The organism is Streptomyces sp. NPDC002032, assembly GCF_042890765.1.
Classification (GTDB): Bacteria; Actinomycetota; Actinomycetes; order Streptomycetales; family Streptomycetaceae; genus Streptomyces.
Window position 1 is genome coordinate 176,930 of record NZ_JBIASM010000001.1, and the last position, 57,671, is coordinate 234,600.

Consider the following 57,671-nt stretch of genomic DNA (forward strand, 5'->3'; position numbering starts at 1 on the left):
GACATGGCCGGGCTCCTTACAGATCGGGGGAGGAGGGGAAGACGGGATCAGGGATCGAGCGGCGCAGCACCGGAGCGACCCGCGACTGGAACAGTTCCAGCGAGGCCCGGTGCTCCGCCTCGGTCAGCCCGCCCGGCTCCGCCTGGACGTGGAGCACCGTGTGCCCGAACTCCTCGTGGTAGCGGTGCACCTTCTCGATCACCTGCTGCGGGCTGCCGATCAGCGCCGAACTCCGCTCGACGAAGTCCTCCAGGGTCGGGAAGACCGGCTCCAGCCCCTGCGCCCGGTGCAGGTCGAGGTACCGGGCGAAGGCCGGCCGGTACGCGGCCACCGCCCCTTGCGAGGTGGGCGCCGTGTGGAAGCCCGCCGTGCCCGCGCCCACGACCGCGCGGGCCGGATCGTGCCCGTAGTGCGCCCAGCGCTCGCGGTAGTGCCGGATCAGCTCGGCGTAGGGGCCGATGGGATGGGTGACGTTCGCCGAGAACAGCGGATCGCCGTGGCGCGCCGCGAGATCGACGGACTCCCGGCTGGTGGCGCTGCCGTGCCAGACCCGCAGCGTCCGCTGGTACGGCCGGGGCAGCACCTCGGCGCCGCTCAGCGCGGGCCGGAACCGCGGCCGCGCGGTCACCTCGTCCTCGTGCCAGATCCGCCGGAACAGCTCGTATCCTTCGGAGTTGCGCTCCCACTGGTCCTCGGGGGTCACGTCGAACAGCTCGCGCTGCGCCGTGCCGTTCCCCTTGCCGATCATCAGCTCCAGGCGCCCGTCGCTGAGGTGGTCGAGCGTCGCGTAGTCCTCGTACGCGCGCACCGGGTCCAGCAGGCTCAGGGTGGTCACGGCGGTGTAGAGCCGGATGCGGCGGGTCAGCGCCGCGATGTGCGCCAGTACCACGGGCGGCGACGACGACAGGAACGGCCGCTCGTGCCGTTCGCCGACCCCGAAGCCGTCGAAGCCCAGCTCCTCCGCCCGCACCGCCGCGGCGACCACCTGCCGGAACCGCTCGCGCGTGGGGGTCGCGGCTCCCGTCGCCGGGTCCGGGGTGTCGGTGATCAGGGTGATGGCCAGGAACTTCACGGGGCAGCGGCCTCCGTTCGCTCGGTAACTCCGTTACGAGGAAAGGGAATTCGAGCCGAAGCCCCTTTCCGTCCATTCCCCGAAAACGCTACGCCCGGTCCATGGGCCGCACCATGACCGCAGTGTTAAATGACCGCGGCCGCGATATCGGGACGCGGGAATTCGTTTCGCGCTTTCGCCCGTCGTGGGCACGGCGCCGGCCGGTGCAATGAGGCGGGGCGGACGGGAGGGCCGCAGCCGGCGCGGCGTCCGGGTCAGTGGCCGCCGGATGCCGTCACCGCGTGCAGCCGGCCCCGCAGGGCCGCTAGCCGGACGCGCAGTCGCCGGGCCGGGGTGGGCGGCAGACCGCGGGAGGAGCCGCGTGCGTAGTACCGCTCGACGTAGTACTGGCCGGCGCTCAGCACGCTCGTGACGGCGATGTACCAGAGCGTGGCCACCATCAGCAGCGGGATCACCCGGTAGTTCTGGTTGTAGACCAACTGCACCGAGTACAGCAGGTCGTGGACGGCCAGCACGCTGACGATGCTGGTGCCCTTGAGCGTGCCGATCAGCATGTTCCCCGCGGTCGGCACGATCGAGCGCATCGCCTGCGGGACGACGATCCGGCGCAGCGTGCGCCGTCGCCCCAGGCCGAGCGCCTGCGCCGCCTCGGTCTGGCCGGGGTCCACGGAGAGGATGCCGCCGCGCACCACCTCGGCCGCGTACGCCGTCTCGTGGAGGGTCAGCCCGATGACGGCGGTGAGGGTCGGGCCGAGCAGGTTCACCGTCTTGAGGGTGAAGAGCTGCGGGCCGTAAGGGATACCGAGGCCGAGGGTGGGGTACAGGGCGCCGATGTTGAACCAGAACAGCAGCTGCACCAGCAGCGGAGTGGACCGGAAGACCCACACGTAGCCCCAGCTCAGCGTGCGCAGCACCGGATTGGCGGACAGCCGCATCACCGCGAGCAGGGTGCCGAACAGGAAGCCGAGCGCCATCACCGCGCCGGTCAGCCACAGGGTCAGCAGCAGCCCGTCGAGTACGGCGGAGCTGGTGAAGTACCGTCCTACCACCTCCCATTGGAAGGCGTCGTTGCGTACGACGGAGACCAGCACCAGCGCGAAGACCAGCAGCGCGGCGGCGGCCGACAGCCGGCGGCCGGTGCGCCGGCGCGGCACGATCGGCGGCAGGTGCCGGCCGCCGTGCGGCGTCGGCCGCTCGGGGCCGGGGAGGGAGCTGGGGACGGGGCTGGGGACGGCCGTCAGGGCGGGACCGGCGGCGTCGGAAACCTCGGAAGGGGTGGCCATGGGGAGGCTCTCCAGGGAAGGGTCGCGGGCGTGGACGGGTCATCCGGCCGCACGCTGCCGCCGGGAATCCCTTGCTCGGGTCATCACGCTCACCGCGTCCCTCAACGCGGGCACAGCGGCCTTCCCGCACGGGGGAGCCGCTCCGCCGTCGATCGTATGCGCCTGCCGCCCGCCCCTGTCAACCACGCCCGCTGTGGTGCGGCGGCGCCCGTCCGGATCCGGGCCGTTGCTTGACGAAGAGCCGGATGTCCTGTTCAAGTAGGCGCATGAACGCCCATCAGCGCCTCGTTTCGCGCGACTACATCGACTTCGGTCGCGTGTGGTCCGCCGCGTGTTGCGCCTGATGCGGCAGCGGGCTGTCTGACCGGCCCTTCCCTCCCTCGGTGACCCCGTCGCGGGCCGAGAACTCCCTTCCGCACCCCCACCGGGCAGCGCGGCCGGCCGCCCCCGAACGGGCGCGCCGCCCGTCGGCCCGGGTGTGCGCTGCCGCCGTCCCGGACCCTTCCGACGCTCCGCGTCGTCACGCCCGCACCGCCCCGCCCGCACCGCCCCGCCCGCACCGCCCCGCCCGCACCCGAGCACGTCTGACGTTCCCCCACCCACGGTCCCGCCGTCCCGCCGACGGTCGCCGCGTCCTGCCCGCCCGCGGGACCCACCGCTCACCATCCGAAAGGCAAGGCCACCCCATGCCCGTGGAATTCCTCGGCATCGCCGCCACCAACGACGGATCCGAAACCACCGCACGCTCCGGCGCCGCCTTCGACAAGGAGTACACGCTTCGCCTCGCCCGGGCGCACGAGGACCACGGCTGGGACCGGGTGCTGTTCGCCTACGGCTCCGGATCCCCGGACCCCGCGCCGGCGGCCGCGTACATCGCGAGCAGGCTGGACCGCCTGCGGATCCTGCTCGCCCACCGGCCCAACGTCTCGTACCCCACCTACGCCGCCAAGACGTTCGCCACCCTCGACCAGATCAGCGACGGCCGGCTGACCGTGCACTTCATCACCGGCGGCAACGACCACGAACAGGGCCGTGAGGGCGACACCCTCACCAAGGACGAGCGCTACGCCCGCACCCGCGAGTACATCCGGATCGTCAAGAAGATCTGGACCACCCGCGAGCCCTTCGACCACGAGGGCGAGCACTACCGCTTCCACGACTTCGTCAGCGACGTCTTCCCCGTCCAGCAGCCGCGCCCGGACGTCTCGTTCGGCGGCTCCTCGCCCGCCGCGTACGCCGCCGGAGGTGCCGAGGCCGACGTCTACTGCCTGTGGGGCGAACCGCTGGCGGAGACCGCCCGGCAGATCGAGGAGGTCCGGGCCGCCGCGCGGGCGGCGGGGCGTACGGACGCTCCGCGCATCCAGGTGGCGTTCCGCCCGATCATCGCCCCCACCGAGGAGCTCGCCTGGGAGAAGGCGCACCGCACGCTCGGCGCCATCGAACGGCGTCGGCAGGCGGGCCCCGTACGCCATCACCGGGGCGGTGTCACCCAGGCCGCCGCGCCCGAGAACACCGGATCGCGGCGGCTGATCGCCATCGCCGAGGCGGGGGAGCGCTACGACCGCGCGCTGTGGACCAAGACCGCCGCCGCCACCGGCGGGGCGGGCAACTCCAACGCCCTGGTCGGCACCCCGGAGACGGTCGCCCAGGCCCTGCTGGACTACTACGACCTCGGAGTCGACATCCTCTCGGCCCGCGGCTACGACCTGCTGGACGACGCCGTCGACTTCGGCCGGTACGTGATCCCGCTCGTCCGCGCGGAGGTCGCCAAGCGCGATGCCGAGCGCGATGCCGAGCGCGATGCCGGGCGCGACGCCGCGGCCGGAGCGGGCAACGCGGCAGGCGTCCCCCGCCAGCCCCTCACGGCGGTGCGCGGATGACCGGCACGCGCGCCGCCCACCCCCGGGCCCGCACTCGCCCGAGCCCCCGCACCCGTCCGCGTTCCCTCGTGGCGGCCCTCGCCCTTCTGCCCCTGCTGGCCCTCACCGCCTGCGGCTCCGCCGGCGGGGACCCGGCACCGGCGGGTGCCCAGGTCTCCTCCGCACCGGCCGACGACCCGGTCGCCGCCGTACGGACCGTGGAGGCGATCGCCGCGCTCCTCCCGGCCGAGGTGCGCACGGCGGGCCGCCTGCGCGTCGGCAGCTCGGTCGGCGCACCGCCCTCGGCGTACTACCCGAACGGCCAGGACAAGCCGCCCGCCGGCCAGGACATCGAGCTCGCCGACGCGGCGGCCAAGGTCCTCGGCCTGAAACCGGACCGGCAGGACGCCTCCTTCGAGACGATTCTCCCGGCCCTCGGCAGCGGCAAGTACGACGTCGGCACCGGCAACTTCGGCGTCACCACCGAACGCCTGAAGACCATCGACTTCGTCACGTACATCAACGACGGCCAGGGATTCGCGGTCAAGACGGGCAGCACCCGCCTGACCGGACAGGTGACCGACCTCACCCAGCTGTGCGGACTGACCATCGGCACGGGCGCGGGCACCACCTTCGAGAAGACCCTCACCGCACAGCGGGGCGTGTGCGCGGCGGCCGGCAAGAAGCCGTACGAGGTCAAGGTCTTCGCCGAGACCGGGGCCGTCACCACCGCGCTCCAGCAGGGCCGGATCGACGTCGTCATGTCGACGATCAACGGTCTGCGCCACCAGGCCGCGCAACCGGCCGCGCAGACCACCTTCCTCGGCGAGTACCACCGCCTCGACGTCGGCTTCGCCCTGAAGAAGGGCTCCCCGCTGGCCCCGGCCCTCCAGGGCGCCGTCAACGAGCTGATCAGGAACGGCACCTACGCGCGGATCCTCAAGAAGTGGGGCACCACCGCCTCCGCCATCGACACCTCACGGATCAACCCGCCGGAGCACCCGTGACGGCCGCACCCGCACCGGCCGCGGGCGGCGACGTCATGGTCGAGGTCCATGGCGTCCACAAGAGCTTCGGTCCCCTGGAGGTGCTGCGCGGCGTCGACCTGTCGGTGCGCGCCGGAGAGGTCACCGTGATCCTCGGCCCCTCCGGCTCGGGCAAGTCCACCCTCCTGCGCACCATCAACCATCTGGAGAAGGTCGACCGGGGCTGGGTCGGCATCGACGGCGAGCTCATCGGCTACCGAGCCGCCCGCGGCAAGCTGTACGAGCTGAAGGAGAAGGAGGTGCTGAAGCAGCGCACGCGCATCGGGTTCGTCTTCCAGAACTTCAACCTCTTCCCACACCTCACCGTCCTCGACAACCTCGTCGAGGCCCCGGTGGCCGCGCTGGGCCGCCCCCGGGCGCGGGCCGAGGAGACGGCCCGGCGGCTCCTGGACCGGGTGGGTCTCGCCGACAAGGCCGGGGCCTACCCGCGCCGGCTGTCCGGCGGACAGCAGCAGCGCGTGGCCATCGCCCGCGCGCTCGCCCTCGAACCGAAGGTGCTGCTCTTCGACGAACCCACCTCGGCGCTCGACCCCGAACTGGTCGGCGAGGTCCTCGACGTCATCAAGGACCTCGCCCGCGCCGGAACCACCATGATCGTGGTGACCCACGAGATCGGCTTCGCCCGCGAGGTCGCCGACACGGTCGTGTTCATGGACGCCGGCGTCATCGTCGAACAGGGCCCGCCCGCGTCCGTCCTGGACGATCCGCAGCACGCCCGCACCCGTGCCTTCCTCGCCAAGGTCCTCTGACCCGTGAGGTCCGCCCTCACTCGGGCTCCTGCTCCGCCAGCATCTCGACGAGCTCCGGCAGCTCGCGCAGCCGCGCCACGGTCTGGTTGAGCCGCCGCACGGCCGCGTCGGCCCGGCCCCGACCGAGGGGCGGCGACACGGCCCGATCCTGCAACTCCCCCAGTGCTCGGCGGAGTTCGGCCGACCCCTCGCTCATGCCCTGGATCAGCTCCTCGGCCCTCGCCCAGAGAGCGTCCCCCGAAGCCGCCCCCACCGGAACACCCGCCGGCGCCGTCCCCGTCCGGGAAAGGGCGGAGGCAGCGCCGGCGGCTCCGGCCACCGCGGGAACGCCGTGCGGTACGGCCGGAGCGGGGATGGGCAGGGGGGCGGGAGCAGGGGCGTGCGCCGGGAGGGGAGCCGGGACGGGCGTGGGGAGCGGCGTGGGCGGGGGGACGGGTACGGGCGTGCGTGCGGGGGTGTTGCGAGGGCGCGTCCCCAGCTCCTTGGGGAACTCCATGTCGAACCAGAGGGGGGTCATCTCGCGTCCCTGGAGTTCCACCCCGTTGCTGCTGACCCGCCACGGCCTGCGGTCTCCGTCGTCCATCGCCGCGACCAGGGACCTGAGGACCCCGACGGCCATCATCCGCTTCCTCTCGTGGCGCAGGGCCTGGAGGACGTTCGTCACCGTTCGCCGCTCCCGGGTCACGCGGGCCCCCGTCTCGTCGATCGCCTCCTGGCCGTCCAGGGAGCCTCGGTCGGGCTCCACCAGGGAGAAGGCGGCCAGCCAGTGGACGGCGCGGTACGCGACCAACTCCTCGAACGCGTCGGGATCGGTGTCGGCGGCCGCCAGCAGTTCGGGCAGCGGGCGTTCCGACAGGGTCACCCCGTCCCTGATCTTGGTGGTGAAGATCTCGGCGATCCTCGGGTTCCACGGCCTCGGGTAGCTCTCGGACGTGAGCGCCGACCAGGCCCGGGCGCGCTGGTGGATCTCGGCCGCCTTCAGCTGGGACGGCGGATTCTCGCTGAGTGCCCGCTGGAGGAGGTGACGCTTCAGCGGGTCGGCGGGGAAGAGTGTCTGAAGCAGTGCCATGGAACGCTTGTCACGCAGCTCTGAGACCGTCATGCCCGCCGTCGCCGCCGGGAGTTCACGGATCGGAGCGAGGCCGGAGAGCACCTCCGCCGTCTTCTCGTCCATGAGCCGTCGCGCAACGAACATCCCCAGCACACCACGCCCCAGGGCGCGGGAACGGCCGACGGCGTCGAACTCCAGCGGCGGGTTCACGTGGTCGCGACGATTGCTCATCTGGACGATGCGGTAGAGCCGCTGTGGGGTCGGGGTGCCGACGACGAGATGTGCCTCCACGACGGCGATGGCTGCTGCGCGGTGTGCCCGCGCGCCGGTCTTCGGGTCCAAGTCCTCTTCCGATGCGGCGAATTCCCGGTTGAGCAGGGTGGAGAATTCGGCGAGCCAGACCTGCGGGTCGCATACGACGCCACCCTCGGTCCGCCCCAGCTTCTCGGCCGGAACGCCCGCGAGTACCTCGCCGGAACTCAGACGGAAGATCGACTGCCGCTTCTGTGTTCGATTGTTTCCCCGGACCGCCATCCATCCCCAGTACGCGTCGGGGTAGAGGCGGTTTCCTTCGGAATCCACCTCCGGATTGTCCTGCAATCGGATGTACTGCGGAACGTACATTCCGGGCTCTTGTTGCCCGTTGAGGACCAGATCCTCTCCGAGGTCGTACTTCCGCAGCCGGTCGTACTTCAACAACGCGTCCGCGGCGTCCTCGGCGTCCATGATCAATGCCTGCCGGTTCGGCGCGGAACTCTCCAGGGCGGCGAGGAATTGTTCATTCCCCTCGTCGTCGGTACGGCTCCAGGGGCGCACCGATGCCAGCGCCTTTTCGGTGCCCTGCGCCACCGTGGGGTCTGCCACGGAACGCCAGATCGAACTGATCCGCTCGTTGTGCCCCCACAGCACGCCCCCGACGCCATGCATGCGGACGATCGCCACCAACATCTCACCGGCATCGGTACGGATGCGGCGCACTGCTGTGGCTTTGAGCCGACGGATCCCCTGGGAGTCCGGGTCTCCGAGGGTCTCTGCGGGGTCGGCGATGAAGGGTGCCACGTTCTCCAGCGCCCCACGCGGAAGGTTGACGCCGTCCGTGGCCAGCACCGCCTCGATCCACTGCTCTTGGCACTCCTTGGGGGCGGGTAGTGGAAAGGGGCCTTCGATGACGGCTTCAGTCATGTGGATCCTCACCTCACTCGGAGTCCCGGACCTGTTCAGCCAGCCAGACGGCGACCCTGTGCGCCGTGCGTACGGCAGGGTTGTCGGTGAACAGCCCGAGAACCGCAAGAACGAACCTGGGCGCGATCATCCAAATCCTGATCCGGCAACGATGAGGGCAGTTCGTCTGATCTTCACTCGAACGAGGGGGTTCCGCAGGAGCGTTCATGACCGAGACCCTTCAGAAGGCACGCGGCAGCGCGACCTGTCGGTCAAATCCCGCGCCGGTTGTGCTCGTTAAAAGCATACGAGCGGAATGGTGGCACCCGATCCACGCCGCTGGAGCCGCGAGGAGGGGCATTCACACCCAGGGGGCCGCCATCGAACCTGCGTGCATATTGATGGAGTTAGGAAAACCAATCCATAGATCCACTGGCGACCATCACTCGATCGTATGAAGTGGATTGCGGAAGGTGTGTATTAATGCTAAGGGTTTCCCGTAACTAATCTTTGTCAGCACGAGAGCGGCTGGCCGGGATCGCATCCCAGGTCCCCTTGGGGGAGGCACTGACCTGGCAGGGGTCTTCCTACCGGCGACGTGCGGATCTACCCGCCGGGGAAGATGAGCAGCGCCCCTGTTATCGTGCGCCGATGTCAACGATCAAGCAGTTCCAAGTGGCCTTCGACTGCGCGGATCCTGTGCGCCTCGCCGCCTTCTGGTGTGAGGTGCTGGGGTACGTCATGCCAGCGGTCCCGGAGGGCTTCGCCACGTGGGAGGAGTGCTTCCGCTCGCTGCCGCCCGAGGATGCGATCTACTTCGCGTGCACTGATCCCTCGGGTGTGGCTCCGCGCCTGCTCTTCCAGCGAGTTCCCGAAGGGAAGGTCGTCAAGAACCGGGTGCATCTCGATGTGCGGGCCGGCGTCGGGCTCGTGGGTGACGAGCGCCTGGCCACACTTGAAGCCGAATGCGCACGGCTGACGACGCTCGGCGCGAAACACGTGCTGACGCAGCGCGCCGATGGCGTCAACGAGTCGTGCATCACGATGCAGGACATCGAGGGCAACGAGTTTTGCCTCGCCTGATCCTCCCCAGAGCCTGCGAGGCGGGGAGCCGTCCCCGTGGCCTGACGGCCTGGGCGCAGGGCGACGGGCGGTCCCCGGTTGGCGAAACCGGGGACCGCCCGGGTCATTGCGTCAGCTGTGGACCGGTGGCGGTTCGGTCAGTGTTCGCAGAGGGAGAATTCCCGTTCGTAGAGCTGCTCGTTGTGTTCGTCGACGAAGAACTTGCGTTCCTGCATGAGCTGTTCGCGGTAGTCCTCGGCCTGGGCGCGCGTCATGGTGGAGGTGTCGGACCACGGCTGCTGCGGGGGCACATCGGATGTCGAGGTGATCCTGGTCGACGGGTCGACCAGGAAGAACGCGAGGATCTTGCGGTGCCCCGGGCGGGCGCCGTCCACGAGACGGAACGCACTGACGCGGTGTTGCAGGACGTTCGGGAACGCCAGGCAGCGGCCCGCCGGGGTCGATGCCGAGCCAAGCGTCTGGTTCAGCGCGTCCTCGTCCTCCAGGCCGTAGACCTCGCGAAGGCCGTTGTCGTCGTTCTGTTCGTAGTCCGGGTCGTCGAGGGCCGCCCGGAAACCCAGCCGGCTTTCGGTGATGTTCTCGCTGTCCCAGTAGTAGATGCCGGTCGAGACGATCCGCTCGTTCAGCATCCCCTCGACGTGCCAGGAACCGCCGGGGTACTCGGGCTGTTCCGGGGTCAGGTGCAGGGTGGCGAGTTTGACGATGACCTGGAGGCGGCGGCCGCGCAGGTCGACCCGGGCGGACGCGTCGGGCACCTCGGGCGGGGTGAATTCCGGGGCGTCCGGGACGACCGGGCGGCGGTTCTCCCACCAGCTGTCCTGGGCCTGTTCCCAGGCCCGGCGGGCTTCCGCGTAGGCCTCGTCATCGGCGTAGGAGGACCTGGCCGGATATTCCGGCTGCGAGTCGTACCACCCGTACGGATCGGCCGCGATCCGCGGGGGCCTCGGATGGCGCAGATCGGTGAGCACGTTCTCCAGGAGGGGCCGCAGGCGGCCGAACAACTCCGGCAGGACGGCGGCCAGTTCGCGGTGCTCCTCGGGATGGACGTTGTTGACGTACGAACGGAAGGCGACCTCGCCGTCCGCGCTGACGTCGACATCCGTGGGCAGCCACTGGAACTTCTCCGAGAATTCGTACTTCGCATGGCGGTCCGCCGGGTTCTTCCAGGCCTCCTCGGGGCCGCCACTGGCCTCCCTCACCAGGCAGAAGAGCGACGGATGGACCAAGTCCAGTACCTGGCCGCCGGATCCGGGATGCCAGTCCCGCTCTGCCTCGGGAACGTCCTCCAGAACCCGTACCGCCTCGCGCAGCCGGGATCTGAGCTCCTCGTCGACCAGCGTGTCCGACTGCCACACCCCGTCCACGCCGGACACCTCTATTCCGGTCCGCCCGTCCCGCAGCGCGGCGTAATGCGCGAGTTCGGCCAGCACGTAACGAACTTGCGCCTCGGTGAGGCCCTGGGCGAGAGCTTCCCGCGTCCACCGGGCGACGATCTCGGCATCGTTCATCTTCTCGAACCATTCCGGCTTCGACCGGATGTGGGAGCTGCACCGCATCATCTGGAGTTCCCGCAGCGTCCGGGGCGTGGCGAAGGGCAGGGAGCGGGATGCGTGAAAGGGCAACGGGAAAGCGGACGAGCCGGTCAAGTCTCTTGGTCCTTGCGATCGGTGTGCGGGGGCGGGGGCGGGGGCGGGGGCGGGGGCGGGGGGAAGAGTACTTCAGGCCACCGACACCCGGGCGTCAGCCGAATCCGCCCAGCACGATCTTCCACACCTGGGTCGCCACCTGGAGGTTCAGCCGGTCCTCGACGTTCGCGAGGTCGTTGCCGCTGATCTCGCGGATCCGCTGGAGCCGATAGCGCAGCGTGCTGCGGTGGATCGCGAGGGATTCGGCGGTCTCGTCGTAGTTGCCGCCGCAGTCGAAGTACCGGGACAGGGTCTCCACCATGGTCGCGTGGTGGAGGGAGTCGTAGTCGATCAGCTCCCCGAGCCATTCGTGTACGAACGTCTCCAGTTCCCGGAAACCGTTGCCGGGGCCGAGGATGCGGTAGAGACCGAGCTCGTCGAAGAACGTCGTGCCGTAGCGCTCCCGGGAGTGGCGGCGCACGTCCAGGGCGCGCTGCGCCTCCTGGTAGCGGTGGGGGATGTCGTCCAGGGAGTCGCAGGGGGCGCTCACCCCGATCGTCCCGGACCGTGTCCCGGTCTCCCGGGCGAGCGCCTCGTACAGCGCCCGGGCGTGCGGCCTGGCGTCGGCGACCAGGACCACGTGGCCGGAACGCGGGGACAGCAGCGAGTGCATGCCCACGGCCGAGGCCGCCCGGGCCACGGTCCGGGCGAAGGAGTCGTCCGCCGTCCGGTTCGACCACTGCACCACGACCACGTAGTGGCTGCGGTGCAGATCGTGGCCGACCGCCTCGGACCGGGCGTAGGCGCTCGCCTCGTCCGTCCCCGCCAGGAGGTCGTCGACCAGCTCACGGTGCAGCCGCAGCTCCACTTCCGCCAGGCTGCGCAGGTGCGCCAGCTCCAGGGCGAGCGACGTGGCGGCGTGTTCCAGCGCGAGCACGGTGTGCTCGTCGGCCTCGCCCCGGGCGTCGACCAGGGCCAGTACGCCCAGGATCTCGCCGTGCGGGCGGATCAGCGTGACCAGCCGGTCCTTGATCCGCACCGGCCCGGCCTCCCGTGCGACGGCGCGCAGCATGTCGTCCTGGCGCGCGGGGTCCGGTTCCGGATAGGGGTCGGGGCGGCTCGGGCCGGTCCAGGACCGCAGCCGGCCGAAGCGGTCCTCGATCAGCGCGGGGAGCCCGGTGAGCCCGTGCAGTGCGCGGGTGATGGTCTCCTCGCCGCCGCCCGAGGCGGCGACGTCGGCCATGAGCGCGTGCACGGCCTGCTGGAACCCCAGCTCGGCGGCGACGGAGATCAGCTCGCGCCGCAGGTCCGTCCCCTCCTCCCGCAACCGGTGCAGCTCCAGAGCGTCCTCGCGCCGGCGGCGCAGCGCGAAGGCGACGGAGAGGGCGGCAGCGGTGTGTCGGACGAGCGTGGCGAGCAGGGAGCGCTCGGCCGCGGTGGGCCGGGAGCGGGACGTCACCACGAGACAGCCGTGGAGCCCTTCACGACCGCGCAGGCCCAGGGCCCAGCCCCAGCGCCGGCCGGGTACGGTCACGGGACCGTCCCGCCCGGCCAGCTCCCGCACCCGCCGGTCGACGGCGGTGGCGTGGACGTGCCCGGCCTTGCGCGGGCTGTGGACGAGCTCGTCGTCCACCTGGAGGTATCCGGCCTCGGCGCTGTAGGGCCCCATGGTGGCCAGGTGGTCCATGGCCAGGCGCAGGATCTCGGCCTCGTCCCGGGAGTCGAAGAGGGCGCTGGAGAGCGTCACCAGATCGCGCAGGGCGTGCGCGCCGGGGGAGGGGACGGGCGCGCGGGGCCCCCTCCGCACGGCGGCGGGGTGCCGCCGGGCGTTGCCCCGTACACGGCTGCCCCCACGGCCGGGGCGGCGGCGGTACAGGTGGTACGCCCGGCTGCCGGGCATGATGACTCCCTTCCCCGGAGCCTTCAGGGAGGAGATGAGGCTCTTCTTTTGTCCGGTGTGATCCGGCTCTCACCTTACGCCCCTCCGGCCGCTCTGCCGGAGAGGCGTATCTCGTGCTCCTGGGCCGACGGGCCCCGCCGCTTTTCGACCTGCCGGGGGCAGGCGTGGAGCCGTGCGGTCGGCCAGTCTGGGAAGACCGGGATTCCCGCCCCGTCGAGCACGTCGCCTGACGTACCGGACGTACCGGACGTACGGGCCCGTGTAGGGCCGCTCCGGACGGAGCGGCGGGCGGGCGGGCTCGTCCCGGCGCGCCGACCGGCCGGCACTCCGGCCCGGCCGACTGGGGGGACCCCGTCGTCCCCGTCGTCCCGACGGGCTCGTCGCCCTCGTCGCCCTCTACGGGCTCGCTTTCCGCAGTGATCGCGGGCGCGCCGTCCGGCCCGCTGCCGGACGTCCCGCCCCCACCCGAACGATCGGATCCGCAGTGCCGGCGCCGTGCCGCCGCACCGGGAGGAGTTCCTCATGGCCAAGGCAGTGGGCATCGACCTGGGCACCACCAACTCGGTGATCGCCGTGTGGGAGGGCGGCGAGCCGTCCGTCGTGCCCAACAGCGAGGGCAACCGCACGACACCGTCCGTGGTGGGCTTCACCGACACGGGCGAGCGCCTGGTGGGCCAGCTGGCCCGGCGCCAGGCCATCCTCAACCCCAAGGGCACCATCTACTCGGCCAAGCGGTTCATCGGCCGGCACTTCGACGAGATCTCCGAAGAGGCCAAGGCGGTGGCGTACGACGTCGTCGAGGGGGAAGGCGGGGCGGCCCGCTTCAAGGTGCGCGACAAGCTGTACGCGCCCGAGGAGATCAGCGCCCAGGTGCTGCGCAAACTCGCCGACGACGCCTCCAAGCAGCTCGGGGAACGAGTCACGGAGGCGGTCATCACGGTGCCCGCCTACTTCAACGACGCCCAGCGCACAGCCACCAAGGACGCCGGACGGATCGCGGGACTGGAGGTGCTGCGGATCGTCAACGAGCCGACCGCGGCAGCCCTCGCCTACGGCATGGACAAGAAGGAACACGAGACCGTCCTCGTCTTCGACCTGGGCGGCGGCACCTTCGACGTGAGCATCCTCGACGTCGGCGGCGGCGTGGTGGAGGTGCGCTCCACCGCCGGCGACAGTCACCTGGGCGGCGACGACTTCGACCGGCGTCTGGTGGACCACCTCGCGGACGGCTTCCAGCAGGAGAACGGCATCGACCTGCGCAAGGACCCGCAGGCGCTGCAACGCCTCTTCGAGGCGGCGGAGAAGGCCAAGACCGAGCTCAGTACGGTGACCCAGACGCAGGTGAGCCTGCCGTTCATCACCGCCGACGCCTCGGGCCCCAAGCACCTCACCGACTCGATCATGCGGTCCACGTTCGAGCAGATCACCGGCGACCTGGTGGAGCGCTGCCTGGGACCGGTCCAGCAGGCCATGACGGACGCCAAGGTCGGCGAGAGCGACATCGACGAGGTCATCCTCGTCGGCGGATCCACCCGCATCCCCGCCGTCCAGGCCCTCGTGCGGCGGCTGACCGGCGGCAAGGAACCCAACATGAGCGTGAACCCCGACGAGGTCGTGGCACTGGGTGCCGCGATCCAGGCCGGGGTGCTCAAGGGCGAGGTCAAGGACGTCCTGCTGCTGGACGTCACACCCCTGTCGCTGGGTGTCGAGACGCGCGGCGGCGTGATGACGAAGATCATCGAGCGGAACACCACCATCCCCGTGCGCCGCTCCGAGACCTTCTCCACCGCCGAGGACAACCAGCCCGCCGTCGACATCGTCGTCCTCCAGGGCGAGCGCGAGCGAGCCGCCGACAACCGGGTGCTCGGCCGGTTCCAGCTCACCGACATCCGGCCGGCGCCCCGGGGCGAACCCCAGGTCGAGGTCACCTTCGACATCGACGCCAACGGCATCCTCAACGTCCGGGCCCGCGACCGGGACACCGGCAAGGAACAGGGCATCACCATCAGCGAGAGCTCCAACCTGGACCGCGGTGAGGTCGAACGCATGGTCCAGGAGGCCGAGCGCAACCAGGGCCAGGACCAGGCACTGCGCGAGGCCGTCGACGCCCGCAACGCGCTCGACGCCGTCGCGTACCAGGTGGAGAAGCTCCTCGGCGAACTGGGCGACGCGGCGCCCGCGCACGAGAAGGCGCGCGCCGAGATGCTCGTCTCCGACGCCCGCGCGGCGGTCAAGGAAGAGGCGGACGTGGAACGCGTACGGCCCCTGACCTCCGAACTCCAGCAGGTGCTCGCCGGGCTCGCGGCCCACCAGGGCGCAGCCGCGGGCGGCCCCGGCCAGGACGCGGACACCACCGCGGGCGGCGCGGACGGCGGCGGCGCGAGCGGGGGTGGCGGTGACGACGACGTCATCGACGCCGAGTTCGACAAGGAATGAGGCGCGCCATGCCCAGCCACTCCCAGGAATCCGGCCGGGCCGCGTCCGGTGCGGCCGGACCGGACCCCGAAGGCGCCGTACGCCCTCCCCCCGGGGACCTGCCCCCGCCGGGCGCGCCTCCCCGGCCGGACGGGGTGCCGGACGAACCGGGACCCGACGCCGCCGGCCCCGGCCCCGGGCCCGACGAAGACGAGTACACGACCGCGATCCGGGAGCTGGAGGACCGCTGGCGGCGCGCGCTCGCCGACCTCGACAACCTGCGCAAGCGCCACGCCAGGGAACTGGAGCGCGAGCGGACGGTGGAACGCTCCCGCACGGCCGCCGCCTTCCTGCCCGTCCTGGACAACCTCGAACTCGCCCTGACCCATGCCGGCGCCGATCCGGGCGCGATCGTGGAGGGCGTCCGGGCGGTCCGCGACCAGGCCGTGAACGTCCTCGAACTGCTCGGTTACCCGCGCTACGCGCAGACCGGCGTCGCCTTCGACCCGGCCCGGCACGAGGTGGTCGGTGTCGTCCAGGACCCGGGCACCCCGCCGGGCACCGTCGTCGAGGTGCTGCGCCCCGGCTACGGGGACGGCGAACGGCAGCTCCGGCCCGCCGCCGTGACGGTCGCGAAGCGGGAGTGACCGGCCATGGCACGGGACTTCTACGAGGTACTGGGCGTTTCCCGGAGCGCGAGCCAGGACGAGATCCAGCAGGCCTACCGCAAGCTCGCCCGCAAGTACCACCCCGACGTCAACAAGGCCCCGGACGCGGAGGAACGCTTCAAGGACCTCAACGAGGCGTACAGCGTCCTGTCGGACCCGAAGACCCGGGCCCGTTACGACCGCTTCGGCGAGGACTTCCGCCAGATCCCCGAGGACTTCGACGAACGGGTCGCGGCCGGAGCGGGCGGCGGCCCACGCGGCCGCAGGACGGCGGGCGCGGGCGGTCCCCGGGTCCGGTACACCACCGGCTTCGGCGACGGCTTCGGAGCGGAGGGCATCGACATCGAGGACCTGTTCGGCTCCATGTTCGGAGCCGGCGCCGGCGCCGCCCCGGGCGGCGGCGTACCCGGAGCGGACCAGGAGGCCGAGCTGCCGCTCACGGTCGAGGAGGCGTACCGGGGCGGCCGCCGTTCCGTCACGCTGGCCGGCCCCACCGGGCAGCCCCGGCGGTACGAGGTCGACGTCCCGCCCGGCGTCACGGACGGGCAGCGCATCCGGCTGGCCGGCGAGGGCGGCCGGGGCAGCGGTGAGGCCCCCGCGGGCGACCTGTACCTGCGGGTGCGCATCCAGCCCCACCCCAGGTTCCGGCCGGACGGCCGCGACGTGCACGTCCAGCTCCCCGTCACCCCCTGGGAGGCGGCCCTGGGCGCGACCGTGCCGGTGCCCACCCCCGGCGGCGGTACGGCCAAGGTCACGGTGCCCGCGGGCTCGTCCAGCGGCCGGCGGCTGCGGCTGCGCGGCGAGGGCATGCCGAACCCGCGCGGCGCGAAGGGCGACCTGTACGCCGAACTCCGCATCATGGTGCCGCCCACCCTCGGCGCCCGGGAACGCGAACTGTTCGAGGAGCTCGCCGCCACCTCCTCGTTCGACCCCAGGAGGACGTGATGACCGACCGACCCGCGGGAGCGGGGGGCACCGGCGGGGCCGGCGTGGCCGGCCGCCCGGTACGAACGGGCGCCGACATCACCGCCGCGACGGCGATCCGGTACGCGCTCGTGCCCGTCCCCAGACTCTCCCTGCACGCCGTGGCCCGTCGTTCGGGCCTCCATCCCGATCTGATCCGGCGGTTCGTCGCGCTCGGACTGGTCGACGCCGAGCGCGACGCCGCGGGCCGGCTGGTGTTCGACACCGGGGCCCCGGCGGTCCTCGCCCGCATCCACCGGCTGCGCTCCGGACTCTGCCTCAACTACGCATCCATCGGCCTGGTGCTCGACCTGCTCGACCGCATCAGCCTGCTCGAAGCCGCCCTGCGCGGCCGCGGCACGAGGAGGGAAACACCCCCATGGACATGAACCGTCTCACCCAGAAGTCCCAGGAAGCCCTGCAGGAGGCCCAGAGCGCGGCCGTCCGCATGGGGCAGACCGAGGTCGACGGGGAACACCTGCTGCTCGCACTTCTCGACCAGGAGGACGGTCTGATCCCGCGGCTGCTGCAACAGGCCGGCACCGAGCCGGAGGAACTGCGCACGGCACTGCGCGAGGAACTCGGCCGCCGCCCGAAGGTCACGGGCCCCGGGGCGACACCCGGCCAGGTCTTCGTCACCCAGCGCCTGGGCCGCCTGCTCGACGCCGCCGAACGGGAGGCCAAACGCCTCAAGGACGAGTACGTGTCCGTGGAGCACCTCCTGCTCGCCCTGGCCGAGGAGGGCTCTGCCACCGCCGCCGGGCGGCTGCTGGGCCGGGCCGGCATCACCAGGGACTCGTTCCTGAGCGTGCTCACCCAGGTCCGCGGCAACCAGCGCGTCACCTCCGCCAACCCCGAAGTGGCGTACGAGGCTCTGGAGAAGTACGGCCGCGACCTCGTCGCCGAGGCCAAGGCCGGCCGGCTCGACCCGGTCATCGGCCGGGACGCCGAGATCCGCCGGGTCACCCAGATCCTCAGCCGCAAGACCAAGAACAACCCCGTCCTCATCGGCGACCCGGGCGTCGGCAAGACCGCCATCGTGGAGGGCCTCGCCCAGCGCATCGTCCGCGGCGACGTACCCGAAGGGCTGCGGGACAAGGTCGTGTTCGCCCTCGACATGGGTTCCCTGGTCGCCGGCGCCAAGTACCGCGGCGAGTTCGAGGAACGCCTCAAGGCCGTGCTGTCCGAGGTCAAGGCCGCCCAGGGTGGCATCCTGCTCTTCGTCGACGAACTGCACACCGTCGTCGGCGCGGGCGCCGCCGAAGGAGCCATGGACGCGGGCAACATGCTCAAGCCGATGCTCGCGCGCGGCGAACTGCACATGATCGGCGCCACCACCCTCGACGAGTACCGCCTGCACATCGAGAAGGACGCCGCGCTCGAACGCCGCTTCCAGCAGGTCCTGGTCGACGAGCCGAGCGTCGAGGACACCATCTCCATCCTGCGCGGACTGCGCGAACGCCTGGAGGTCTTCCACGGCGTGAAGATCCAGGACACCGCGCTGGTCTCCGCCGCCACCTTCAGCCACCGCTACATCACCGACCGTTTCCTGCCCGACAAGGCCATCGACCTCGTCGACGAGGCGTGCGCCCGGCTGCGTACCGAGATCGACTCGATGCCCGCCGAACTCGACGAGATCACCCGCCGCGTCACCCGCCTGGAGATCGAGGACGCCGCCCTCTCCAAGGAGACCGACCCGGCCAGCAGGACCCGCCTGGAGGAACTGCGCAGGGAACTGGCCGACCTGCGGGGCGAGGCCGACGCCAAACACGCCCAGTGGGAGGCCGAACGCCAGGCCATCCGGCGCGTCCAGGAACTGCGCCAGGAACTGGAACAGGTACGTCACGAGGCCGAGGAGGCCGAACGCGCCTACGACCTCAACCGCGCCGCCGAACTCCGCTACGGCCGCCTGCGGGACCTGGAGCGCCGACTCGCCGCGGAGGAGGAGCAACTGGCCTCCAAACAAGGGAAGAACCGGCTGCTGCGCGAGGTCGTCACCGAGGAGGAGATCGCCGACATCGTCGCCGCCTGGACCGGCATCCCCGTCGCCCGTCTCCAGGAGGGCGAACGCGAGAAGCTGCTGCGCCTCGACGAGATCCTGCGCGAGCGCGTCATCGGTCAGGACGAGGCCGTCAAACTCGTTTCCGACGCCGTCATCCGCGCCCGCTCCGGCATCCGCGACCCACGCCGCCCCATCGGCTCGTTCATCTTCCTCGGCCCCACCGGCGTCGGAAAGACCGAGCTGGCCAAGACCCTCGCCCGGGCCCTGTTCGACTCCGAGGAGAACATGATCCGCCTCGACATGAGCGAGTACCAGGAGCGGCACACCGTCAGCCGGCTCATGGGCGCCCCGCCCGGATACGTCGGCTACGAGGAAGGCGGCCAGCTCACCGAAGCCGTACGCCGCAAGCCGTACTCGGTCGTGCTGTTCGACGAGGTCGAGAAGGCGCACACCGACGTCTTCAACACCCTGCTGCAGATCCTCGACGACGGCCGCATCACCGACGCCCAGGGCCGCACCGTCGACTGCCGTAACACCGTGATCATCATGACGTCCAACATCGGCTCCGAGCACCTCCTCGACGGCGCCACCGCCGAGGGCGAGATCAAGCCGGACGCCCGCGCCCGGGTGATGGGCGAGCTGCGCGGGCACTTCCGCCCGGAGTTCCTCAACCGCGTCGACGACATCGTGCTGTTCAAGCCGCTCGGTGAGCGGCAGATCGAGCGGATCGTGGAGCTGCAGTTCGACGAGCTGCGGCAGCGGCTCGCCGAGCGCCGCATCAGCGTCGAGCTCACCGACGCGGCCCGCGAGGTGATCGCCCACCAGGGCTACGACCCGGTGTACGGGGCCCGGCCGCTGCGGCGCTACATCTCCCACGAGGTCGAGACCCTGGTCGGGCGCGCCCTGCTGCGCGGCGACCTCCAGGACGGCGCGACGATCCGCGTCGACGCCGAACACGGCGAGCTGGTGGTCGGCTACGACCAGCCCGAGGACGCGACGGGAGCGAGGGAGGCCGCATGAGCACCGTGCAGGCCCGCAACGTCACCTGCCCGCACTGCGGGCGCACCAACCGGGTCCCCGCGGCCGCCGAGGGCCGCCCCAGGTGCGGCAACTGCAAGCAGCCCCTGCCGTGGGTGGCCGACGCGGGCGACGACGACTTCACCGAGATCGTCGAGCGGGCCACCGTGCCCGTCGTGGTCGACCTGTGGGCCACCTGGTGCGGACCCTGCCGCATGGTGAGCCCCGCGCTGGAGAAGGTCGCCGCCGATCTCGCGGGAACGATCAAGCTGGTCAAGGTGGACATCGACAAGAACCCGCGCCTGGCCGGGCGCTTCGAGGTCCAGGCGGTACCGACGCTGCTCATCCTCGACAGGGGACGGACCCTCGCCCGGCAGGCGGGCGCCGCCCCCGCCCCCGCCCTGCGGCGGTGGGTGGAGGAATCGATCGCGGGCCGCGAAGCGGCCGGAAAGGAGTGATCCGCCATGACCGTACGGACCGACCCCCACCTCGCCCTCGTACGCCCCGTCACACCGCGCGCCACGGGGTGCGAGGAATGCCTGGCCATCGGATCCCCCTGGGTCCACCTCAGGCTCTGCCTGACCTGCGGCCACGTCGGCTGCTGTGATTCCTCGCCGAACCGGCACGCCCGCCGGCACGCCGCCGCCGACGGCCACCCGATCGTCGCCTCGCTGGAGCCCGGCGAGGACTGGCGCTGGTGCTACGTCCACGAGGCGTTCGTGTGATGCCCGGCGACGCGACGCGGCCGGACGCGGGGCCCGTACCGGAAGAGACGCGGGAGAGCGTCCCCTTCGAGACCCCCGACGTCTACGGCGCCTACCCCCGCCTCCCGGACGAACAGCTGGACCGCCTCACGCAACACGGCCGGCGGCGCGCGGCCGAAGCGGGTGACGTGCTGATCCGGGAGGGCGAGCCCTGCGAGACCTTCTACGTGGTCCTCAGCGGCTCGGTCGCCATCGTCGAGGGCTACGGCACGCCCGGTGAACGCCTGCTGCGCGTGCACGGCCCCGGCCGCTTCATCGGCGAACTGGGCCTCCTGAACGAACAGGTGGCCTTCTACACCGCCGTGGTCCGGGACCCCGGCGAGATCCTCGCCCTGTCCATGGACCAGCTGCGTGAACTGGTGGCCCGGGACTCCGTCCTGGGCGACGTGGTACTGCGCGCCTGTCTGGGCCGCCGCGCCCTGCTCGTCGGACAGGGCGCGGGTTTCCGCATCATCGGCTCGCGCTACTCGCCCGACACCCGGCGGCTGCGCGAGTTCGCCGCCCGCAACCGGCTGCCGCACCGCTGGATCGATCTGGAGACCGACGAGGAGGCCGAGGCGCTGCTGCGCCGCTTCGGGGTGGGTCCGGAGCAGACGCCGCTGGTGATCTGGCGGGGCACCACCCTGCTGCGCAATCCGAGCAACGCCGAACTGGCCCGGTTCATCGGTCTGCCGTCCCTGCCGTCGGGCAACGGCCGCGGGGACCTCCTGATCGTCGGCTCCGGGCCGGCCGGTCTCGCCGCCGCGGTGAACGCCGCCTCGGAGGGGCTCGACACGACCGTGGTCGAGGTGCTGGCCACCGGAGGCCAGGCCGGCACGTCCTCCCGCATCGAGAACTGCTTCGGCTTCCCCTCCGGCATCTCCGGCGCCGAACTCACCGAGCGCGCCGTGCTCCAGGCGGAGAAGTTCGGCGCCCGGATCAGCATCCCGGCGGAGGCGGCCCGGCTCGAACGCCGGGACGGCCATTACGCCGTCGGGTTCGCCGACGGCACCGAGATCACCGCCCGTTCCGTCGTCCTGGCCACCGGCGCCCGCTACCGCCGCCTCCAGGTACCCGGCATCGAGCCCTTGGAGGGCTCGAGCGTCCACTACTCGGCGACCGTCTACGAGGCCCAGCAGTGCCGTACCGACCCGGTGGCGGTGGTCGGCGGCGGCAACTCCGCGGGGCAGGCCGTGCTCTTCCTGGCCGGGTACGCACCGCAGGTGCTCCTGCTCGTCCGCGGGCCGAGCCTCGAAGCGCACATGTCCCGCTACCTGATCGACCAGATCGAGGGCCATCCGCAGGTGCGCGTGCTGCTGCACACCGAGATCACCGAGGCGCTCGGCGACAAGGTGCTGGAGGCGGTCACCACGGTCGACCACCGCACGGGGGAGCACCACCGCCTCGCGGTGCGGGCCCTGTTCGTCTTCACCGGCGCGGACCCGCACACCGACTGGCTGTCCGGCGCGCTCGCCCTCGACGCCCGCGGCTTCGTGCTCACCGGCGCGGAGGCACAGGCGTGCTCCGTTCCCGAACTCTGGCAGGGCCAGGGCCGCGACTGTCTGACCCTGGAGACCAGCCTGCCCGGCGTCTTCGCCGCCGGCGACGTCCGTAGTGGCTCGGTCAAGCGCGTGGCCTCGGCGGTGGGAGAAGGCGCGATGAGCATCCACTACGTGCACCGCCACCTGCGCCACCCGGCCGCGCCCGGGGACACCGACCGCGCCCCGCAGACCCGTCCGAAGGAGTCGGCCTGGCTCGGATGAAACCCGGCGGGCGACGAGAGCACGGGGACGAGAGCACGAGGACGAGAGCACGAGAAGGAGGCGAGCAGGGTGTCCGTCATGCGGGTGTCGCCCCGGGGCGTTACGGTCGTGGCTCTCCTGGCGGATCCGGACGCACCCACGGACGTCGCCCGGCGCATGGCCCGTACCCTTCCCGCCCGGCTCGCCGACAAGGCGGGCCGCGGGCGGCGGTACGAGGTCGAGGTGGTCAGTGAGCCCTTCACCGCCGGGACGGAGGACCCGCCCACCTTGATGCGCCGGATCCTGGACCGGGGACGAGCGGAGAACTGGGACGTCGTCGTGGCCCTCACCGACCTCCCGCTGCACTCGCACGGGCGCAAGCTCGTCGTGGATCTGAGTCACGAACACGGCCTGGCGCTGCTGTCCCTTCCCGCGCTGGGCGGCCTGCGCCTGCAGACGAGGGCCCGGCGGGCCGTCGAACAGGCCGTGCTCGGTCTGGCGGGCCCGGGGGCCGCCGGGGCCGAGGGACCCCCGCCGGATCAGCCGCTTCCGGGGCCCTTCGTCAGCCGTCTCGCGCCGGTCCACCCGGGCCTGATCGATGAGGAGGAAAGCGTCGACCTCCGGTACGTCGTCAGCGGGCCGCGCGGTTACCTGAGGGTGCTCCTCGGGATGGTCCGCGCCAACCGGCCGTGGCGCCTGGTGCCGGGCTTGTCGAAAGCCCTGGCCGCCGCACTCGCCACGGGAGCGGTCGCCACCGTGAACTCCACCGTCTGGAGCCTGGCCGAGGCCCTGAGCACACCACGCCTCGTGATCGCCATGGTCGGCTCCGTCGCGCTCATGACCGGCTGGCTGATCGTGGACGCGCAGCTGTGGCACCGATCGGCGGAGGTCTCGCGGGAGGCGACGCAGAGGACGAGGCTCTACAACGCCTCGACGGTCCTGACGGTGGGCATCGGGGTGCTCGTCTGCTATGCCGGTCTGGTCGTCATCAGCTTGGTGTGGGCGCTGTTCATCCTCAACGACCAGGTGTTCGCCTCCAGCACCCGGACCCCGCTGCACGGCCCGGACTACTGGACCCTGTCCTGGTTCGTCGCCTCGGTGGCCACGGTGGGCGGCGCGCTGGGATCAGGTCTGGAGAGCGACGAGGCGATCCGGGCGGCGGCCTACTCCAAGCGCGAACAGGAACGTCGGAACATGCTCCAGAACGACCAGAACGATCAGGGCGACCAGCCGTAGTCGGTTCCCCTTCGCGTGGGGCGGCCGTCCCACGCGAAGGGGAACCTGACGGCGGGCCGCTCAGCCGTCCAGCCGGGAGCGGATCCTCCCCAGCACGTGAGCGGCGTGCGCATCGAGGAAGAAGTGACCGCCGGAGTACGTGTGGAGCTCGAAGCCGCCGGTGGAGAAGGCGTCCCAGGCCTGCGCTTCCGCCACGGTGACCTGCGGGTCCGCGTCGCCGGTGAACACCACCAACGGGCAGGCCAGCGGCGGGCCCGGGGTGTGGCGGTAGCTCTCCACCGCCCGGTAGTCGTTGCGGATGGCGGGCAGGAGCATCTCCACCACGTCCGGGTCCTCCAGCAGGGCGCCCGCGGTGCCGCCCAGCTCCCGCACCTTGTCGAGCAGCCCCTCGTCGCTGCGCAGGTGTACGCCCTCGTCACGGGTGAGGGAGGGCGCGCCGCGCCCGGAGGCGAAGAGGGCGACCGGCTCGATGCCCTCCTGCTCCAGCCTGCGGGCGACCTCGTAGGCCACCAGTGCGCCCATGCTGTGGCCGAACAGGGCCAGCGGCCGGTCGGCCCACTGGCGCAGTTCCGCCACCAGTACGTCGGCCAGCTCGGTGACGCCGGGGATGAACGGTTCCCTGCGCCGCTCCTGCCGGCCCGGGTACTGCACCGCCAGCACGTCGGCCACCGCCGCCAGCTGCCGGGAGACCTGGAAGAAGTAGCTGGCGGCGCCGCCCGCATGCGGGAAGCACACGAGGCGGACATCCGCTTCGGAGGAGTGGAAGCGCCGGATGGAAGTGCTGGAACGTTCCGTCGTCTCGGTCATGGTCGTGCTGACTCCCTGGTGATCGCGTCGGTGATCGCGTCTGCGGAGCGCGCCTGAGCCCCGGTCATTCGAGGTCGGTCGCCTTCCGGCGGCCGTTCCACCGCTCCACCCAGTCCTCCAGGATGTCGACGGCCGCTTCGGTGCCCTTCTCGGCGCGTACGGCCTCCCCGACACTGGCCGCCCTTCGTGCCATGCCCTGGTCGGTCAGTGCCGTGCCGAGTGCCTCGTCGAGGCGCTCGGCGGTGAACTTCGAGAACGGAATGGGCTGCGGCGACACACCCATCCGGTGGACCTGAGCCGCCCAGAACGGGCTGTCGGCGAATGTCGGCACGACCACCTGGGGAGTGCCCGAACGCAGTGCCTCGCCCGTGGTGTTGCAGCCGCCGTGGTGGATGACGGCCGAGGAGCGGGGGAAGAGCCAGGGGTAGTGCACGTCGTCGACACGGAACACGTCGTCCGGCACGTTCTCCGGGCCACCGCCCACCAGCACCAGCCGCCGGCCGTGCGCGCGGACCACGCCGAGCACCTTCTCCAGCGTCTTCTCCGGCTGGTGCACCGGCCAGATGCTGCCGAACGACAGCGACACCGGGGCGCCCCCCGACTCCACGAAGTCGGCCAGCTCCGCAGACGGGCTCCATTCACGGTCCCAGAACCAGTATCCGGTGAACCGCGACAGCGCGGGCCAGTCGGACGGCTCGGTGAACATCTCGCGGGTGACCGGGCACAGCAGCGGTACGTCGCGGCCCAGCTCGCGGTAAGGCGCACCGAAGGGCAGGGCGGGCATGCCCGCGTCCTTGCGGTAGCCCCGGATGGAGATCCAGTCCAGCAGGCCCGCCATCCGGTGCGTCAGCCGGTTGTAGAGCGGTCCGAGCCTGGACTGCGGGGCGATCATGGCCGGCCACCGCCCTGTCGGGTTCAGCGGCCACCACGTCAGCGAGGCCCAGGGCGACGTGCCGCTGTCCTCGAACAGGATCCGGCTCAGGACGCTGTTGACCACCAGGTCGGCGCCCTTGCACACCTCCTCGATGCGGGAGGCGAGCAGCCGGATGTGCTCCTGTGTCTGGCGCGGCACCTTGCGGGCCGCCGTGAAGAGCGAGGCACCCTGCTGCAGTGCCTCGGTGAGCGCCGGATGGGCCAGGAAGTCCTTGGGGCTGCCCGGCAGTTCGGCGAAGTCCAGACCGGACTCCCGCACCAGCTTCTCGAAGTCTCCGTGGGTGGCGAGAACGACCGAGTGCCCCCGGGACATCAGGGTGGTGCCCAGCGCGATGAAGGGCTGGACGTCACCCCGTGACCCTGTGACTAGGAGTGTGACCTGCATGAGTCCTCCGTACGAAAGGGACGGGTGAGAGGGGGAGCCGCTCGGTTGCCGCGGTGCTTCCCGCGGTGTTTCGGCAGTGCTTCGGTGGTACTGCGGTGTTTCAGTAGTGGGGGACGTAGCGGTCGAGCATGCCGTCGAGGTAGCCGGCATCGGTCACCGACCGCATCTCGGGCAGCAGTGCGCAGAGCTTTTCGACCGACACCCGGGTGATGGACCGGGGCCCTTCGACGATCTCGTGCCGTGCCGAGAGCCCCAGCCGCTTCTCGATGCCGTGGATCACCGCCTGGATCGGCAGCGGTCTGCCGGAGGCGACGTTGACCACCTCGTTGGCCACGTCCCGTGCGAGCAGTCCGTCGACGGCCCGGGTCAGGTCGGCCGCGTCGATCAGGTCCCGGTGCGCTCCCTGGTACACCCGCACGCTGCCACTGCGCACCTGCTGCACCAGCGCGGGGAGCAGCTGGTGCGGGCGCTGCCAGCGGCCCGTCGCGTGACTCACCCGCAGGACGAGCCAGGGCGCGCCGGATGCGGCGACGATGTGCTCCAGCCGGAGCTTCTGCCTGCCGTACGGCGAGGTCGGCAGCAGCTCGACGTCCTCGGCCATCGCCGTGTCCCCGGTGCCGTACAGGGCGTGGGACGCGGTGGACAGGAACACCACGAGGCGGCCGTCGGTACGGCACCTGCGGGTGACCTCTTCCACCAGGGCGGCCTCGCGGGCGAATGCGGACTCCGCGAGGACGCTGGTGCTGGAGACACCGGCGGCCAGCACCGTGGCGTGCGGATGGCGTTCGCCGACGCCGGCCAGGTTGCGCGCGATGAAGCCGTTGCCGACGATCTCCATCAGATGCCCTCCGTGGCGGTGACGCGGATCGCCGACTTCGCCACGGCGTCCAGCAGTTCGGCGGTCCTTACGGTGGTGGCGGCCCAGCTGTCGTGGTCCCGGTCGGCTCCTGTGGCGACGGTCCGCCGCACGGCGGCGGCGAACGCGGCCACCGAGCGGGCGAACTGGTGCTCGGCGGGCAGGGCGAGCTCCTCGGCGTGGTTCTGCCCCTCGATGCGCAGCAGGGGCGCCGCCGTCGGCGGTGGGGTGAAGGCGCGGTCCACGGAAAGCCGCGCGTCGCTGCCCCACAGGGCGTAGCGGGATCCGTAGGTGTGGAGGAAGCCGAAGCTGAGCGTGGCGATCTGCCCGGTGGCCGACGCGAGCACCGCGCTGCCCGCGACATCGACCTCCGACGCCGGGTCGTGGCGCAGCACGGCCCCGGCGACGGTGAGGTCGTCGCCGAGGAAGTACTGGGCGAGGCGCACCGGGTAGATGCCCGCGTCCAGCAGGGCGCCGCCGCCGAGCTCGGGCCGGTAGCGGACGTCCTGCGGGGGCAGCGGCGGGAAGCAGAACGCCGCCTCGACGTGCCGCAGTTGACCGATCCGCCCCTGCGCGACCAGGTCGGCCACGCTCCGGTGGAAGCCGTGGTGGACGAAGGCGAGGTTCTCGCGCAGCACCAGGCCGCGCTCCCGTGCGAGCCGGGTCAGCGCGATGGTGTCCGCCGCGCAGGTGGTCAGGGGCTTCTCGGCCAGGACGTGCTTGCCCGCTTCGAGCGCGGATCTCGCCCAGGCGGAGTGCAGGGCGTTGGGAACGGACACGTAGACCGCGTCGATGTCGTCCCGTTCGAGCAGCCGCTCGTAGCCGTGCACGGCCTCGCAGCCGAACCGGGCCGCGAAGGACTCGGCCTTCGCCCGCTCCCGGCTGGCGATGGCGGTGATGGTGGTGTCCGGTGTCTCGCGTAGCGCGGGCAGGGTGCGCCGCGCCGCGATCGAGGACGCTCCGAGCACGCCGACCCGCAGGGGGCCGGGCGAGGGGGAAGTACTCACGTGCGTTCTCCTCCGGCCGGGCCCAGCAGGCTGTGCAGACAGGCGAGCAGGGTTCTGGCCTGGATGTTCAGGTAGTTGCTGTGCTGCACGAGGCCCGCCAGCTGGTGAACGGTCAGCCAGCGGAAGTCGTCCGGCTCCACCAGCGTCCGCTCCGCGGGGAGTTCGACGATCAGATAGCGGCTGCGCGTGTGAAAGAACCGGCCGCCCTCCTCGGACAGCACGCTGTCGAAGCGGACGGCGTCGGCGGGGGCGTGCAGCACCTCGTCCAGGAACGGGGGAGCGGCCTCGGCCGGAAGGACGGCGTAGTTCTCCGGAGTGCACTGCACGGTGGGCGCCAGTTCGATCGCGTCCATGAACCCGGGTTCGGAGCCGATCCGCGCCAGGACGTGCAGTACCCCGCCGATCCGCTGTACGAGGAAGGCCGCGACGCCCTGGCCGCGCGCCTCGACCATCGGCTGGGTCCAGCGGGAGACCTCGCGGCTGCCGGTCCGTACGTCCACGGCCATCACGTCGAAGAACACACCGCGCTCGTGCGAGATGCGGTCGTCGGAGCGCTGCCAGTTGCGGACGCTGCCGAGATCCACCAGATGCGCTTCGCCGGTGAAGCCGGCCCGCGCCCCGGTGAACCAGTTGCGGAGGGATCCGGGGGAGTGCAGTGAGCCGTAGGCGGGATCCAGCGATCTGGCCAATGCGGAGCCGATGCCGGGGCCCTCCACCGACCAGGGGGCGGCCGGTGCACCGTCGAAGGCCCGCGGGCCGGACAGCGAAGGGGAGGTAGGGGAGGTGAACGGGAAGCAGGCCATGACCGTGCGTGAGTCCATGTTCACCAGGTCGTGCTCTGACAGCAGGGCGTGCAGCTGCCCTACGGACAGCCAGTGGAAACCGTCCAGTAACTCGACCTCATCGGATGTTTCCACGATGATGTTTCGATTTCGTTTCCGGTAGAACCAGGATCCCTGCTCCGACTGGAGCACATCGGCCAGCACCTGGTGCCGGGAGGCGTTCCGGAAGAAGTCGAGATAGGGCACCGGCCGGCCGCCGTGCACGCGGGTGTAGTTACTCCGGGTCGCCTGCACCGTGGGCGATAACTGCACCTTGTTGTGGTTGCCCGGCTCCATCTTTGCCTGCATCAGGCAATGGGGTATACCGTCGAATTTCTTGACCAGGATGCCCAGGACGCCGACTTCGGGTTGATGGATGATCGGCTGGTCCCATTCGGGCACCGCCCCGGGGGCGTTCCGTACCCGTAGACCCTGGACCGAAAAGAACTTTCCGCTCTCGTGGACGAGATTTCCGTGTGGCCCTTCGAAACGCCAGCCTTTCAGCTCGCTGAAAGGGATGCGGTGTATCTCTGAATTTTCCGTTTCGAGGTACGCGGCAAACCATGCGTGAAAATCCTGGAGGCTGGCCGCGGCCCGTTCGGCTTCCCGCAGGGAATGGATCATTCCGGTTGCTGAGCGGGCATCGGGCCTGGCTAAGACGTCGGCGCTGCCCGGAGGGGCGTGCGTCATCAGTAGTTTCGCTCCTTGTTCCCTGGCGGTTCCCTGGCTGTTCCCGGGCGCGGATTTTTACCAGCGGGTAATGAGTGGAAGAGGGCATCCAATGGGGGCGGCTGCGGCGGCGCGCCCCTTCGGGCACTGTCCGGCAGCAGGCCCCGTCAGGCGGGCGCTGTCAACTCCTGCTGATGCCCGGAGTATGGCGGGGCATGCACTTTCTGAACCCTGCTAGTCCTACGTCTCTGGTGCTCGGCTGTCAACACTTTCCAGGGCGTACCGCGGACGGGAGAGGTGCAGATCGCTCGGGGTTTTCGAAGCCCGTGCAGCCGTCCTCGTGCTTACAAGAACCTTACCCGGAAGACCAGATGCATGACCGGAGGTGATCCACATCACGTTGCCCAGGTCTGGTGATGTGTGACAGTGTCGATCTTGCGCTAAGTAACTGCTCTGTATATGCAGTGAATTGGGAAACCAACACCGATCGCCCATTGTGCATTCGCGCTTGGGGATGGTGAGTTGGCCCGGAGATTGTTCGCGACGGCTTCGGCGAACTTCGAAGATTAGCGGGGGTTCACCTTGTCCAGGAGTGCTCGTTCGGTGCGGCACGATGACGATGCCGATCACATTGCTGTGATCGGGCTCTCCTGCCGTCTGCCGCAGGCCGACTCCTCTGTTCGATTATGGGAACTCCTGCGCGACGGCGTCGACGCGATCACCCCACTGCCCTTGGGGCGGTGGCCACAACGCTTAGCCGATGACGTCGAGTTACCCACCCAACGAGGCGGTTTCCTCGACCGGGTGGATCAGTTCGACGCCGACTTCTTCGGCATCTCGCCGCGCGAGGCCGCGGCCATGGACCCCCAGCAGCGTCTCGCGCTCGAACTCGGCTGGGAGCTGCTGGAGAACGGCGGCATCACCCCCGAGCGCATGGCGGCCCTGCGCGCCGGCGTCTTCGTCGGCGCGATGAACGACGACTACGCGACCCTCACCCGGCAGCGCAGTTCTCAAGCGGTCTCGCACCACACTCTCGCCGGTCTGCAGCGAAGCATGATCGCCAACCGGCTCTCCTATCTCCTCGGCGTGAACGGCCCCAGCCTCACCGTCGATTCGGGCCAGTCCTCCTCCCTCGTCGCCGTCCACATGGCATGCCAGAGCCTCCGCGCGGGAGAGTGCGAGATCGCCCTCGCCGGCGGGGTGAACCTCAACCTCAGCTTCGACGGCACCCTGAGCGTCTCCCGGTTCGGCGGACTCTCCCCCGACGGCCGCTGCTACACCTTCGACGCCCGGGCCAACGGCTACGTACGGGGCGAGGGCGGCGGCTTCGTCCTCCTCAAGCCCCTGGCGCAGGCACTGCGGGACGGCGACCACATCCACGGCGTGCTGCGCGGCAGCGCCGTCAACAACGGTGGCGGTGACAGCCTCACCACCCCCAGCCGGCAGGCCCAGGAGGACGTGCTCCGCCGCGCGTACTTCGCGGCGGGCGTCCGCCCCGAGGACATCCAGTACGTAGAACTCCACGGCACCGGCACGGCCGTCGGCGACCCCATCGAGGCCGCAGCGCTCGCCACGGTCATCGGCTCCGGCCGCCCGGCGGACGCACCCTTGCTGGTCGGCTCGGCGAAGACGAACGTCGGCCACCTGGAAGGCGCCGCGGGCATCGTCGGCCTGCTCAAGGTCCTGCTCTCCCTGGAAGCGGGGGAGCTCCCCGCCAGCCTCAACTTCGAAACGCCCAACCCGGCCATACCGCTGGCCGATTGGCACCTCCAGGTCCAGACCGAGCGCTCGCCCTGGCCACGTCCGGACGTACCGCTGGTGGCCGGAGTGTCGTCGTTCGGCCTGGGCGGGACGAACGCACACGTGGTGGTGGAGCAGGCTCCCGTGGCGAAGCCGGCCCCGGCGGCGAAGCCGGCACCGGTCGGCCTGGTGGCCGGTGGCGGGGTGGTGCCGTGGGCGCTGTCGGGCCGGTCGGCTGCGGGCCTGCGTGGGCAGGCGGTGCGGTTGCGGGAGTTCGTGACGTCGTCTGACGCATCGCTTGTGGACGTCGGCCATGCGCTGGTGTCTTCGCGGGCGGGTCTTGAGCACCGTGCGGTGGTGCTGGGCTCGACGCGTGAGGAGCTACTGGCGGGGCTGGATGCGGTGGCAGTGGGTGAGCCTGCCGAGGGTGTGGTGTCCGGAGTGCGTGCGGACAGGGAAGACGGCGTGGTGTTCGTCTTCCCGGGTCAGGGTGCGCAGTGGGCTGGGATGGCGGTCGGGCTGCTGGATTCCTCGCCGGTGTTCGCGGAGCGGTTCGGTGCGTGTGCGGCTGCGCTGGAGCCGTATGTCGACTGGGTTCCGGTCGATGTTCTGCGGGAGCGCGAGGGTGCGCCGTCGTTGGACCGGGTGGATGTGGTCCAGCCGATGCTGTGGGCGGTCATGGTGTCGCTCGCGGCGGTGTGGCGCGCGCACGGCGTTCAGCCCGCTGCTGTAGTGGGCCACTCCCAGGGTGAGTTGGCGGCTGCTGTGGTTGCGGGGGTGCTGTCGGTCGAGGACGGTGCTCGGATTGTCGCGCTGCGCAGCCGGCTGATCGGCCGGGAGTTGGCGGGTCGGGGTGGCATGGTGTCGATGCCGTTGGCGGAGGATGCCGCGCTGGGGCTGATCGAGCCGTGGGCGGGCCGGATCAGTGTCGCCACGGTCAACGGCCCGCGGTCGACGGTCGTCGCTGGTGAGGCGGTGGCGCTGGATGAGCTGATGGCCGCGTGTGAGCGCGACGGCGTTCGGGCCCGTCGTATTCCGGTGGATTACGGCTCCCACACCCCGCAGGTCGAGCAGTTGCGTGAGGCCTTGCTGGAGCTGGCCGCTCCGGTGGCGCCGCGTGTGGGTGATGTACCGATGTACTCGACCGTGACCGGTGGGCTCCTGGAGGACGGCGCGGCTGATGCGGAGTACTGGTTCCGCAATCTGCGGCAGCCGGTGCGCTTCGAGGAGACCGTGCGCGGGCTCATTGCCGATGGTCATGTCACGTTCATCGAGGTGAGTGCGCATCCGGTGCTGACGTCTCCGGTCGAGGAGACCGGTGAGGCGGTCGGCGTCGAGGTGTTTGCGGGCGGCGCCCTGCGCCGTGATCAAGGTGGCACCCGACGGTTCCTCTCCTCGCTCGGCGAGCTGTGGGTGCATGGCGGTACGCCCGACTGGTCGGCGGTCTTCGAGGGAAGCGACACCCGCCGGGTCGCGCTGCCGACCTACGCCTTCCAGACCAAGCACTTCTGGCTGGACGGCGCAGTCGCTGATCCCGCGGCCGCGACCGCGGGCGCCGTGCCGGCGGCAGTCTCGGCAGTCGGCACCTACGGCAGCAGTGGCGCCGGCGGTGCACACGTCGTGTCGCCGGACGTCTCGCACGCGGTGCGGGCCCACACGGCAGCCGTGCTGGGGCACGGCGCCGCGGAGGAGGTCGACGTACGGCGCTCGTTCAAGGACCTCGGCTTCGACTCGATCATGCTCGGTGATCTGCGCAGTCGGCTGAACACCGTGCTGGGCCGGCGGCTGACCACGGCCGCCCTCTTCTCGCACCCCACCCCGGCCCGGCTGGCAGCACATCTGGAGTCCCTGCGCGACAGTGCCGGAGAGCGGCGTCCTGCCGCCGCCACGGTGCGCGAGCCCGACCGCGGCCGTGCGGGGGACGACGCGGAAGACCCCATCGCCATCGTGGCCATGAGCTGCCGCTTTCCGGGCGGGGTGAGTTCTCCCGAGGACCTGTGGCGGCTCGTTTCCGAGGGCCGGGACGCGATCTCGGACTACCCCGATGACCGCGGCTGGGACCTGGAACGGCTGCTGAGCCCCAGCGGCCGGGGCCGCGTCACCGCCGGAGTCGGCGGCTTCGTCGAGGGCGCCACAGACTTCGACCCTCGTTTCTTCGGGATATCCCCGCGCGAGGCGCTGGCCATGGACCCGCAGCAGCGGCTTCTCCTTGAGACCTCGTGGGAGCTGCTTGAGCGCGCCGGCATCGATCCGGAACTGCTGCGCGGCAGCAGGACCGGCGTGTTCGTCGGCACGATGGACCAGGAGTACGGCCCCCGGCTGCACGAGGCCCCTGAGACGCTCGACGGTCTGATGCTCACCGGCAAGACGACCAGCGTCGCCTCGGGCCGCATCGCCTACGTGCTCGGACTGACCGGGCCCGCGCTGACCGTCGACACCGCCTGCTCGTCCTCACTGGTCGCGCTCCACCTGGCCGTGGCGTCCCTGCGGCGCGGCGAGTGCTCGCTGGCGCTCGCCGGTGGCGCCACCGTGCTGTCGACACCGGGCATCTTCACCGAAATGACCAGCCAGCAGGGGCTGGCGCTCGACGGCCGCTGCAAGGCCTTCGCCGGCGCCGCCGACGGAACCGGCTTCTCGGAAGGCGCCGGGATGCTGCTGGTCGAGCGGCTCTCCGACGCCCGCCGCAACGGCCACCGGGTGCTCGCGGTCGTACGCGGCTCCGCGATCAACCAGGACGGCGCGTCCAACGGCCTCACCGCGCCCAACGGGTCCTCCCAACAGCAGGTCATCAGGGACGCCTGGGCCAGTGCCGGGCTCGGGTCCGTCGACGTCGACATGCTGGAGGCCCACGGCACCGGCACCGCACTGGGCGACCCCGTCGAGGCGGAAGCGCTGCTCGCAACGTACGGCCAGGACCGGCCCGAAGACCGGCCGCTGCTGCTCGGCTCGCTCAAGTCCAACATCGGCCACACGCAGGCCGCAGCGGGTGTCGCGGGCGTCATCAAGTCGGTACTGGCCATCCGGCACGCACTCGTGCCGGCCACGCTCCACGTCGACGGACCGACGCCCGAGGTGGACTGGTCCGCCGGAGCGGTGCGCCTGGCCACGGAGAGCACCCCATGGCCCGAGTCCAGCCCGGTCCGGCGAGCCGGTGTCTCTTCGTTCGGCATCAGTGGGACCAACGCCCACGTCATCGTCGAGCAGGCACCCGTCGACGCAGCGGTCCCCGCGGCGACACCTGTTCCCGGGTCGCGGCTGCGCGAGGGCGGCCCGCTGCCCTGGATCGTCTCGGGCCGCACAGCGGCAGCGCTGCGCGCCCAGGCCGCACGGCTGCGGCGGGCCGCCGCCGAGAGCGGTGCGACGGACGAGGAACTGGGGCGCGCCCTGGCCACCACCAGGTCCGCGCTGGAACACCGCGCCGTCGTGGTGGCGGAAGACCGCGAGATGTTCCTGGCCGGACTCGACGCACTGGCGACGGGCGAATCCGCTGCCCATGTGCTCAGCGGCCGAGTGTCCGGCGAGCCGGGCGGCGTGGTGTTCGTCTTCCCGGGTCAGGGTGCGCAGTGGGCCGGGATGGCGGTGGAGTTGCTGGATTCTTCGCCGGTGTTCGCGGAGCGGTTCGGTGCGTGTGCGGCTGCGCTGGCGCCGTATGTCGACTGGGTTCCGGAGGACGTGCTGCGTCAGCGGGCCGGTGCGCCGTCTTACGACCGGGTGGATGTGGTCCAGCCGATGCTGTGGGCGGTCATGGTGTCGCTTGCGGCGGTGTGGCGTGCGTCGGGTGTCCAGCCCGCTGCTGTAGTGGGCCACTCCCAGGGTGAGTTGGCGGCTGCCGTGGTCGCGGGGGTGCTGTCGGTCGAGGACGGTGCTCGGATCGTCGCGCTGCGCAGCCGGCTGATCGGGCGGGAACTGGCCGGCCAGGGTGGCATGGTGTCCGTGCCGGTCGGCGAGGCCGTGGCGGAGGAGCTGATCGAGCCCTGGGCGGGCCGGATCAGCGTCGCCACGGTCAACGGCCCGCGGTCGACGGTTGTTGCCGGTGAGGCGGTGGCGCTGGATGAGCTGATGGCCGTGTGCGAGCGCGACGGTGTACGGGCCCGTCGTATTCCGGTGGATTACGGCTCCCACACCCCGCAGGTCGAGCAGTTGCGTGAGGCCTTGCTGGAGCTGGCTGCTCCGGTGACGCCGCGTGCGGGTGATGTACCGATGTACTCGACCGTGACCGGTGAGCTTCTTGCCGAGGGTGCGGCTGATGCGGAGTACTGGTTCCGTAATCTGCGGCAGCCGGTGCGCTTCGAGGAGACCGTGCGCGGGCTCATTGCCGATGGTCATGTCACGTTCATCGAGGTGAGTGCGCATCCGGTGCTGACGTCTCCGGTCGAGGAGACCGGTGAGGCGGTCGGCGTCGAGGTGTTTGCGGGCGGCACCCTGCGCCGTGATCAAGGTGGCACCCGACGGTTCCTCTCCTCGCTCGGCGAGCTGTGGGTGCATGGCGGTACGCCCGACTGGTCGGCGGTCTACGCCCCGGTCGCCGAAGGCGCCGAGCCGGTCGAGCTGCCCACCTATGCCTTCCAGCGCGACCGTTACTGGCTCGCCCCCTCGGCCGCCGGTGCACCCGTCCAGGTGGAGCTGCCTTCCGCTCCCGTCGCCGAGCCGGTCGACGGTTTCCGGCAGAAGGTGCTCGACGCGCCCACCGCCAGCCGGCGCCTGCGCATCGTGCTGGACGAGGTGTGCACCCAGGCAGCGGCCGTACTCGGCTGGGCCTCGCCGCACGAAGTCGAGGTCGGCCGGGCGTTCCGCGAGGCAGGATTCGACTCGCTGACCGCCGTGGACCTGCGCAACCGCCTGGGCATCGCGAGCGGGCAGGCGCTCGCGCAGACGGCCGTGTTCGACTACCCGACCCCGCTGCGCCTCGCAGAGCACCTGCGCGACCGCATCCTCGGCGCGGACGCTTCGGACGCTTCGGACGGTTCGGATGCCGACGACGCGGAAACCGCCGCCCTGCGATCTCGTACGACGTCCGGCACGTTCGGTGACGAGCCCATCGCCATCGTGGCCACCAGCTGCCGCTTCCCCGGCGACATACGCTCGCCGGAGGACCTGTGGCGGCTGCTGCTCGACGAGCAGGACGTCATCTCCGGCCTGCCGCAGGACCGTGGCTGGGACCTCGACGCGCTGTACGACCCGGACTCCTCGCGGGCGGGCACCAGCTACGTCGACCAGGGCGGATTCCTGCACGACGCCGGACAGTTCGACGCGGGCTTCTTCGGGATCTCGCCGCGCGAGGCCATCGCCATGGACCCGCAGCAGCGGCTCCTTTTGGAGACCTCCTGGGAGGCCGTGGAACGCGCGGGCCTCGACCCGGAGACGCTGCGCGGCAGCAGGACCGGTGTCTTCGTCGGCGCCGTCCCGCACGGCTACGGCGCCGACGCCACCAACGCCCAGGAATCCGGGGGCTATCTGTTCACCGGCGCCGCGGGCAGTGTGGCCTCGGGGCGCATCTCCTACAGCTTCGGGCTGACGGGCCCGGCCATGACGGTGGACACCGCGTGCTCCTCTTCGCTGGTCGCGCTGCACCTGGCGGTGCAGGCGCTGCGGCAGGGCGAGTGTTCTATGGCGCTCGCCGGCGGAGTGACGGTCATGTCGACCCCGGGCGTCTTCACCGAGTTCAGCCAACAGCGAGGACTCGCCCCCGACGGCCTGTGCAAGCCCTTCGCCGCGGCAGCGGACGGCACGGCCTGGGGCGAGGGTGTCGGGGTGCTGCTCCTGGAGCCGTTGGCCCAGGCCCAGCGCAACGGCCACCAGGTACTGGCCGTGATCCGAGGCTCGGCCGTCAACCAGGACGGTGCTTCCAACGGCCTGACCGCGCCGAACGGGCCGTCGCAGCAGCGGGTCATCCGCCAGGCGCTGGCCAATGCGCGGCTCGAAGCGTCGGACATCGACGTCCTTGAGGCGCACGGCACCGGCACCACTCTGGGCGACCCGATAGAGGCGCAGGCGCTGCTGGCGACGTACGGCCAGGACCGTCCCGAGGACCGGCCGCTGCTGCTCGGCTCGCTGAAGTCGAACCTCGGCCACACCTCCGCCGTCGCAGGCATCGCCGGCGTGATCAAGATGGTGGAGGCGATGCGGCACGGTGTGGTGCCGAGGACCTTGCACGTGGATGAGCCGACGCCGAAGGTGGACTGGTCTTCGGGTGCGGTGGAGCTGGTGACCGAGGGCCGTGCGTGGCCGGAGACGGGCCGGGTACGGCGCGCGGGTGTGTCGTCGTTCGGTGTGAGCGGGACGAACGCGCACGTGATCGTGGAGCAGGCCCCGGTGGTGGAGCAGGAGCCGCTCCCGGTGACGGAGCCTGCGGGGGGCGTGGTGCCGTGGGTGGTTTCCGGGAAGTCCGCCGCGGGGCTGCGTGGGCAGGCGGCGCGGTTGCGGGAGTTCGTGACGTCATCCGATGCATCGCTCGCGGATATTGGCCTGTCGTTGGCGTCGACGCGGGCGGCTCTTGAGCACCGGGCGGTGGTGCTGGGCTCGGACCGTGACGACTTGGTGGCGGCCCTGGCGGCGGTGGCAGCGGGTGAGCCCGCTGAGCGTGTGGTGACCGGGGTGCGGCGCGAGGGTGCGTCGGACGTGGTGTTCGTGTTCCCGGGTCAGGGTGCGCAGTGGGCCGGGATGGCGGTCGGGCTGCTGGATTCCTCGCCGGTGTTCGCGGAGCGGTTCGGTGAGTGTGCGGCTGCGTTGACGGCATACGTGGACTGGGTTCCGGTCGATGTTCTGCGGGAGCGCGAGGGTGCGCCGTCGTTGGACCGGGTGGATGTGGTCCAGCCGATGCTGTGGGCGGTCATGGTGTCGCTCGCGGCGGTGTGGCGCGCGCACGGTGTCCAGCCCGCTGCTGTAGTGGGCCACTCCCAGGGTGAGCTGGCGGCGGCCGTGGTGGCGGGTGTCCTCTCGCTGGAGGACGGTGCGCGGATCGTCGCGTTGCGCAGCCGGCTGATCGGGCGGGAGCTGGCGGGTCGGGGTGGCATGGTGTCGATGCCGTTGGCGGAGGATGCCGCGCTGGGGCTGATCGAGCCGTGGGCGGGCCGGATCAGTGTCGCCACGATCAACGGCCCGCGGTCGACGGTCGTTGCCGGTGAGGCCGAAGCGCTGGATGAGCTGATGGCAGCGTGCGAGCGGGACGGCGTTCGGGCCCGTCGCATTCCGGTGGACTACGGGTCGCACACTCCGCAGGTCGAGCAGCTTCGTGAGGCTTTGCTGGAGCTGGCCGCTCCGGTGACGCCGCGTGCGGGTGATGTACCGATGTACTCGACCGTGACCGGTGAGCTCCTTGCCGAGGGTGCGGCTGATGCGGAGTACTGGTTCCGCAATCTGCGGCAGCCGGTGCGCTTCGAAGAGACCGTGCGCGGGCTCATCGCCGATGGTCATGTCACGTTCATCGAGGTGAGTGCGCATCCGGTACTGACGTCTCCGGTCGAGGAGACCGGTGAGGCGGTCGGCGTCGAGGTGTTTGCGGGCGGCACCCTGCGCCGTGGTGAGGGCGGTCTGGAGCGGTGGTTGAGGTCCCTGGCCCACCTGTGGGTGCAGGGCGGGGTGCCGGACTGGCGGACGGTGTTCGCAGGTACCGGGGCCCGGCGGGTGGAACTGCCGACCTACGCCTTCCAGACCAAGCACTACTGGTTCGACACCGCGCCGGCCCGCACCGCGGCGAGCGCCGATCCGCACGCCGCCTTCTGGGAGGTGGTGGAGCGCGAGGACCTGGAGGGACTCGCGAAGACACTGCGGCTGGGCGAGGCGCAGACCGGGCTGACGTCCCTCCTGCCCGCGCTCTCCGCCTGGCACAAGCGGCACGCGGAAGCGGCCGGCATGGAGTCCTGGCGATACCGGGCGCACTGGAAGTCGCTGCCCTCGGGCCCCAAGGCCGCCCTGTCCGGAACCTGGCTGGTCGCCGTCACCCCGGACCAGCTCGACGGCGCGCTGTACGCGGCAGTGGCCGGGGCCCTGCGCGCACAGGGGGCCGTGGTCGAACCGCTGATCGTGCGCGGCGCCGAGGACGCGCGGCAGGGCGAGCGTCCGTGGGCCGAGGCCCTGGCCGCGCACTCCGCGGCAGCCGGTGTGCTGTCGCTGCTCGCGCAGGACGAGAGCCCGCTTGCGGACGCGCCCGCCACCCCGGCCGGATTCGCCCAGAACCTCGCGCTGCTCCAGCAGCTGGAGGCCGCCGACTCGGACGCCGCACTGTGGTGCGTCACCCAGGGCGCGGTGTCCATCGGTGAGCGGGACCCGCTCACCAGTCCGGCACAGGCGCTGGTCTGGGGCCTCGGCAGGGTGGCGGCCCAGGAACTGCCGACCCGCTGGGGCGGTCTGGTCGACCTCCCGCCGGAGCCGGACGAGCGCGCCCTCGCGCGGCTCTGCGAAGTGCTCGCGGCCGGGGCCGACGAGGATCAGGTCGCGGTCCGCTCGACCGCTACCTACGGACGCCGGCTCGTCCGCGCGCCTCTCCGCGGCGCACTGGGCGACGGCTGGACTCCGGGCAAGGGCACGGTACTGATCACGGGCGGCACCGGCGCACTCGGCAGCCAGGTCGCCAAACGACTGGCCGCTCAAGGCGCCGAGCACCTGCTGCTGGTCAGCAGGCAGGGCGGTACGGCCCCCGGCGTCACCGAGCTCGAAGCCGAACTGGTCGCCACCGGAGCCCGCGTCACCACCGTCGCCTGCGACGTGGCGGACCCGGAGGCCTTGCGCCGCCTGCTGGACTCGGTGCCCGACGACTGCCCGCTGGCCGCCGTGGTGCACACCGCGGCAGTACTGGACGACGGGGCGCTCACCACGCTGACGCCCGAGCAGCTCGACCGGGTGCTGCGGGTCAAGGCAGCCGCGGCACACCGACTGCACGAGATGACGCAGGACCTGGGGCTCTCCGCCTTCGTGCTGTTCTCGTCGCTGGCGGGCACGGTCGGCATGGCGGGCCAGGGCAACTACGCGCCGGGCAACGCCTACCTGGACGCACTCGCTCAGTACCGCCGGGCCCAGGGGCTGGTGGCCACCTCCGTGGCCTGGGGTTCCTGGGCAAAGGGCGGCATGGCGGGCCGGGACGTGGTCGGCGACACCAGCATCCGGCACGGCGTGCCGCTGCTCCAGCCGGAGCGCGCCACCGTCGCACTGGAGACGGCGCTCGCCCACGGCGATACCAGCCTCGTGATCGCGGACATCGACTGGGAGAGGTTCGCGTACTCCTACACCGCGGCCAGGCCCAGCCGGTTGCTCGACGAACTCCCGGAGGCCCGCGCCGTACTCGCGCAGGACGAACCCACCGACGCGGCCGCCGCCCTGACGCTGTCCGAGCGGCTGGCCGGCCTCGCACCGGCCGAGCGCGAACGGCAGTTGCGCACGACGGTCCGTACGCAGGTGGCGGCCGTACTCGGTCACGACTCCGGGGAGACGGTGGAACTCCGGCGCCGATTCATGGAACTCGGCCTGGACTCGGTCACCGCCGTGGAACTGCGCAACCGGCTCAACACGGCGACCGGTCTGCGACTGCCCGCCACGATCGTCTTCGACTGTCCGACCGTGCACGAACTCGTGCGCTACCTCGGCGACGCACTGTTCGGCGATGAGGATGGAACCGAGGGCTCCATGGACGCGCCGGCTCCCGGCACGGCCGAAGTCGACCAGCTTGAGGCGCTCCTGGGGCAACTGCCCGACGGAGATCCCGGCAGATCCGAACTGGTCAGCCGACTGCGGCAGTTGCTGCGTGCCGCATCCGGGCCGGCGGTGGACGGCGAGGAAGCCGTCGACGCCGAAGACCTCGAATCCGCGAGCAACGACGACCTCTTCAAGTACATCGGCAAAGAGTTCGGGATCTCCTGAGCCCCTGATCGACGCCGCGGCTTCGACACGCGCCTTTCCGCGGGGCGCACGCACACTTCCGTCTCACTTTCGGGGGCACGCACGCATGGACGACGCCAAGAAGCTCCGCTACTACCTGACCCGGGTCACAGCCGAGCTGAAGGAGACCCAAACGCGGCTGAAGGCCGCGGAGTCGGTGGACGGCGAGCCGATGGCGATCATCGGGATGAGCTGCCGGTTCCCCGGTGGGGTCGCCTCTCCCGAGGACCTGTGGCGGCTGCTCTCCGAGGGCGGCGACGCCATCACCGGACTCCCCACCGACCGCGGCTGGGACGCGGCATCCCTGGTGGACGTGACCGGAGAGCGCTCCGGCAGCTCGTACGTGGCCGAGGGCGGATTCCTGCACGACGCCGGGCAGTTCGACGCGGACCTCTTCGGGATCTCGCCGCGCGAGGCGCTCGCCATGGACCCGCAGCAGCGGATCCTGCTGGAATCCTCCTGGGAGCTGTTCGAGCGCTCCGGCATCGCCCCCGACGCCCTGGAGGGCAGCAGGACCGGCGTCTTCATCGGCTCCAGCTTCCGCGACTACGGAAGCAGGCTGCCCGCGATCCCCGAAGAGGTCGAGGGTCACGCCATGACGGGCACCGCGGGCAGCGTGGCCTCGGGGCGCATCTCCTACACCTTCGGCCTGACCGGGCCCGCCGTCACGGTGGACACGGCCTGCTCCTCCTCACTGGTCGCTCTGCACCTCGCGATCCAGGCGCTGCGCAACGGCGAGTGCTCGATGGCGCTCGCGGGCGGGGTCGCGGTCATGTCGACGCCCGACCTGTTCACGGAGTTCAGCCGGCAACAGGGCCTGGCACGCGACGGCCGCTGCAAGGCGTTCGCCGCGTCCGCCGACGGCATGAGCGCGGCCGAGGGAGTGGGCCTGCTGCTGGTCGAGCGGCTCTCCGACGCACGGCGCAACGGGCATCAGGTGCTGGCCGTGATCCGTGGTTCGGCGGTCAACCAGGACGGCGCCTCCAGCGGACTGACCGCGCCCAACGGCCCCGCGCAGCAGCGTGTGATCCGGCAGGCGCTGACGAGCGCGGGGATGAAGGGCTCCGAGGTCGACGTCGTCGAGGCGCACGGCACCGGCACGGCACTGGGCGACCCGATAGAGGCGCAGGCGCTGCTGGCGACGTACGGCCAGGACCGGCCCGAGGAGCGGCCGCTGCTGCTGGGCTCCCTCAAGTCCAACATCGGTCACACGCAGGCCGCCGCGGGTGTGGCGAGTGTGATCAAGATGGTGGAGGCGATGCGGCACGGTGTGGTGCCGAGGACCTTGCACGTGGATGAGCCGACGCCGAAGGTGGACTGGTCTTCGGGTGCGGTGGAGCTGGTGACCGAGGGCCGTGCGTGGCCGGAGACGGGCCGGGTACGGCGTGCGGGTGTGTCGTCGTTCGGTGTGAGCGGGACGAACGCGCACGTGATCGTGGAGCAGGCCCCGCCGGTGGAGCAGGAGCAGGCTCCGGTGGCCGGGCCCGTGGGCGGTGTGGTGCCGTGGGTGCTTTCGGGGAAGTCGGCTGAGGCGCTGCGCGAACAGGCGCTGCGTCTGCGGGAGTTCGTGACATCGTCGTCGGCTGATGTGTCGCTCGTGGATGTCGGGCATGCGTTGGTGTCGTCGCGGGCGGGTCTTGAGCACCGGGCGGTGGTGCTGGGCTCGGATCGTGAGGAGCTGCTGGCCGCCCTGGCGGCGGTGGCGGCGGGGGAGCCGGCTGAGGGTGTGGCGTTCGGGGTCCGGGCGGACAGGGAAGACGGTGTGGTGTTCGTGTTCCCGGGTCAGGGTGCGCAGTGGGCCGGGATGGCGGTGGAGTTGCTGGATTCTTCGCCGGTGTTCGCGGAGCGGTTCGGTGCGTGTGCGGCTGCGCTGGAGCCGTATGTCGACTGGGTTCCGGAGGACGTGCTGCGTCAGCGGGCCGGTGCGCCGTCTTACGACCGGGTGGATGTGGTCCAGCCGATGCTGTGGGCGGTCATGGTGTCGCTCGCGGCGGTGTGGCGCGCGCACGGCGTTCAGCCCGCTGCTGTAGTGGGCCATTCTCAGGGTGAGTTGGCGGCTGCTGTGGTGGCGGGGGTGCTGTCCGTCGAGGACGGTGCGCGGATCGTTGCTCTGCGCAGCCGGCTGATCGGGCGGGAGTTGGCGGGTCGGGGTGGCATGGTGTCGATGCCGTTGGCGGAGGATGCCGCGCTGGGGCTGATCGAGCCGTGGGCGGGCCGGATCAGTGTCGCCACGGTCAATGGGCCGCGGTCGACGGTTGTTGCCGGTGAGGCGGTGGCGCTGGATGAGCTGATGGCCGCGTGCGAGCGGGACGGCGTTCGGGCCCGTCGCATTCCGGTGGATTACGGCTCCCACACTCCGCAGGTCGAGCAGTTGCGTGAGGCTTTGCTGGAGCTGGCTGCTCCGGTGGCGCCGCGTGCGGGTGATGTACCGATGTACTCGACCGTGACCGGTGAGCTCCTTGCCGAGGGTGCGGCTGATGCGGAGTACTGGTTCCGTAATCTGCGGCAGCCGGTGCGCTTCGAGGAGACCGTGCGCGGGCTCATCGCCGATGGTCATGTCACGTTCATCGAGGTGAGTGCGCATCCGGTACTGACGTCTCCGGTCGAGGAGACCGGTGAGGCGGTCGGCGTCGAGGTGTTTGCGGGCGGCACCCTGCGCCGTGATCAAGGTGGCACCCGACGGTTCCTCTCCTCGCTCGGCGAGCTGTGGGTGCGCGGCGGTACGCCCGACTGGTCGGCGGTCTTCGAGGGAAGCGACACCGGCCGGGTCGCGCTGCCGACCTACGCCTTCCAGACCAAGCACTACTGGCTGGACGGCGGGACCGGCACCGTAGGCACGTCCGGGGCCGGGCTCTCCGCGCTCGGCCACCCCCTGCTGGCGGTCGGCATCGCTCTCGCGGACGGCAACGGCCACGTCTCCACCGGCCGCATCTCCCTGCACACCCACCCCTGGCTGGCCGACCACGTGGTGATGGGACGGGCGCTCGTGCCGGGGGCCGCCGTATTGGAGCTGATGCTGCGGGCCGGTGAGAGCGTGGGCACCGAGCTGCTGGACGAACTCGTCCTGCACTCCCCGCTGGTCGTGCCGGCCGGTGACTCGGCGGTCGACCTCCAGGTCGCCGTCGAAGCCCCCGACGAGCAGGGCCGGCGCGCGGTGCGGCTGCACTCCCGGGCCTACCGCCCCGGGCAGGATGACGACTCCGAGTGGACCTGTCACGCCGAAGGCACGCTGGTCGCCGCACCCGTCGAAGAGCCGTCCGCGCAGGACACCGTCTGGCCGCCGGCCGGCGCGCAGGCCGTGGACATCGACGGGCTGTACGAGCGCCTGGCAGCCACGGGGTACGGCTACGGCCCGGTCTTCCAGGGCATCCGTGCGGTGTGGCGGCGCGGCGAGGAACTGTTCGCCGATGTCGTCCTGCCGGAGGAAGCCGGCCGGGACGCCGGGCGGTTCGGGGTGCATCCCGCCCTCGTCGACGCGGCGCTCCAGACGCGTCTGGTGACCCTGCTGGAAGGGCAGGGAGACCGGCTGATGCCGTTCTCGTTCGCCGGGGCCCGTCTCCACGCGACCGGTGCCACCGCGGTCCGGGCCCGGCTGACGCCGATGGGCGACGACGCCCTTTCGGTCCGGTTGACGGATCACACCGGGCTGCCGGTCCTCACCATCGAGACCCTCACCTCGCGGCCACTGACCGCAGACGCGCTCGCCGGCCGGAGCGTCGACTCGCTCTACGAGGTCAACTGGGCGCCGCTGCAGCATGGTTCGGAGCAGGCGCTTGAAGCCGGCGGATCGACCGTGGTCATCGGTGAAGGGCTGCCGGGCCTCGACCTGCCACGGTACGCGGATCTCCCCGCGCTCGCCGCGAGTGTCCGCAGCGGCGGCGCCGTCCCGCACACCGTGCTCCTGCCCTGCCCGCGACCGGACGTCGACGGCACCGCTGCCGCCCCCGCCGTCATCCGTGACCTGCTGGCCTCCGCGCTGGGTGCCGTTCAGGAGTGGCTGGCCCTGCCGGAACTGGAGGAGGCCAGGCTCGCCGTGGTGACCCGCGGCGGCTCGGCCGTGGCACCCGGCGAGCGGCCCGATCCGGGGCACGCGGCGGTGCAGGGCCTGGTGCGTACGGCCCACTCCGAACACCCCGACCGCTTCCTGCTGGCCGACCTGGACGATGCGCCGTCGTCCGCCGCCGCCCTGCCCGCCGGGGTCGCCGGTGCGGTGGCCACGGGCGAGAGCTCCCTCGCCGTACGGTCCGGAGCCGTGTCCGTACCCCGCCTGTGCCGGGTCACCCCGGCCAACGCCGGCACTCTGGCCCTGCCCGACGCGGACGTCTGGGGCGTGGACCTCGACACGGGCGGCACCCTGGACGGGCTGCGTCTGGTGGCCGCCCCGCGCGCCGCCGAGCCCCTCGGAGCGGGCGAGGTCCGGGTCGCGGTGCGCGCCACCGGGGTCAACTTCCGTGACGTGCTGCTGGCGCTGGGCGTCGTACCGCACACCGGGGCGTTGTTCGGTAGTGAGGGTGCGGGAGTGGTGACCGAGGTGGGCCCTGGTGTTGCCGGGCTCGCGGTGGGTGACCGGGTGATGGGTCTGCTGTCGGGTTCGTATGCGGGTCCGTCGGCGGTGGCTGACGGTCGCATGGTCGTGGTGATGCCCGAGGGCTGGTCGTTCGCCCGGGCTGCGTCGGTGCCCGTGACGTTTTTGACCGCCTACTACGCGCTGGTCGATCTTGCCGGGTTGCGTGAGGGTGAGTCGTTGTTGGTGCACGCGGCGGCCGGTGGGGTGGGTATGGCCGCTGTTCAGCTGGCCGGGCATCTCGGGGCCGAGGTGTATGCGACGGCGAGTGAGGCGAAGTGGCCGACGGTTCGTGACTGCGGTGTCGCTGGCGAGCGGCTTGCTTCCTCGCGGAGTGTGGAGTTCGCGGACCGGTTCCTGGAGCACAGCGGGGGGCGGGGTGTCGATGTCGTTCTCAATAGTCTGGCGCGGGAGTTCGTGGATGCCTCGCTGCGGATGCTGCCGCGCGGGGGCCGGTTCCTGGAGATGGGCAAGACCGATATCCGTGATGCCGGCGAGGTGGCGGCCGCCTACGGTGGGGTGCGTTACCGGGCTTTCGATCTTGGTGAGGCGGGTGCCGACCGGCTGGGGGAGATGCTCTCGCATCTGGCGGAGCTCTTCGCGAGCGGGGAGCTGGCGCCGTTGCCGGTGACCGCGTGGGATACCCGTCAGGCTCCGCAGGCCTTCCGGCACATGAGTCAGGCCCGGCACATCGGCAAGGTGGTCCTGACGAACCCGCGGGCCGGGCTGACGGGCACCGTGCTGGTGACCGGTGGCACCGGGGTCATCGGGTCGGCGGTGGCCCGCCACCTGGTCTCCGAGCACGGTGTGAAGGATCTGGTGCTGACCAGCCGGCGGGGTCCGGCCGCCGAGGGCGCTGCGGAGTTGGTCGCTGAGCTGACCGCTTTGGGTGCCACGGTGCGGATCGAGGCCGTCGACGCTGCTGACCGTGCGGCCTTGGGCGCGCTCCTGGACGGGCTCGACGGGCTGTGTGGTGTGGTGCACGCCGCCGGAGCTTTGGACGACGGTGTCGTCTCCGGGCTGACTCCTGAACGCCTCGATTCTGTTCTTCGCCCGAAGGTGGACGCGGCGTGGAACCTGCATGAGCTGACTCGTGACCGGGACCTGGCGTTGTTCGTGTTGTTCTCCTCGGCCGCTGGCGTGTTCGGTTCTGCGGGGCAGGGCGGTTATGCGGCGGCGAACTCCTTCCTCGACGCGCTGGCTCAAGAGCGGCGCGCCCAAGGGCTGCCCGCGCATTCCCTGGCCTGGGGGTTGTGGGCCGATCGCAGTGCGATGACGGGTGGGCTGGGCACGGCCGATCTGGACCGTATGCGCAGGGCTGGTATCAGGCCGCTGGCCACGGAGGAGGGCCTGGCGCTCTTCGATGCCGCGGTGCGCCTGCCGTATCCGTCTACCGTTCCGGTCCGCCTGGATCTGGGCATGCTGCGCGAGCAGCGGCCCTTGGATCCGTTGTTCCGCGCTCTGGTGCGCACGACGGTCAAGCGGGCTGCGGCGAACACTGCGGTGGGTAGTGGTGGCGGGTTGCGTGAGCGTCTTGCCGCGTTGGCTCCGGCTGAGCGGGAGCGTGAGCTGACGGAGCTGGTGCGTGGCCAGGCCGCCCTCGTCCTGGGCCATGGGACTGCGGGCGCGGTGGAGGCCGGACGTGCTTTCCGTGATATGGGCTTCGACTCGCTCACCGCTGTCGAGCTGCGTAACCGGATCGGCTCTGCCACGGGACTGCGTTTGCCGGTGACGGCTGTCTTCGACCACCCGACCCCCGCCGCCCTCGCTGCGGAAGTCGCCGTCCGGCTCGGAGTGGATGCGGGCGTCGCGCCGGTGCGCGTCCTCCCGGCCGCCGTGGCTTCGGCCTCGGACGACGACCCGATCGTCATCATCGGCATGAGCTGCCGCTTCCCCGGCGGTGTCGGCTCGCCCGAAGAGCTGTGGCAGCTGCTCAGCGATGAGCGCGATGCCATGGGCGACTACCCCACCGACCGCGGCTGGGACTCCGTCGATCTGCACAACGCCGAGTACCCCGAGCTGCACTTCGCGAAGGTCGGCGGATTCCTCCACGACATGGCGGACTTCGACCCCGGCTTCTTCGGAATGTCGCCCCGCGAGGCCCAAGCCACCGACCCCCAGCAGCGGCTGCTCCTGGAGGCCACCTGGGAGGCGCTGGAGCGGGCCGGCATTGACCCCGGCACCCTGCGCGCCACCCCGACCGGCATCTTCACCGGGCTGATCTATAACGACTACGCCGCACGCTTCCCCCAGCTGCTCACCGGCTACGAGGGCTACCTGGGCAACGGCAGCGCCAACAGCGTCGCCTCCGGCCGCATCGCCTACACCCTCGGCCTGGAAGGCCCCGCGATCACCGTCGACACGGCGTGCTCGTCGTCGCTGGTGGCCCTGCACCAGGCCGCGCACGCCCTGCGCAGCGGCGACTGCACGCTGGCGGTCGCCGGTGGTGTCACCGTCATGTCGACCCCGCGCCCCATGGTGGAGTTCAGCCGGATCAGTGGCCTCGCGCCCGATGGCCGCTCCAAGGCGTTCGCCGCCGGTGCCGACGGCATGGGCTTCGCCGAGGGCGTCGGCATGCTCGTCGTCGAGCGGTTGTCGGACGCACGCCGCAACGGGCACCCCGTCCTCGCGGTGATCCGGGGCTCCGCGCTCAATCAGGACGGCGCGTCCAACGGCCTGACCGCGCCGAGTGGTCCCGCCCAGCAGCGCGTCATCCGTCAGGCCCTCGCCAACGCCGGGCTCACCCCCGCCGATGTCGACGCCGTCGAGGCGCACGGCACCGGGACCTCGCTCGGCGACCCGATCGAGGCGCAGGCGCTGCTCGCCACGTACGGCCAGGACCGCCCGGAGGACGAGCCGCTGCTGCTCGGCTCGGTGAAGTCCAACATCGGTCACACCCAGGCCGCTGCCGGTGTCGCGGGCGTCATCAAGATGGTCGAGGCGATGCGGCACGGGGTGGTGCCGAAGACGTTGCACGTGGACGAGCCGACGCCGCACATCGAGTGGGATTCGGCCGGTGTGCGGCTCGCCGACGCGAGCGTGCCGTGGCCCGAGACGGGCAGGCCGCGACGCGGGGCCGTCTCCTCGTTCGGCATCAGCGGCACCAATGCCCACGTCATCCTCGAATACGACCCGGAGCCCGGGGCCGGGGCCCAGCCCGGGCCCGGGGCCGATGCCGCCGAGGAGGCCGGCGACCACCTGCCGTGGGTGATCTCCGCCAAGAGCCCGGAAAGCCTGCGCGAGCAGGCCCTGCGCCTGCACGCCCACGTCAGCGCCGCTCCCGAGGCCCGCATCGTCGACATCGCACGCTCGCTCCTGACCACCCGGGCGGAATTCGAGCACCGCGCCGTCGTCATCGGCCGTGACCGGGAGGAACTGCTGCGTCGCCTGGCCGCGTTCGGCCACGGCGACGAGACCCCCGGCGTGATCCGGGGCACTGCGGCACGCGACATCAGGACCGCCTTCGTCTTCCCCGGCCAGGGCTCCCAGTGGGCGGGCATGGCGACCGAACTCCTGGACTCCTCAGCGGCGTTCGCGGAGCGGTTCGGCGCGTGCGCGGCGGCTCTCGCCCCGCACATCGACTGGGTGCCCGCGGACGTGCTGCGCGAGCGTGAGGACGCTCCGTCGCTGGATCGGGTGGACGTGATCCAGCCGATGCTGTGGGCGGTCATGGTCTCGCTCGCGGCGGTGTGGCGCGCGCACGGGGTCCAGCCCGCTGCTGTAGTGGGCCACTCCCAGGGCGAGCTGGCGGCCGCGGTGGTCGCCGACGTGCTCTCCCTCCAGGATGCCGCGCGGATCGTCGCGCTCCGCAGCCGGCTGATCGGGCGGGAACTGGCCGGCCAGGGCGGCATGGTGTCGGTCCCGGTCGGCGAGGCCGCGGCGGAGGAGCTGATCGAGCCCTGGGCGGGCCGGATCAGCGTGGCCACGATCAACGGCCCTCGGTCCACGGTCGTCGCCGGTGAGGCCGAAGCGCTGGACGAGCTGATGGCCGCGTGCGAGCGCGACGGCGTACGGGCCCGTCGCATTCCGGTGGACTACGGCTCCCACACCCCGCAGGTCGAGCAGCTGCGCGAGGCCCTCCTTGAGCTCGCCGCTTCCGTGACCCCGCGCCCGTCCCGGGTGCCGATGTACTCGACCGTCACCGCCGGGCTCCTCGACGACGGTGTGGCCGACGCCGAGTACTGGTACCGCAACCTCCGCGAGCCCGTCCGCTTCCAGCAGACCGCGCGGGCCCTCGCCGATGCGGGCCACGGCGTCTTCGTCGAGGTCAGCCCGCATCCGGTCCTGACCACCGGCATCGAGGCCAGCCTCGCGGACCGCGCGGTCACCCCCGTGGTCGCGGGCACCCTGCGGCGCGGGGACGGCGGCCGCAGCAGACTGCTGACCTCCCTCGCCGAACTGTTCGTCGCCGGCGTCCCCGTGGACTGGTCGAGCACCTTCGACGGTGGCAGCACCGTGGACCTGCCCACCTACGCGTTCAACCGCCAGCGCTACTGGCTGGACGCCCCCGCCCCCGCGCAGGACACCGCGGGCTCCGGCGTCGACAGCGCCTTCTGGACGGCGGTCGACGGCGGCGACCCCGAATCGCTCGCCGCCGCGCTCGGCGTGGCGGACGACTCCGTGCGCTCCTCGCTCGCCACCGTCCTGCCCGCCCTCTCCGCCTGGCACGGCAAGCAGCGCGAGGAGTCCCTCGTGGACGCCTGGCGCTACGGGATCGAATGGGCGCCGGTCCAGGACACCCCGGCCCGCCTCACCGGCACCTGGCTGCTCGTCGTGCCCGAGGAGCACGCCGACGACCCGACGGTGTGGGCCATCGGGGCGGGCATCGAGCGCCGCGGCGGCACCGTCCGCCAGGTCCTGCTCCCCGCGGAACGCGCCGAGTACGCCACCACCGCGGGCGAGCTCCCGTACGTCGACGAGATCTCCGTACGACTGCGCGCCGTCGAAGGGCACGAGCACGCGGCCGGAGTCCTCGCGCTGACCGGACGGGACGAGGACTCCCACCCGGCGCACCCCGGCGTCCCTCTCGGCTTCACCCGTACCCTCGGGCTGATCCAGGCACTGGCCGCCACCGCGGTCACCGCCCCCACGTGGTGCGTCACCAGCGGCGCGGTCAGCACCGGCAGCGGCGCCGAACTCACCGGACCCCGCCAGGCGATGGTGTGGGGCCTCGGCCGGGTCGCGGCGCAGGAGAACCCGGACCGCTGGGGCGGCCTGATCGACCTGCCCGCCGAGCCCGGGGAGCAGGACGTCGACCGGCTCTGCGGCCTGCTGACCGGTGCGACCGGCGAGGACCAGCTCGCGGTGCGCCCCTCCGGCGTCCTCGCGAGGAGGCTGGTGCGCGTCGCCGCGTCCGTGGGACGGGACGGCGCCTGGCAGCCCCCCCGGGGCACCGTCCTGATCACCGGCGGTACCGGTGCGCTCGGCGGCCACCTCGCACGCCGGCTCGCCGAGACGGGCGCCGAGCACCTGATGCTCCTGAGCAGGAGCGGCCCCGATGCCGACGGCGCCGACGAGCTGCGGGCCGAACTGATGGCCGCGGGAGCGCGGGTGACGGTCCTGTCCTGCGACGCGGGCGACCGCGACGCATTGGCGGACGCCCTGGCCGGCATCCCGGAGGAGCTGCCGCTGACCGCGGTCTTCCACACCGCCGCCGCCCTGGACGATGGCCCGCTGGAGACGCTGACCCTTCCCCGCGTAGCCGCCTCGTTCCACTCGAAGGCGGCTGCCGCGTGGAACCTCCACGAGCTGACCGCGGACGCGGACCTGTCGGCCTTCGTGCTCTTCTCCTCCACGGCGGGCACCTTCGGCGCCGCGGGCCAGGGCAACTATGCGCCGGGCAACGCCTACTTGGACGCGCTGGCCTGGTACCGCAGGGCCCACGGCCACGTGGCGACCTCCATCGGCTGGGGCGCCTGGGCCCAGGGCGGCATGGCGGAGAAGGACGCCGTCGCCGATCTGCGCCGCAGGCACGGCGTGCCGCTCATGCACCCGCAGCGCGCCACCCTCGCCCTGGAGCGGGCCCTGGCGGGCGACGACACCTTCGTGGTCCTCGCCGACATCGAGTGGGACAAGTTCCAGCGGGCCTACACCGCCGCGCGGCCCAGCCCTCTGCTGTACGGGCTCGCGGAGGTCCAGCGCCCCCAGGAGACGGCCGGGGACGGGGCGGGTACCGGAGGCACGGAGGGCTCCGCCCTCGCCGCGCGGCTGTTCGGCCTGACCCGCAAGGAGCAGGACCGGGTGCTGCGCGATGCGGTCCGCACCCACGCCGCGGCCGTCCTCGGCCACGACGGGGCCGAATCGGTGCCGCTCACCCGCCCCTTCTCGGAGCTCGGCCTGGACTCGGTCACCGCCGTGGAGCTGCGCAACCGCCTCGGTGGCCTGGTCGGCCACAAGCTGCCGGCCGGGCTCGTCTTCGACTATCCGACGGTCGCCGACCTCGTTGGCTACCTGCGTGACCTGGTGCTCGGCGACGAGACGTACACCAGCCCGATGCTGGCCGAACTGGACCGCCTGGACGTCGAGCTGGCCACCCTGCGGGACGACGACCCGGTCAGGGGCGAGGTGGCGGAGCGGCTGGAGAAACTGCTGCGCCGGGTCAGCCCCGACTCGGTCGTCACCTCGGGCGGCAGGGCCGCGCAGAGCTGGGACCTGGACGCAGCCTCCCAGGACGAAGTGTTCGCAATGATCGACGACGAGCTGGGAGAGCCGTGATCCGGACCGGCCGGACGCCCTGCGCGCCGCCCTTGTGACTCCCCCCGGAACACGACTCCCCACCCTGTCAGTGCCGCTAAGGAATGGACCCGCCGCGCATGCCGAATGAAGAGAAGCTCTTCGACTACCTCAAGCGCGTGACCGCCGAGCTGAAGGAGACGAAGTCACGGCTGAAGGCCGTGGAGTCGGCCGGCAGCGAGCCGGTGGCGATCGTCGGGATGAGCTGCCACCTTCCCGGCGGTGTCGACTCTCCCGAGGACCTGTGGCGGCTGCTCTCCGAAGGCGGCGACGCCATCACGGGCCTGCCCGCCGACCGCGGCTGGGATCCCGCCTCGCTGATCGACGTGACCGGCGAGCGCCCCCGCTCCTCGTACGTGGCCGAGGGTGGATTCCTGCACGACGCGGGGAAGTTCGACGCCGGCTTCTTCGGGATTTCCCCGCGCGAGGCCCTGGCCATGGACCCGCAGCAGCGGCTGCTCCTGGAGACCTCCTGGGAGCTGTTCGAGCGCTCCGGCATCAACCCCACCGCGCTCCGTGGCAGCGACACCGGTGTCTTCGTGGGCTCCAGCTTCCACGGGTACGGCGACCCGGCCACCGCCCCCGAAGAGGCGCTGGGCTATCTGCTCACCGGCCGCGCCGACAGCGTCATCTCGGGCCGGATCTCGTACACACTGGGCCTCGAAGGGCCGTCCCTCACGGTCGACACGGCGTGCTCGTCGTCGCTGGTGGCGCTGCACCTGGCGATCAACGCGCTGCAGCTCGGCGAGTGCTCGATGGCGCTCGCGGGCGGCGTGATGATCATGTCGACGCCCGAAGTCTTCGTGGGGCTCAGCCGGCAGCAGGGTCTGGCACGGGACGGCCGCTGCAAGGCGTTCGCCGCCTCTGCCGATGGCATGAGCGCGGCGGAGGGCGTGGGCCTGCTGTTGGTGGAGCGGCTCTCGGACGCGCGCCGCAACGGCCACCAGGTGCTGGCCGTGATCCGTGGTTCGGCGGTCAACCAGGACGGCGCCTCCAACGGTCTGACCGCGCCCAACGGCCCCGCGCAGCAGCGTGTGATCCGGCAGGCCCTGGAGAGCGCCGGGCTTGTTCCCGCGCAGGTGGACGTGGTCGAGGCGCACGGCACGGGTACCAAGCTGGGCGACCCGATCGAGGCGGATGCGCTGCTGGCGACGTACGGCCAGGACCGGCCCGAGGGCGAGCCGCTGCTGCTCGGCTCGCTGAAGTCGAACATCGGTCACACGCAGGCTGCCGCGGGTGTGGCGAGTGTGATCAAGATGGTCGAGGCGATGCGGCACGGTGTGGTGCCCAAGACGCTGCACGTCGACGAGCCCACGCCGCATGTGGACTGGACCGCCGGTGCCGTGGAGCTGGTGACCGAGGAGCGTCCGTGGCCCGAGACGGGCCGCGCACGCCGTGCGGGCGTGTCGTCGTTCGGTGTGAGCGGGACCAACGCGCACGTCATCATCGAGCAGGCCCCGGCCGAGGAGACCCCCGAAGCCGAGATCGAGTCCGGTCCGGCCGGCCTCGTCTCCGGCGGTGGTGTCGTCCCGTGGGTGCTCTCGGGCAAGTCGGCAGCCGGGCTGCGCGGGCAGGCGGAGCGCCTGCACCCGTTCGTCACCTCCTCCCAGGCATCGATCGCCGACCTGGGCTGGTCGCTGGCATCTTCGCGGGCGGCACTCGGGCACCGCGCCGTGCTGCTCGGCGCGGACCAGGAGGAACTGCTCACCGCCTTACGGGCCCTGGAAGAAGGCGAACCGGCGGCTGGCGTGGTCACGGGCGTGGCGTCGGAAGGCGCTTCGGACGTGGTGTTCGTCTTCCCGGGTCAGGGTTCGCAGTGGGCCGGGATGGCGGTAGGCCTCCTGGAATCCTCGCCGGTGTTCGCGGAGCGGTTCGGTGCGTGCGCGGCCGCGCTGGAGCCGTATGTCGACTGGGTTCCGGTCGATGTTCTGCGGGAGCGCGAGGGTGCGCCGTCGTTGGACCGGGTGGATGTGGTCCAGCCGATGCTGTGGGCGGTCATGGTGTCGCTCGCGGCGGTGTGGCGTGCGTCGGGTGTCCGGCCCGCTGCTGTAGTGGGCCACTCCCAGGGTGAGTTGGCGGCTGCCGTGGTCGCGGGGGTGCTGTCGGTCGAGGACGGTGCTCGGATCGTCGCGCTGCGCAGCCGGCTGATCGGCCGGGAGTTGGCGGGTCTGGGCGGCATGGTGTCGGTGGCGGTCGGTGAGGCCGTGGCGGAGGAGCTGATCGAGCCGTGGGCGGGCCGGATCAGTGTCGCCACGGTCAACGGCCCGCGGTCGACGGTCGTCGCCGGTGAGGCCGAAGCGCTGGATGAGCTGATGGCCGCGTGTGAGCGGGACGGTGTACGGGCCCGTCGCATTCCGGTGGACTACGGCTCCCACACCCCGCAGGTCGAGCAGCTGCGCGAGGCCTTGCTGGAGCTGGCCGCTCCGGTGACGCCGCAAGCGGGCGACGTACCGATGTACTCGACCGTGACGGGTGAGCTCCTGGAGGACGGCGCGGCTGATGCGGAGTACTGGTACCGCAATCTGCGGCAGCCGGTGAGGTTCCTCGACACGGTGCGGGAGCTGATCGCTGCGGGTCACACCACCTTCGTCGAGGTCAGTCCGCATCCGGTGCTGACGTCTTCGGTGGAGGAGACCGGCGAGGCCGTGGGTGCGGAGGTGTACGGGGTCGGCACGCTGCGGCGCGATGAGGGCGGTGTCCGGCGCTTCCTCACGTCGCTGGCGGAGCTGTGGGTGCGGGGTGTGGAGCCGGAGTGGCAGGGTGTGTTCGCCGGCAGTGGTGCATGCCGGGTCGGGTTGCCCACGTACGCCTTCCAACGCGAGCACTACTGGCTGGACGGTGCGGCCGGAACCACCGAGGTGTCCGGGGCCGGTCTCTCCTCGCTCGGTCACCCGCTGCTGGCTGCCGGTATCACGCTCGCGAACGGCGAGGGCCACCTCTTCACGGGCCGCATATCCCTGCGCACGCATTCCTGGCTCGCCGGTCACGCGGTGCTGGGCCGGGTCCTGGTGCCCGGGGCCGCCATGCTCGAACTGATGCTGCGGGCGGGTGAGAGCGTCGGCTGTGACGTCCTTGACGAGCTCGTTCTACAGGCCCCGCTCGTCGTACCGGCCGGCGACGCCGGGGTCGATATCCAGGTCGCCGTCGATTCCCCCGACGAGCAGGGCCGGCGCGCGGCGCGGTTGCACTCCCGGGCGGTGCGGCCGGACCAGGAGGACGATGGCGCGGAGTGGGTCTGCCACGCCGAGGGGCTGCTGATCGCGGCGCCCGCCGCACTCGCCGGTGAGCAGGCCGGGGCGGAGGCCGATGCCGCCTGGCCGCCCGCGGGCGCGGAGGCCGTGGACATCGACGGGTTCTACGACCGCCTGGCAGCCACCGGGTACGGCTACGGGACGGTCTTCCAGGGCCTGCGGGCGGTATGGCGGCGCGGCGAGGAGTTGTTCGCCGATGTCGTACTGCCGGAGGGCGCCGAGCGGGATGCCGGGCGGTTCGGGGTGCACCCCGCGCTGGTCGACGCCGCGCTGCAGACGGGTCTGGTGACGTTGCTGGAGGACGGCGGCGAGCGGATGATGCCGTTCTCCGCCGGCGGGGTTCGCCTCCACGCGACCGGAGCCACCGCGGCACGGGTCCGGCTGACGCCGACGGGCGCCGACTCGATCGCGGTGCGGCTGACCGACGGCACCGGCCTCCCGGTGCTCACCATCGACACGCTCACCTCGCGCCCGCTCACCGCTGACACGCTCTCCGGCCAGAGCGTCGATTCGCTGTACGAAGTCAACTGGGCCCTGATGACGTACGGTTCGGGCGGCCTCGCCGGTGCTCCCGGTTCCGCCGTGGTCCTGGGTGATGATCTGGCGGAGCTCGGTCTGCCGCGTTACGAGGACCTCGCCGCGCTCGCCGAGAGCGTCCGCCGCGGCGGCGCCGTGCCCGCGACCGTGCTGCTGCCCTGCCTGCGGACTCCGGCCGGGGACACCCCCGCCGCCGTCCGCGCGCAGCTGGCCTCCATGCTCGCCACCGTGCAGGAGTGGCTCGGTCTCGCGGAGCTGGAAGAGGCGCGCCTCGCGGTGCTGACCCGCGCAGGCGCTGCCGTGGCACCCGGCGAGCGGCCCGAACCCGGGCAGGCCGCGGTGCAGGGCCTGATCCGCACGGCGTCCTCCGAGCATCCCGGCCGTTTCCTGCTGGCCGACCTGGACGGGGCCCCGGAGTCCGCCGCGGCCCTGCCCGCCGCGGTCGCCGGTGCGGTGGCCGCTGACGAGTCCGCCCTGGCGCTGCGTGCCGGAGCGGTGTACGTGCCCCGGCTCGGCCGGGTCTCCACCACCGGCGCCGGCACTCTGGCCCTGCCCGACGCGGACGTCTGGGGGGTGGAGCTGGAAACGGGCGGCACCCTGGACGGGCTGCGTCTGGTGGCCGCCCCGCGCGCCGCCGAGCCCCTCGGAGCGGGTGAGGTGCGGGTCGCCGTACGTGCCACCGGGGTCAACTTCCGCGATGTACTGGTGGCGTTGGGCGTGGTAGCCAAAACGGCGGGGCTGCCGAGTGCTGACGGCGCCGACGCTGATCCGGATACCGGGACGTTGTTCGGTAGTGAGGGTGCGGGAGTGGTGACCGAGGTGGGCCCTGGTGTTACCGGGCTCGCGGTGGGTGACCGGGTGATGGGTCTGCTGTCGGGTTCGTATGCGGGTCCCTCGGCGGTGGCTGACGGTCGCATGGTGGTGGTGATGCCTGAGGGCTGGTCGTTCGCCCGGGCTGCGTCGGTGCCCGTGACGTTTTTGACCGCCTACTACGCGCTGGTCGATCTTGCCGGGTTGCGTGAGGGTGAGTCGCTGTTGGTGCACGCGGCGGCCGGTGGGGTGGGTATGGCCGCTGTTCAGCTGGCCGGGCATCTCGGGGCCGAGGTGTATGCGACGGCGAGCGAGGCGAAGTGGCCGACGGTTCGCGAGGCGGGTATCGCTGCGGAGCGGCTTGCTTCCTCGCGGAGTGTGGAGTTCGCGGACCGGTTCCTGGAGCACAGCGGGGGCCGGGGTGTTGATGTCGTTCTCAACAGTCTGGCGCGGGAGTTCGTGGATGCCTCGCTGCGGATGCTGCCGCGCGGGGGCCGGTTCCTGGAGATGGGCAAGACCGATATCCGTGATGCCGGCGAGGTGGCGGCCGCCCACTCTGGGGTGCGTTACCGGGCTTTCGATCTTGGTGAGGCGGGTGCCGACCGGCTCGGTGAGATGCTCACGCACTTGGCGGAGCTCTTCGCCCGTGGGGAGCTGGCGCCGTTGCCGGTGACCGCGTGGGATACCCGTCAGGCTCCGCAGGCCTTCCGGCACATGAGTCAGGCCCGGCACATCGGCAAGGTGGTCCTGACGAACCCGCGGGCCGGGCTGACGGGCACGGTGCTGGTGACCGGCGGCACCGGGGTCATCGGGTCGGCGGTGGCCCGCCACCTGGTCTCCGAGCACGGTGTGAAGGATCTGGTACTCACCAGCCGGCGGGGCCCGGACGCCCCGGGCGCTGCGGAGTTGGCCGCCGAACTGACGGCGCTGGGTGCTTCGGTGCGTGTGGTGGCCTGTGACGCCGCTGACCGTGCCGCTCTGGGTGCGCTGCTGGACGGGCTCGACGGGCTGTGCGGTGTGGTGCACGCCGCCGGGGCGCTGGATGACGGTGTCGTCTCCGGGCTGACTCCCGAG

At 71.5% G+C, this 57,671-nt stretch carries 26 protein-coding genes and 1 pseudogene (2 of these 27 running past the window's edge); 16 read left to right on the forward strand and 11 right to left on the reverse strand.

Features of this window, described 5'->3' with window-relative positions; all coding sequences use genetic code 11:
* The 3 genes from ACFYYT_RS00830 to ACFYYT_RS00840 form a co-directional block, all read right to left on the reverse strand.
* On the reverse strand, positions 1 to 5 hold the 5' portion of the coding sequence (locus tag ACFYYT_RS00830) for an LLM class flavin-dependent oxidoreductase (protein WP_351821771.1). Its footprint begins 1,114 nt before the window's first position; only the first 5 of its 1,119 coding nucleotides appear in the window; it begins with the start codon at positions 3 to 5; the stop codon falls past the left edge of the window.
* Between the two features lie 11 nt (positions 6 to 16).
* The gene (locus tag ACFYYT_RS00835; RefSeq protein WP_351821768.1) at positions 17 to 1,072 is read right to left on the reverse strand and encodes an LLM class flavin-dependent oxidoreductase; all 1,056 of its coding nucleotides are present in this window, start codon (positions 1,070 to 1,072) and stop codon (positions 17 to 19) included.
* 254 nt (positions 1,073 to 1,326) lie between these two features.
* Positions 1,327 to 2,355 (reverse strand): amino acid ABC transporter permease, encoded by a 1,029-nt coding sequence (locus ACFYYT_RS00840; RefSeq protein WP_351821765.1) that lies wholly within the window; start codon positions 2,353 to 2,355, stop codon positions 1,327 to 1,329.
* Positions 2,356 to 3,041: 686 nt separating this feature from the next.
* Between ACFYYT_RS00840 and ACFYYT_RS00845 the strand changes: the two genes are divergently transcribed.
* From ACFYYT_RS00845 to ACFYYT_RS00855, 3 genes are read left to right on the forward strand one after another with little or no spacing between them, the layout of a single operon-like run.
* Entirely contained in the window at positions 3,042 to 4,235 is a 1,194-nt protein-coding gene (locus ACFYYT_RS00845) for an LLM class flavin-dependent oxidoreductase (RefSeq protein ID WP_351821762.1), read from the forward strand.
* Positions 4,232 to 5,221 carry an ABC transporter substrate-binding protein gene (locus tag ACFYYT_RS00850; RefSeq protein ID WP_351821759.1) on the forward strand — a complete coding sequence of 330 codons (990 nt, stop codon included), beginning with the start codon at positions 4,232 to 4,234 and terminating at the stop codon, positions 5,219 to 5,221. The genes ACFYYT_RS00845 and ACFYYT_RS00850 overlap by 4 nt, the downstream gene beginning before the upstream one ends.
* A gap of 35 nt (positions 5,222 to 5,256) precedes the next feature.
* Positions 5,257 to 6,009 (forward strand): amino acid ABC transporter ATP-binding protein, encoded by a 753-nt coding sequence (locus tag ACFYYT_RS00855; RefSeq protein ID WP_351821797.1) that lies wholly within the window; start codon positions 5,257 to 5,259, stop codon positions 6,007 to 6,009.
* A 16-nt stretch (positions 6,010 to 6,025) separates the two neighbouring features.
* On the opposite strand, the gene ACFYYT_RS00860 is transcribed toward ACFYYT_RS00855, so the two are convergent.
* The gene (locus ACFYYT_RS00860) at positions 6,026 to 8,242 is read right to left on the reverse strand and encodes a hypothetical protein (protein ID WP_351821756.1); all 2,217 of its coding nucleotides are present in this window, start codon (positions 8,240 to 8,242) and stop codon (positions 6,026 to 6,028) included.
* A gap of 630 nt (positions 8,243 to 8,872) precedes the next feature.
* On the opposite strand from ACFYYT_RS00860, the gene ACFYYT_RS00865 reads away from it, so the two are divergent.
* A complete protein-coding gene (locus ACFYYT_RS00865) occupies positions 8,873 to 9,304 on the forward strand; it encodes a VOC family protein (protein WP_351821753.1) in 432 nt (143 codons plus the stop codon).
* Between the two features lie 137 nt (positions 9,305 to 9,441).
* On the opposite strand, the gene ACFYYT_RS00870 is transcribed toward ACFYYT_RS00865, so the two are convergent.
* Together ACFYYT_RS00870 and ACFYYT_RS00875 are read right to left on the reverse strand one after the other, a co-directional pair.
* Positions 9,442 to 10,950: a DUF4246 domain-containing protein gene (locus ACFYYT_RS00870; RefSeq protein WP_351821751.1), complete on the reverse strand. Its 1,509-nt coding sequence runs from the start codon at positions 10,948 to 10,950 to the stop codon at positions 9,442 to 9,444.
* Positions 10,951 to 11,044: 94 nt separating this feature from the next.
* Positions 11,045 to 12,829, reverse strand: a complete 1,785-nt coding sequence (locus tag ACFYYT_RS00875; RefSeq protein ID WP_351821748.1) for a helix-turn-helix domain-containing protein — start codon at positions 12,827 to 12,829, stop codon at positions 11,045 to 11,047.
* A gap of 522 nt (positions 12,830 to 13,351) precedes the next feature.
* Between ACFYYT_RS00875 and dnaK the strand changes: the two genes are divergently transcribed.
* From dnaK to ACFYYT_RS00920, 9 genes are all read left to right on the forward strand, one after another.
* A complete protein-coding gene (gene dnaK, locus ACFYYT_RS00880; RefSeq protein WP_351821746.1) occupies positions 13,352 to 15,265 on the forward strand; it encodes a molecular chaperone DnaK in 1,914 nt (637 codons plus the stop codon).
* 8 nt (positions 15,266 to 15,273) lie between these two features.
* The gene (locus ACFYYT_RS00885) at positions 15,274 to 15,891 is read left to right on the forward strand and encodes a nucleotide exchange factor GrpE (protein ID WP_351821743.1); all 618 of its coding nucleotides are present in this window, start codon (positions 15,274 to 15,276) and stop codon (positions 15,889 to 15,891) included.
* Between the two features lie 6 nt (positions 15,892 to 15,897).
* Entirely contained in the window at positions 15,898 to 16,857 is a 960-nt protein-coding gene (locus ACFYYT_RS00890; RefSeq protein WP_351821740.1) for a J domain-containing protein, read from the forward strand.
* Positions 16,857 to 17,264 (forward strand): chaperone modulator CbpM, encoded by a 408-nt coding sequence (locus ACFYYT_RS00895; RefSeq protein WP_351821737.1) that lies wholly within the window; start codon positions 16,857 to 16,859, stop codon positions 17,262 to 17,264. Before ACFYYT_RS00890 ends, ACFYYT_RS00895 begins: the two co-directional genes overlap by 1 nt.
* Positions 17,255 to 19,897 carry an ATP-dependent chaperone ClpB gene (gene clpB / locus ACFYYT_RS00900; RefSeq protein ID WP_351821734.1) on the forward strand — a complete coding sequence of 881 codons (2,643 nt, stop codon included), beginning with the start codon at positions 17,255 to 17,257 and terminating at the stop codon, positions 19,895 to 19,897. Before ACFYYT_RS00895 ends, clpB begins: the two co-directional genes overlap by 10 nt.
* Positions 19,894 to 20,352, forward strand: a complete 459-nt coding sequence (gene trxA / locus ACFYYT_RS00905; protein ID WP_351821731.1) for a thioredoxin — start codon at positions 19,894 to 19,896, stop codon at positions 20,350 to 20,352. Before clpB ends, trxA begins: the two co-directional genes overlap by 4 nt.
* A 6-nt stretch (positions 20,353 to 20,358) precedes the next feature.
* Entirely contained in the window at positions 20,359 to 20,619 is a 261-nt protein-coding gene (locus ACFYYT_RS00910) for a UBP-type zinc finger domain-containing protein (RefSeq protein WP_351821728.1), read from the forward strand.
* A complete protein-coding gene (locus ACFYYT_RS00915) occupies positions 20,619 to 22,400 on the forward strand; it encodes an FAD-dependent oxidoreductase (protein WP_351821725.1) in 1,782 nt (593 codons plus the stop codon). Before ACFYYT_RS00910 ends, ACFYYT_RS00915 begins: the two co-directional genes overlap by 1 nt.
* Before the next feature lie 108 nt (positions 22,401 to 22,508).
* On the forward strand, positions 22,509 to 23,615 hold the full coding sequence (locus tag ACFYYT_RS00920) for a hypothetical protein (RefSeq protein ID WP_351821722.1): 1,107 nt from the start codon (positions 22,509 to 22,511) through the stop codon (positions 23,613 to 23,615).
* Between the two features lie 60 nt (positions 23,616 to 23,675).
* Here ACFYYT_RS00920 and ACFYYT_RS00925 read toward each other — a convergent pair whose 3' ends face one another.
* The 5 genes from ACFYYT_RS00925 to ACFYYT_RS00945 all read right to left on the reverse strand — a co-directional run bounded on the left by ACFYYT_RS00925 (position 23,676) and on the right by ACFYYT_RS00945 (position 29,114).
* Complete coding sequence (locus ACFYYT_RS00925; RefSeq protein ID WP_351821719.1) at positions 23,676 to 24,422, reverse strand: alpha/beta fold hydrolase; 747 nt, start codon at positions 24,420 to 24,422, stop codon at positions 23,676 to 23,678.
* A 64-nt stretch (positions 24,423 to 24,486) separates the two neighbouring features.
* Positions 24,487 to 25,740 (reverse strand): glycosyltransferase, encoded by a 1,254-nt coding sequence (locus ACFYYT_RS00930; RefSeq protein WP_351821716.1) that lies wholly within the window; start codon positions 25,738 to 25,740, stop codon positions 24,487 to 24,489.
* 100 nt (positions 25,741 to 25,840) lie between these two features.
* Complete coding sequence (locus ACFYYT_RS00935) at positions 25,841 to 26,578, reverse strand: NAD-dependent epimerase/dehydratase family protein (RefSeq protein WP_351821713.1); 738 nt, start codon at positions 26,576 to 26,578, stop codon at positions 25,841 to 25,843.
* Positions 26,578 to 27,603 carry a Gfo/Idh/MocA family oxidoreductase gene (locus tag ACFYYT_RS00940; RefSeq protein WP_351821710.1) on the reverse strand — a complete coding sequence of 342 codons (1,026 nt, stop codon included), beginning with the start codon at positions 27,601 to 27,603 and terminating at the stop codon, positions 26,578 to 26,580. Before ACFYYT_RS00940 ends, ACFYYT_RS00935 begins: the two co-directional genes overlap by 1 nt.
* A complete protein-coding gene (locus ACFYYT_RS00945; protein ID WP_351821707.1) occupies positions 27,600 to 29,114 on the reverse strand; it encodes an NDP-hexose 2,3-dehydratase family protein in 1,515 nt (504 codons plus the stop codon). Before ACFYYT_RS00945 ends, ACFYYT_RS00940 begins: the two co-directional genes overlap by 4 nt.
* Positions 29,115 to 29,696: 582 nt before the next feature.
* Here ACFYYT_RS00945 and ACFYYT_RS00950 point away from each other — a divergent pair.
* The 3 genes and pseudogenes from ACFYYT_RS00950 to ACFYYT_RS00960 all read left to right on the forward strand — a co-directional run.
* A complete protein-coding gene (locus ACFYYT_RS00950; RefSeq protein ID WP_351821704.1) occupies positions 29,697 to 40,685 on the forward strand; it encodes a type I polyketide synthase in 10,989 nt (3,662 codons plus the stop codon).
* A gap of 172 nt (positions 40,686 to 40,857) precedes the next feature.
* Positions 40,858 to 51,981, forward strand: a pseudogene (locus ACFYYT_RS00955) (type I polyketide synthase); the annotation flags it as partial.
* A 98-nt stretch (positions 51,982 to 52,079) separates the two neighbouring features.
* Positions 52,080 to 57,671: the 5' portion of a type I polyketide synthase gene (locus ACFYYT_RS00960; RefSeq protein WP_388606720.1), read on the forward strand. 10,938 nt of this gene lie beyond the right edge of the window; 5,592 of the gene's 16,530 nt are visible here — the first part of the coding sequence; it begins with the start codon at positions 52,080 to 52,082; its stop codon lies off the right edge, out of view.

Coding starts and splice junctions, on each gene's coding strand:
- ACFYYT_RS00840 (WP_351821765.1), bottom strand. CDS start 2,355: ATGGCCACCCCTTCCGAGGTTTCCGACGCCGCCGGTCCCGCCCTGACG.
- ACFYYT_RS00845 (WP_351821762.1), top strand. CDS start 3,042: ATGCCCGTGGAATTCCTCGGCATCGCCGCCACCAACGACGGATCCGAA.
- ACFYYT_RS00850 (WP_351821759.1), top strand. CDS start 4,232: ATGACCGGCACGCGCGCCGCCCACCCCCGGGCCCGCACTCGCCCGAGC.
- ACFYYT_RS00855 (WP_351821797.1), top strand. CDS start 5,257: ATGGTCGAGGTCCATGGCGTCCACAAGAGCTTCGGTCCCCTGGAGGTG.
- ACFYYT_RS00860 (WP_351821756.1), bottom strand. CDS start 8,242: ATGACTGAAGCCGTCATCGAAGGCCCCTTTCCACTACCCGCCCCCAAG.
- ACFYYT_RS00865 (WP_351821753.1), top strand. CDS start 8,873: ATGTCAACGATCAAGCAGTTCCAAGTGGCCTTCGACTGCGCGGATCCT.
- ACFYYT_RS00875 (WP_351821748.1), bottom strand. CDS start 12,829: ATGCCCGGCAGCCGGGCGTACCACCTGTACCGCCGCCGCCCCGGCCGT.
- dnaK (WP_351821746.1), top strand. CDS start 13,352: ATGGCCAAGGCAGTGGGCATCGACCTGGGCACCACCAACTCGGTGATC.
- ACFYYT_RS00885 (WP_351821743.1), top strand. CDS start 15,274: ATGCCCAGCCACTCCCAGGAATCCGGCCGGGCCGCGTCCGGTGCGGCC.
- ACFYYT_RS00890 (WP_351821740.1), top strand. CDS start 15,898: ATGGCACGGGACTTCTACGAGGTACTGGGCGTTTCCCGGAGCGCGAGC.
- ACFYYT_RS00895 (WP_351821737.1), top strand. CDS start 16,857: ATGACCGACCGACCCGCGGGAGCGGGGGGCACCGGCGGGGCCGGCGTG.
- clpB (WP_351821734.1), top strand. CDS start 17,255: ATGGACATGAACCGTCTCACCCAGAAGTCCCAGGAAGCCCTGCAGGAG.
- trxA (WP_351821731.1), top strand. CDS start 19,894: ATGAGCACCGTGCAGGCCCGCAACGTCACCTGCCCGCACTGCGGGCGC.
- ACFYYT_RS00910 (WP_351821728.1), top strand. CDS start 20,359: ATGACCGTACGGACCGACCCCCACCTCGCCCTCGTACGCCCCGTCACA.
- ACFYYT_RS00915 (WP_351821725.1), top strand. CDS start 20,619: ATGCCCGGCGACGCGACGCGGCCGGACGCGGGGCCCGTACCGGAAGAG.
- ACFYYT_RS00925 (WP_351821719.1), bottom strand. CDS start 24,422: ATGACCGAGACGACGGAACGTTCCAGCACTTCCATCCGGCGCTTCCAC.
- ACFYYT_RS00930 (WP_351821716.1), bottom strand. CDS start 25,740: ATGCAGGTCACACTCCTAGTCACAGGGTCACGGGGTGACGTCCAGCCC.
- ACFYYT_RS00935 (WP_351821713.1), bottom strand. CDS start 26,578: ATGGAGATCGTCGGCAACGGCTTCATCGCGCGCAACCTGGCCGGCGTC.
- ACFYYT_RS00945 (WP_351821707.1), bottom strand. CDS start 29,114: ATGACGCACGCCCCTCCGGGCAGCGCCGACGTCTTAGCCAGGCCCGAT.